This window comes from Janthinobacterium goodfellowi (assembly GCF_051380695.1).
In the GTDB taxonomy this organism is placed as follows: domain Bacteria; phylum Pseudomonadota; class Gammaproteobacteria; order Burkholderiales; family Burkholderiaceae_D; genus Janthinobacterium.
Genome location: NZ_JBNYXN010000001.1, coordinates 1 through 56,935, shown reverse-complemented (window position 1 = coordinate 56,935; position 56,935 = coordinate 1). Strand labels below are relative to the sequence as shown.

Annotated in this window: 48 protein-coding genes and 2 tRNA genes (1 of these 50 cut by a window edge); 27 read left to right on the top strand and 23 right to left on the bottom strand. The window is 65.5% G+C overall.

What is annotated here, in order from left to right; genetic code table 11:
• The 8 genes from ACQ4WQ_RS00250 to ybaK form a co-directional block, all read right to left on the bottom strand.
• A protein-coding gene (locus ACQ4WQ_RS00250) for a cation:proton antiporter domain-containing protein (RefSeq protein WP_436493853.1) crosses the window boundary here: on the bottom strand, positions 1–1,241 show its 5' portion. 511 nt of this gene lie to the left of the window's left edge; 1,241 of the gene's 1,752 nt are visible here — the first part of the coding sequence; the start codon lies at positions 1,239–1,241; the stop codon falls past the left edge of the window.
• Positions 1,242–1,360: 119 nt separating this feature from the next.
• Positions 1,361–2,593: a metal-dependent hydrolase gene (locus ACQ4WQ_RS00245; protein ID WP_436493851.1), complete on the bottom strand. Its 1,233-nt coding sequence runs from the start codon at positions 2,591–2,593 to the stop codon at positions 1,361–1,363.
• A gap of 53 nt (positions 2,594–2,646) precedes the next feature.
• On the bottom strand, positions 2,647–4,308 hold the full coding sequence (locus ACQ4WQ_RS00240) for a GDYXXLXY domain-containing protein (RefSeq protein WP_436493849.1): 1,662 nt from the start codon (positions 4,306–4,308) through the stop codon (positions 2,647–2,649).
• A complete protein-coding gene (locus ACQ4WQ_RS00235; protein ID WP_436493847.1) occupies positions 4,305–5,264 on the bottom strand; it encodes a DUF2157 domain-containing protein in 960 nt (319 codons plus the stop codon). The genes ACQ4WQ_RS00240 and ACQ4WQ_RS00235 overlap by 4 nt, the downstream gene beginning before the upstream one ends.
• Positions 5,265–5,301: 37 nt before the next feature.
• Positions 5,302–5,592, bottom strand: a complete 291-nt coding sequence (locus tag ACQ4WQ_RS00230) for a DUF427 domain-containing protein (RefSeq protein WP_326458011.1) — start codon at positions 5,590–5,592, stop codon at positions 5,302–5,304.
• Positions 5,593–5,662: 70 nt separating this feature from the next.
• The gene (locus tag ACQ4WQ_RS00225) at positions 5,663–6,334 is read right to left on the bottom strand and encodes a DsbA family oxidoreductase (protein WP_436493845.1); all 672 of its coding nucleotides are present in this window, start codon (positions 6,332–6,334) and stop codon (positions 5,663–5,665) included.
• Between the two features lie 90 nt (positions 6,335–6,424).
• Positions 6,425–7,069 (bottom strand): glycerol-3-phosphate 1-O-acyltransferase PlsY, encoded by a 645-nt coding sequence (plsY, locus tag ACQ4WQ_RS00220; protein ID WP_289945846.1) that lies wholly within the window; start codon positions 7,067–7,069, stop codon positions 6,425–6,427.
• Between the two features lie 97 nt (positions 7,070–7,166).
• On the bottom strand, positions 7,167–7,658 hold the full coding sequence (ybaK, locus tag ACQ4WQ_RS00215; protein ID WP_070223079.1) for a Cys-tRNA(Pro) deacylase: 492 nt from the start codon (positions 7,656–7,658) through the stop codon (positions 7,167–7,169).
• Positions 7,659–7,695: 37 nt separating this feature from the next.
• Here ybaK and ACQ4WQ_RS00210 point away from each other — a divergent pair, with 37 nt between their 5' ends.
• Positions 7,696–8,658: an endonuclease/exonuclease/phosphatase family protein gene (locus ACQ4WQ_RS00210; RefSeq protein WP_326458014.1), complete on the top strand. Its 963-nt coding sequence runs from the start codon at positions 7,696–7,698 to the stop codon at positions 8,656–8,658.
• Here the strand turns inward: ACQ4WQ_RS00210 and ACQ4WQ_RS00205 are convergent.
• Positions 8,655–11,189, bottom strand: a complete 2,535-nt coding sequence (locus tag ACQ4WQ_RS00205) for a sensor domain-containing protein (protein WP_436493842.1) — start codon at positions 11,187–11,189, stop codon at positions 8,655–8,657. The genes ACQ4WQ_RS00210 and ACQ4WQ_RS00205 overlap by 4 nt on opposite strands.
• Before the next feature lie 391 nt (positions 11,190–11,580).
• On the opposite strand from ACQ4WQ_RS00205, the gene ACQ4WQ_RS00200 reads away from it, so the two are divergent.
• The 4 genes from ACQ4WQ_RS00200 (at position 11,581) to ACQ4WQ_RS00185 (ending at position 17,323) form a co-directional block, all read left to right on the top strand.
• Entirely contained in the window at positions 11,581–12,813 is a 1,233-nt protein-coding gene (locus ACQ4WQ_RS00200; protein ID WP_436493840.1) for an efflux RND transporter periplasmic adaptor subunit, read from the top strand.
• A gap of 3 nt (positions 12,814–12,816) precedes the next feature.
• Positions 12,817–15,930, top strand: coding sequence for an efflux RND transporter permease subunit (locus ACQ4WQ_RS00195; protein WP_436493838.1), 3,114 nt, complete (start codon positions 12,817–12,819; stop codon positions 15,928–15,930).
• A 362-nt stretch (positions 15,931–16,292) separates the two neighbouring features.
• Entirely contained in the window at positions 16,293–17,012 is a 720-nt protein-coding gene (locus ACQ4WQ_RS00190; protein WP_205602420.1) for an MgtC/SapB family protein, read from the top strand.
• Complete coding sequence (locus ACQ4WQ_RS00185) at positions 17,012–17,323, top strand: hypothetical protein (RefSeq protein ID WP_101482694.1); 312 nt, start codon at positions 17,012–17,014, stop codon at positions 17,321–17,323. Before ACQ4WQ_RS00190 ends, ACQ4WQ_RS00185 begins: the two co-directional genes overlap by 1 nt.
• Here ACQ4WQ_RS00185 and ACQ4WQ_RS00180 read toward each other — a convergent pair.
• Entirely contained in the window at positions 17,315–18,712 is a 1,398-nt protein-coding gene (locus ACQ4WQ_RS00180; protein ID WP_326458038.1) for a sensor histidine kinase, read from the bottom strand. The genes ACQ4WQ_RS00185 and ACQ4WQ_RS00180 overlap by 9 nt on opposite strands.
• Entirely contained in the window at positions 18,705–19,385 is a 681-nt protein-coding gene (locus tag ACQ4WQ_RS00175; protein ID WP_326458019.1) for a response regulator transcription factor, read from the bottom strand. Before ACQ4WQ_RS00175 ends, ACQ4WQ_RS00180 begins: the two co-directional genes overlap by 8 nt.
• A 238-nt stretch (positions 19,386–19,623) precedes the next feature.
• On the opposite strand from ACQ4WQ_RS00175, the gene ACQ4WQ_RS00170 reads away from it, so the two are divergent.
• From ACQ4WQ_RS00170 to ACQ4WQ_RS00160, 3 genes are read left to right on the top strand one after another with little or no spacing between them, the layout of a single operon-like run.
• Complete coding sequence (locus ACQ4WQ_RS00170) at positions 19,624–20,748, top strand: efflux RND transporter periplasmic adaptor subunit (RefSeq protein WP_436493835.1); 1,125 nt, start codon at positions 19,624–19,626, stop codon at positions 20,746–20,748.
• The gene (locus tag ACQ4WQ_RS00165; RefSeq protein ID WP_436493833.1) at positions 20,741–23,845 is read left to right on the top strand and encodes an efflux RND transporter permease subunit; all 3,105 of its coding nucleotides are present in this window, start codon (positions 20,741–20,743) and stop codon (positions 23,843–23,845) included. Before ACQ4WQ_RS00170 ends, ACQ4WQ_RS00165 begins: the two co-directional genes overlap by 8 nt.
• Positions 23,832–25,109, top strand: coding sequence for a TolC family protein (locus ACQ4WQ_RS00160; RefSeq protein ID WP_436493831.1), 1,278 nt, complete (start codon positions 23,832–23,834; stop codon positions 25,107–25,109). The genes ACQ4WQ_RS00165 and ACQ4WQ_RS00160 overlap by 14 nt, the downstream gene beginning before the upstream one ends.
• 65 nt (positions 25,110–25,174) lie before the next feature.
• Here the strand turns inward: ACQ4WQ_RS00160 and ACQ4WQ_RS00155 are convergent, their stop codons facing one another.
• The 6 genes from ACQ4WQ_RS00155 to ACQ4WQ_RS00130 all read right to left on the bottom strand — a co-directional run bounded on the left by ACQ4WQ_RS00155 (position 25,175) and on the right by ACQ4WQ_RS00130 (position 30,262).
• Positions 25,175–25,381, bottom strand: a complete 207-nt coding sequence (locus tag ACQ4WQ_RS00155) for a hypothetical protein (protein ID WP_070223057.1) — start codon at positions 25,379–25,381, stop codon at positions 25,175–25,177.
• An 80-nt stretch (positions 25,382–25,461) separates the two neighbouring features.
• Positions 25,462–26,379, bottom strand: a complete 918-nt coding sequence (xerD, locus tag ACQ4WQ_RS00150; RefSeq protein WP_414654758.1) for a site-specific tyrosine recombinase XerD — start codon at positions 26,377–26,379, stop codon at positions 25,462–25,464.
• Entirely contained in the window at positions 26,376–26,876 is a 501-nt protein-coding gene (locus ACQ4WQ_RS00145; RefSeq protein WP_436493829.1) for a methylated-DNA--[protein]-cysteine S-methyltransferase, read from the bottom strand. The genes xerD and ACQ4WQ_RS00145 overlap by 4 nt, the downstream gene beginning before the upstream one ends.
• A gap of 425 nt (positions 26,877–27,301) precedes the next feature.
• A complete protein-coding gene (locus tag ACQ4WQ_RS00140; RefSeq protein WP_326458024.1) occupies positions 27,302–28,582 on the bottom strand; it encodes a TRAP transporter large permease in 1,281 nt (426 codons plus the stop codon).
• A complete protein-coding gene (locus tag ACQ4WQ_RS00135; protein ID WP_230539953.1) occupies positions 28,579–29,151 on the bottom strand; it encodes a TRAP transporter small permease in 573 nt (190 codons plus the stop codon). The genes ACQ4WQ_RS00140 and ACQ4WQ_RS00135 overlap by 4 nt, the downstream gene beginning before the upstream one ends.
• Before the next feature lie 118 nt (positions 29,152–29,269).
• Positions 29,270–30,262: a TRAP transporter substrate-binding protein gene (locus ACQ4WQ_RS00130; RefSeq protein WP_230539988.1), complete on the bottom strand. Its 993-nt coding sequence runs from the start codon at positions 30,260–30,262 to the stop codon at positions 29,270–29,272.
• A 145-nt stretch (positions 30,263–30,407) separates the two neighbouring features.
• Here ACQ4WQ_RS00130 and ACQ4WQ_RS00125 point away from each other — a divergent pair, with 145 nt between their 5' ends.
• Together ACQ4WQ_RS00125 and ACQ4WQ_RS00120 are read left to right on the top strand one after the other, a co-directional pair.
• Complete coding sequence (locus ACQ4WQ_RS00125) at positions 30,408–32,432, top strand: sensor histidine kinase (protein WP_436493826.1); 2,025 nt, start codon at positions 30,408–30,410, stop codon at positions 32,430–32,432.
• Between the two features lie 30 nt (positions 32,433–32,462).
• Positions 32,463–33,047 carry a response regulator transcription factor gene (locus ACQ4WQ_RS00120; RefSeq protein ID WP_070287725.1) on the top strand — a complete coding sequence of 195 codons (585 nt, stop codon included), beginning with the start codon at positions 32,463–32,465 and terminating at the stop codon, positions 33,045–33,047.
• A gap of 113 nt (positions 33,048–33,160) precedes the next feature.
• Here the strand turns inward: ACQ4WQ_RS00120 and ACQ4WQ_RS00115 are convergent, their stop codons facing one another.
• Entirely contained in the window at positions 33,161–33,982 is an 822-nt protein-coding gene (locus ACQ4WQ_RS00115) for a siderophore-interacting protein (RefSeq protein ID WP_436495925.1), read from the bottom strand.
• 28 nt (positions 33,983–34,010) lie between these two features.
• Entirely contained in the window at positions 34,011–34,655 is a 645-nt protein-coding gene (locus ACQ4WQ_RS00110; protein ID WP_436493823.1) for a PadR family transcriptional regulator, read from the bottom strand.
• A 146-nt stretch (positions 34,656–34,801) separates the two neighbouring features.
• Here ACQ4WQ_RS00110 and ACQ4WQ_RS00105 point away from each other — a divergent pair, with 146 nt between their 5' ends.
• Positions 34,802–35,146 (top strand): DUF3052 family protein, encoded by a 345-nt coding sequence (locus ACQ4WQ_RS00105; RefSeq protein WP_436493821.1) that lies wholly within the window; start codon positions 34,802–34,804, stop codon positions 35,144–35,146.
• A gap of 7 nt (positions 35,147–35,153) precedes the next feature.
• Here ACQ4WQ_RS00105 and queG read toward each other — a convergent pair whose 3' ends face one another.
• Positions 35,154–36,245: a tRNA epoxyqueuosine(34) reductase QueG gene (gene queG, locus ACQ4WQ_RS00100; RefSeq protein WP_436493819.1), complete on the bottom strand. Its 1,092-nt coding sequence runs from the start codon at positions 36,243–36,245 to the stop codon at positions 35,154–35,156.
• 78 nt (positions 36,246–36,323) lie between these two features.
• On the opposite strand from queG, the gene tsaE reads away from it, so the two are divergent.
• From tsaE to ACQ4WQ_RS00085, 3 genes are read left to right on the top strand one after another with little or no spacing between them, the layout of a single operon-like run.
• Positions 36,324–36,812, top strand: a complete 489-nt coding sequence (tsaE, locus tag ACQ4WQ_RS00095; protein ID WP_070223037.1) for a tRNA (adenosine(37)-N6)-threonylcarbamoyltransferase complex ATPase subunit type 1 TsaE — start codon at positions 36,324–36,326, stop codon at positions 36,810–36,812.
• On the top strand, positions 36,776–38,176 hold the full coding sequence (locus ACQ4WQ_RS00090) for an N-acetylmuramoyl-L-alanine amidase (protein WP_436493817.1): 1,401 nt from the start codon (positions 36,776–36,778) through the stop codon (positions 38,174–38,176). Before tsaE ends, ACQ4WQ_RS00090 begins: the two co-directional genes overlap by 37 nt.
• 14 nt (positions 38,177–38,190) lie before the next feature.
• On the top strand, positions 38,191–39,033 hold the full coding sequence (locus tag ACQ4WQ_RS00085) for a D-hexose-6-phosphate mutarotase (RefSeq protein ID WP_436493815.1): 843 nt from the start codon (positions 38,191–38,193) through the stop codon (positions 39,031–39,033).
• Here ACQ4WQ_RS00085 and ACQ4WQ_RS00080 read toward each other — a convergent pair.
• Positions 39,030–39,929 (bottom strand): carbonic anhydrase, encoded by a 900-nt coding sequence (locus ACQ4WQ_RS00080; RefSeq protein ID WP_414654759.1) that lies wholly within the window; start codon positions 39,927–39,929, stop codon positions 39,030–39,032. The genes ACQ4WQ_RS00085 and ACQ4WQ_RS00080 overlap by 4 nt on opposite strands.
• On the opposite strand from ACQ4WQ_RS00080, the gene ACQ4WQ_RS00075 reads away from it, so the two are divergent.
• A complete protein-coding gene (locus ACQ4WQ_RS00075; RefSeq protein ID WP_251351786.1) occupies positions 39,928–40,119 on the top strand; it encodes a hypothetical protein in 192 nt (63 codons plus the stop codon). The two genes, ACQ4WQ_RS00080 and ACQ4WQ_RS00075, sit on opposite strands and share 2 nt — an antisense overlap.
• A 99-nt stretch (positions 40,120–40,218) precedes the next feature.
• Here the strand turns inward: ACQ4WQ_RS00075 and ACQ4WQ_RS00070 are convergent, their stop codons facing one another.
• Positions 40,219–40,869: a VTT domain-containing protein gene (locus ACQ4WQ_RS00070; protein ID WP_070223029.1), complete on the bottom strand. Its 651-nt coding sequence runs from the start codon at positions 40,867–40,869 to the stop codon at positions 40,219–40,221.
• Positions 40,870–41,117: 248 nt separating this feature from the next.
• Here ACQ4WQ_RS00070 and ACQ4WQ_RS00065 point away from each other — a divergent pair, with 248 nt between their 5' ends.
• The 12 genes from ACQ4WQ_RS00065 (at position 41,118) to ACQ4WQ_RS00010 (ending at position 55,845) form a co-directional block, all read left to right on the top strand.
• Positions 41,118–42,056, top strand: a complete 939-nt coding sequence (locus ACQ4WQ_RS00065) for a peptidylprolyl isomerase (protein ID WP_326458035.1) — start codon at positions 41,118–41,120, stop codon at positions 42,054–42,056.
• A gap of 38 nt (positions 42,057–42,094) precedes the next feature.
• The gene (mutL, locus tag ACQ4WQ_RS00060) at positions 42,095–44,008 is read left to right on the top strand and encodes a DNA mismatch repair endonuclease MutL (RefSeq protein WP_436493811.1); all 1,914 of its coding nucleotides are present in this window, start codon (positions 42,095–42,097) and stop codon (positions 44,006–44,008) included.
• Between the two features lie 98 nt (positions 44,009–44,106).
• Positions 44,107–45,066: a tRNA (adenosine(37)-N6)-dimethylallyltransferase MiaA gene (gene miaA / locus ACQ4WQ_RS00055; protein WP_436493809.1), complete on the top strand. Its 960-nt coding sequence runs from the start codon at positions 44,107–44,109 to the stop codon at positions 45,064–45,066.
• Positions 45,067–45,157: 91 nt separating this feature from the next.
• Positions 45,158–45,234 (top strand) — tRNA-Met (locus ACQ4WQ_RS00050).
• A 61-nt stretch (positions 45,235–45,295) separates the two neighbouring features.
• Positions 45,296–45,372, top strand: a tRNA-Met gene (locus tag ACQ4WQ_RS00045).
• 183 nt (positions 45,373–45,555) lie between these two features.
• Positions 45,556–46,083 (top strand): sigma-70 family RNA polymerase sigma factor, encoded by a 528-nt coding sequence (locus ACQ4WQ_RS00040; RefSeq protein WP_436493807.1) that lies wholly within the window; start codon positions 45,556–45,558, stop codon positions 46,081–46,083.
• A complete protein-coding gene (locus ACQ4WQ_RS00035; RefSeq protein WP_436493805.1) occupies positions 46,080–47,084 on the top strand; it encodes a FecR family protein in 1,005 nt (334 codons plus the stop codon). The genes ACQ4WQ_RS00040 and ACQ4WQ_RS00035 overlap by 4 nt, the downstream gene beginning before the upstream one ends.
• 73 nt (positions 47,085–47,157) lie before the next feature.
• Positions 47,158–49,644 (top strand): TonB-dependent siderophore receptor, encoded by a 2,487-nt coding sequence (locus ACQ4WQ_RS00030; RefSeq protein WP_436493803.1) that lies wholly within the window; start codon positions 47,158–47,160, stop codon positions 49,642–49,644.
• 161 nt (positions 49,645–49,805) lie between these two features.
• Positions 49,806–50,825 (top strand): LacI family DNA-binding transcriptional regulator, encoded by a 1,020-nt coding sequence (locus ACQ4WQ_RS00025; protein WP_436493801.1) that lies wholly within the window; start codon positions 49,806–49,808, stop codon positions 50,823–50,825.
• Between the two features lie 244 nt (positions 50,826–51,069).
• On the top strand, positions 51,070–52,470 hold the full coding sequence (locus ACQ4WQ_RS00020) for an alkaline phosphatase family protein (RefSeq protein ID WP_436493799.1): 1,401 nt from the start codon (positions 51,070–51,072) through the stop codon (positions 52,468–52,470).
• A gap of 75 nt (positions 52,471–52,545) precedes the next feature.
• A complete protein-coding gene (locus ACQ4WQ_RS00015; protein WP_436493797.1) occupies positions 52,546–54,165 on the top strand; it encodes a histidine-type phosphatase in 1,620 nt (539 codons plus the stop codon).
• Positions 54,166–54,258: 93 nt separating this feature from the next.
• Positions 54,259–55,845, top strand: a complete 1,587-nt coding sequence (locus ACQ4WQ_RS00010) for a histidine-type phosphatase (RefSeq protein WP_436493795.1) — start codon at positions 54,259–54,261, stop codon at positions 55,843–55,845.
• A 30-nt stretch (positions 55,846–55,875) separates the two neighbouring features.
• On the opposite strand, the gene mmsA is transcribed toward ACQ4WQ_RS00010, so the two are convergent.
• Positions 55,876–56,935 (bottom strand): CoA-acylating methylmalonate-semialdehyde dehydrogenase (gene mmsA, locus ACQ4WQ_RS00005; RefSeq protein ID WP_436493793.1); only part of this gene is annotated, 1,060 nt, incomplete at its 5' end.

Sequence of the window (56,935 nt, the reverse complement as noted above, 5' to 3'; positions counted from 1 at the left end):
TGCGCCAGGTCGGCCAGCTGATGGTGGTGGCGCCGTTCCCACCAGTTGCCGAAGGCGCGCGCCGCCTTGGCCAGCGCCGGCGTGGCGAACAGGCTCAGGCCCACCACCAGCATGACGAACTGCGCCACCTGCGGGCCGATCAGCTTGGTGCCCAGCGCATACGCGACGACGATGAAGGCGAATTCGCCGCCCTGCCCCAGCAGCACGCCCGTTTCCACGGCACGCCCCCAGTGAAAGCCGCCGATGCGGAAAATCACGCTGATGACCAGCGTCTTCAGGAAAAACAGGCTCAGCACGGCCAGCGGGATCAGAATCGGCGACTTGAGGATTTCACGCACGTCAATCTGCATACCCACCGACATGAAGAACAAGCCCATCAGCAAACCCTTGAAGGGCTCGATCGTCACTTCCACTTCGTGGCGAAATTCCGTTTCCGCCAGCAGCAGGCCGGCCAGCAAGGCGCCCAGCGCCATCGACAGGCCAGCCAGATAGGTCAAACCCGCGATGCCCAGGGTGCTGAGCAGGGTCAATGCCATGAACACGTCGGGCTGGCGTTTCTTGACGAAAAACTGGAACAGGGGGCGAATCACGCGGCGTCCCAGCAGATAGATCAGCAGGATGGCGCCGGCCGATTTCACGGCCGCAAAGCTGAGCAGATACGCCAGATCGTCGCTGCGCCCGCTGGCGAACACGTCGATCAGGATGAACAGCGGCACCACCATCAGATCCTGGAACATCAGAATGGAAAAGCCCGCCTGGCCGGCTGGCGTCTGCAGGGAGCGCTGGTCCGTGAGCAGCTGCATCACCACGGCCGTGGACGACAGCGACAGCACCAGGCCCAGCACGATGGACGCTTCCAGCGACAGGCCGAAGTAATACGCGACGCCGCCGATCAGGCAGGCGCTGACGGCCACCTGCCCCACGCCCGCGCCGAATACCCAGCGCCGCAGCGCCCACAGCCGTTCCGTCGACAACTCCAGGCCGATCATGAACATCAGAAACATCACGCCCAGCTCGGCCAGGCCGCTGACCTGCTCGGTACGCACGAACGAAAAATACGTCAGCCACGTGAAGTCGCCGGCCCACAGGCCAAAGCCGAACGGGCCGAACAGGGCGCCGACGGCCAGGAAGCCGAGCACCTGATTGACTTTCAGGCGTTGCAATAACGGAATAAAAATCCCGGCCAGGGCCAGAAACAGCAGGGTTTCCCGCAAATACGGTAAGGCGTGTTGCTCTTCCAAAATAGTCCTAACTCAATGACATCCATGCCGAATTGATAATTGTCGCATGCTGTGCCATGGCGAAGTAAGCACACACGCGATATTTTTTGCCACAAGGCAATACATTTGCTCCCGGCGCCCTATTCCGGCAATGCCAGCATGTCGGCACGGGGGCGGTCCCAGCCCGGCACGTAGGCGGGACATGGGCGGCTACGGAACTGTTGCAGCTCCACGGTCGTAAAGTTGGGCAGCATGCCGGGATTGAAGCGCACGTCCGTCAGCTTGTCCGCATTCAATCGGGGCATGCGGGCAAAGCGGAACCAGGCGTCCGCATAGCAATTGTCTTCCTGCAGCGCACGCAAGGCGGCCAGGCTGCCGGCCGCCTGGGCGGAGACGGCGATGCCGGGCGCCAGTTGCCGGCCTTGCTTGCTGGTTTCCACCAGGCCGGCCGGGCAGGCGGCAGGCGCCAGCGACCCGGGAAGCAGGCTCAGGGTGCCGCGCCGCAGGGTGTACACGTCCGTCTTGCTGTCGAGCGAAACATAGATCCAGCATAAGGGATGGCTGGGAAACGCCGTCATCGCCACATCCCATACGCGCGTGCCGGGGTCGAGCCGCTGCACGGCCGCCTCGATGCGGCCGCGGCCGATGGCCGAGGCCACGCCTTGCGTGCCGATAAACGTGGCCGCCAGCGCAAAGGCCAGCAGCAACGCTCCCCGCCCTCGCTCGCCGGCGCGCCCTTGCAGCACGGCCAGCACCGCGCCCAGCCCCAGCAAGACGGCCAGCGCGGCGGGCGCCAGATAGGTTTTATAGGTGAAGAAACACAGGGCCGCCGTCAATCCCGCCAGCAGCACGCTTTTGACGATACCGTAGCGCAAGGACATGATCACGGGCACGCCCAGCAGCACCCAGAAAATGGGCTCGACAATGAAGACCATGTCGCCATACAGCCAGCGGCTGTTGAACGGATAAAACGGGTGCAAGCCATAGGAATTGAGGAAATCCATGCCCATGTGCAAGCAGAATCCCAGCAGCAAACAAGCCGCCAGGCCGATGCGAGCCGGCACGCTTTCCTTGAGCAGCCGGCGCGCGCCGGGCCACAGCAGCCACAGCAGGGCAAGCAACAGCAGCGCCTGCGGCAAGGCCAGCAGCAAGGTATGCGTGTGGCCACGGTGGTGCAGCATGTAGCCGAACGGACGCGGCAGCAGTTTCGTGAGGACCAGGTCCAGGTCGGGCGCGTTGCTGGCAAACCAGGCCGTAAACAGAAACAGCGCACGCCGGGTGCGCTGTGCGGGGGCTTGCGGCTCGGGCGGCAGGCTGCGGTGTACCAGTTCGCCGACCCCGAGGCCGATGACCGAATGCGTAATATTATCCATCGGGCAATTTTACAGGATGGCCGCCCCGGCGCGCTCTTGCACGATTACGTGCGCTACAGTTTCTCCAGTTGCTCGCCGCGCATGCCCACCAGCAAGGCGCGGCCATCGGGCAGCACGCGGAACTCGCCGTAACGGGCCTTTTCCCAGCGCGCCGCCTCGCCTTCCTTGAAGAACCAGGCATCGCTGACCAGCACCCAGTTGCCATCCTTCGGCGTCAGCTCGAGCAAAAATTCGCCGGGCGCCAGTGCCTCCCTGGTGTACGGGCGCAGCAGTTCGGCCACGCCCCGTGCATCGCGTCTGGCCACCACGAGGGGCCGGCCCGGCGCCCGCTCCACGCTGGCCAACGTGCTCAGGACGCCCAGGTTGACGAAATTGAGGCGCATGTAGTCGCCCTGCATCAGCGAACGGGGATCGACGGGTTCCAGCGCCACGAAGATGGCCTCGCCCTTGGCGATCAGCTGCTCTTTCTGCCAGATGCCGCCGTTGGCGACCAGCAACACCAGCAGCAAGCCCGCCAGCACGCCGAGACGGACATTGCGGCTCTGGGCCGCCACGCCCGCCGGCGTGCTTTCCACCAGGTGCAGCACGGCGCCGCGCGTGGCCAGCCACGACAGCGCGCACAGCACGGCGCCGGCCACGGCCAGCAGCGCCGCCTTGCTGGCCAGCGGCCAGGCCAGCTGGTAATAAAAGCTGCCGATGATCCACGTCGCCGCCAGCGCGGCCGCGACGGCCACGCGTGTACGCCCGCTCGTCACGCAATACGCGAGGATCAGCAGCACGGGCCCCAGCGCCGGCATGAACCATGCCAGCACGATCAGCACCAGCGCCACGCCGATGGCGGGCAACTGGCGCAGCGCCGGCCAGCGCCATCCCGTCCAGGCGGCAGCCGCCGTGGCCAGCACGAGCGAGACGCCATTCAACGCTTGCGCATACCAGGCGCCGGCATGGTGCCTGGTCACTTCGCGCGCCACCTCGCCCGTGAAGCCGCCGCCCAAGGCACCGCCCAGCATGAAGGTCATGCCGGACCAGAAGACCAGCCCCAGCAAGATGGCCAATACCCACCCCGTCGACAGCGATTCCAGGAAGGCGGCGATGGGCGCGCCGCGGCCATCGTTGAAGGCTTGCTTCTGCAGCCAGTGGGCCGCCAGCCAGAGTGCCAGGGCCAGCATCCAGGCCAGATACAGTTGGGTCGGATCGTTGTCGAAGATCCAGTCGCGCGTGCTGTCGACGATGCCCAGCCCCAGCAAGCCGCAGGCGACCAGGCCCAGCAGCACGCGCAGCCAGTCGCGCGGCAAGGCGGCGGCCACCACCAGGCTTGCCAGGCACAGCAGCAGCGACGCCGTCTGCGTGGAATAGTCGCGGTACAAGGCATAGCCGAGCAAGCCGCCGCCCACCAGCAGGCAGGGCACGGCCAGCTGCTCGACAAACAGCGCCACGCCGCGCGTGCGGATCAGCAGCACGGACACCACCAGCACGATGGCGGCCACGACATACGCGCCGGGGCCGTGGCGCACGACGCTTTCCAGGCCCACGCCCAGCGCGATCATCAGGGGGATGGCGGCAAGCCAGGCGCCGAAAGCCGTCATCAGCACCAGCGGCCACGGCCGTACATCCTGCACGGGACGGCTGGCGTTGGGCGGCAACAGGCCGGCGCGCGTGGCATCGTCGATCAGGGTGGCGAGCGCATCGTCGCGCTGAGTGTTCATCTTGCTCATGACGCCTCCTGGCGCGTGCGCCACAAAATGCCTTGCACGGTCAGCGCCAGCAGCACGGCCGCCAGCAAGCCCAGCATGGCCAGCGCGCCGACGCCATCGCCATGGCCGTTGAACAGCACGTGCGTCAGCCCTCCCACCAGCAAGGTATTGATACCGAGCGCGACGGCGCTCAGGCCGAACACGTCAAAGTAGCGGCGCGTGGCCAGCAGGACAGCGGCGACGGCCAGCAAGCCGAGACCGGCCCAGTACGGCGATTCGATCTCATTGCCGAACAGGGCACTGACGGCCGTGCCCGTGATGAGGATGGTGGCCAGCACCAGGCCCAGGCGCAAGGCCCAGCTGCCCGCGCCCGTCCAGCGCGCCAGCAGGGGCGAGACAAACGCACAGGCCAGCAGCACGGCCAGCCAGCCGCTGACGAAAATGCTCAGATCGGCCGAATCGATACGCCAGCTGTGGCGCGCATGCGCCTGCATCCACAGGGCAGCGGCCGTGGCCAGCACCAGCATCCACGGCGTCCACAGCACGTCGCTGCGCGCGACTAAACACAGGGGCAAGGCCAGCACAGCCCACAGGGCGAACAGCTGCCACGGATCGGCGCCCGTCTGGTAGGTCTGGCCGAAATACGCGAACAGGCCGCCGATGGCCAGCAAGGCCATCAGCAGCAGCGGTATGCGCGCCTTGGGCACGGCGAAGGCGCCCACGCAGGCGGCGGCAAACACGCCTTGCAGCAGGGCGAAGCGGCCCATGCGGCCCAGGTCTTCCCAGTTGGCGGCGACCCAGCAGATCAGGCCCATGCCTAGCAGCGCGGCGCCCAGCACGGCCACGCCGCGCGGCAGCCAGTAGGCCAGGCGCGCCGGTTCACGCTGGAAACCGGCCACCTCCTGCAACTGCCGGGTTTGCTGGGCATCGAGCGCATGGGCCGAGGCGAGTTGGTACACGGCGAGGCGTAAATCCATCGTCTGCTTTCTTTGTACGGAAATAGGGGGTGCCAGGTCAGCGCTCGACGCTCACGCCGCGCCAGAAGGCGACGTGGCCGGCAATTTGCTTGGCGGCATCCTTGGGCTGGGGGTAATACCAGGCCGCGTTGGCATTCGTCTGGCCATCGACGACGACATCGTAATAGCTGGCCGTGCCCTTCCACGGGCAGATGCTCGTGTGGCTGCTGGGACGCAGATACTCCTGCGTCACCGCCGACAAAGGAAAATATACATTGTTTTCAACGACTTGCACCTGATCGTCGGCAGCGTGCGCGATGACGGCGCCATTCCATCTGGCTGTTGGCATTTGACTATCCTCCTTCTGCGCCGAGTGTAGCGCAAAAAGTCCGCCATGGCGCGCGCCATTGGCGCCCCGTTCAGGCGCCGGCGATGATCTGGCGCAAGGCTTGCTCGAACACTTCGGGCGGCTGGCCACCGGAAATCAGGTGGCGCTCGTTGATGATGACGGCGGGCACGGAATTGATGCCGTTCTGCTGGTAGAAGCGCTCCTGCGCGCGCACCTCGTCCGCATAGGCATCGGAGGCCAGCACCTCGGCCGCTTTCACGGTATCGAGGCCCACGTCACCCGCGACTTTCAGCAGCACCTCGTGCGAGGACGGATCCTGGCCTTGCGTGAAATAGGCATCGAACAGCGCCATCTTGAGTGCCTTTTGGCGTCCTTCCAGCCCGGCCCAGTGCAGCAGACGGTGCGCATCGAAGGTGTTGTAGATGCGGCCGCGCTTATCCATGGCAAAGGTAAAGCCAAGCTGCTCGCCGCGCGCGCGGATCGCTTCGCGCGATTGCGCCATCTGTTCCGGGGTGGAGCCGTATTTGCGGGCAATGTGTTCGCCGATATCCTCGCCTTCGGGCGGCATATTGGCGTTCAGCTCGAAGGGCTGGAAGTGGATGTCGGCCTGGACGGTGCCGTCCAGCTTGGCCAGCGCCTGCTCCAGCGACTTCAGGCCGATCACGCACCAGGGGCAGGAAACGTCGGAAACGAAATCGATACGGATGGGGGTGGGGGTGACGGAGGTGGTGGAAACGGTCATGGTGGGCAGCCTTTGCGCGAGTCGGTGGCGGCCGCACCGCGCGGCGCCGCAAGCACAGCATATGCGTGCGGGCCGGGGGAAATCAAGCGCTTACTTTTTCTTGACGGGCGCCTTGGCCCCATCCTTCTTGCCGCCGATCTTGCTTTCTTTACCAGAGAGCAAGTTCGCGATGTTCTGGCTGTGGCGATACGCCAGCAGCACGCTCATGACGATCACGGCCAGCAAGATGGGATCGACGCCGAACAGCAAGCCGTAGTAGAACGGCGCGAACAGGGCCGCCACCAGCGCTGCCAGCGAGGAATAGCGGAAGGCGTAGGCGATGATCAGCCAGGTGGCCAGGGTCGCCAGGCCCAGCCAGGGATTAATGCCCAGCAACACGCCGAGGGCCGTGGCCACGCCCTTGCCGCCGACGAAACGGAAGAACACGGGCCACAGATGGCCGAGGAAGACGGCGATGGCCACCAGGGCCACGGCCGTGTCGCCCACGCCCAGCGCGCTGGCAAAATGGTCGGCCAGGAACACGGCCAGCCAGCCCTTGGCGCCATCGCCCAGCAGGGTCATGATGGCGGCGCCCTTGTTGCCACTGCGCAGCACGTTGGTGGCGCCCGGATTTTTCGAGCCATAGGTGCGCGGATCGGCAATGCCGTAGACCTTGCTCATCACCACGGCAAACGATATCGAGCCGAGCAAGTAAGCGGCCACTGTCATTGCCACGGTTGTGATTACTGGATTCATTTCTTCCCTTTATTGTGTTTATTGCACCAGCATCGAGGCTGGCGCAGCAGAATATACACCAGCGTCCAGTCCGGGAACAGGGCGGCGTCTGGTTTTCTTAATCTTGCAGCGCGCACTGCACCGGCTTGGCCTTGAGCAAGTCGAGCAAGACCTGCGGCGCCAGCGAGACGAGGAAACCGCGCCGCCCGCCATTGATGTAGATGCGCGGCAAGTCCAGGATCGATTGCTCCACGTACACGGGCATGGTCTTTTTGGTGCCGAAGGGCGAGGTGCCGCCGATCATGTAGCCGGAATGGCGCTGCGCCACCTCGGGCTTGCACGGCTCGACGGACTTGCAGCCGATGCCGCGCGCCAGATTCTTGGTCGACACCTTGCAATCGCCATGCATGAGCACGATCATCGGCTTGGCCGCCTCGTCCTGCATCACCAGGGTCTTGATCACCGCATGTTCCGGCACGCCCAGCTCGCGCGCCGAGACGCTGGTGCCGCCGTGCTCCTCGTACGGATACGGGTGTTCTTCGAAGGAAACTTGATGCTTGCGCAGCAACTGCGTCGCCTGGGTTTCGGAAATATGCTCTTTTTTAGCCATGCGTGATACGCTGATCGTTCAGTGAGGAGTGCTAATTATGCAGGAAGAAATCCGCTTTGCCACATTCAATGTCTGCAATCTGGCCCCCGCCGGGGCGAAATTGTATGACAACCTGGAACCGTTGAGCCCGGCGCAATACGAGGCCAAGGCGGAATGGACGGCGCGGCAGATCGACCTGCTCGACGCCGACGTGATCGGTTTCCAGGAAATTTTCTCGCAAGCGGCCCTGCGCGACGTGCTGTCGCGCACGCGCCACTACCGCGCAGCCACCCTGGCCGGCTACGATGCGACGGATATTGCCGGACGCATGCTGCCCACGGTGGCGCTGGTGTCGCGCCTGCCGCTGGCCGGCGACGGTGTTGCCTGGGCGAACTTCCCCGCCGGCGTGAGCGTGCCTGCCGAGGACAATGCCGACCGCTTCGCCCGCGCACCGCTGCACGTCCAGGTCATCTTGCCGGGAGGGCAACTCACGGATGTGGTCGTCGTGCATTTGAAATCGCGCCGGCCCGACTACCGCCATGGCGACGGCAACGATGCGGCCGCCTACGCGCTGGCCAACCTGCGCTCGCTGCAGCGGCGCGGCGCGGAAGCCGTGGCCCTGCGCGTGCTGGCAAGCGAGCTGGGCCACACTGGCCGTCCCCGCATCGTGCTGGGCGACTTCAACGACATCGCCAATGCCGTCACCACATCCATCGTCATGGGCGCCGGCGCGCCGTGCGAACCGGGCATGGAAATGCGCGCGCGCCTGTACGACGCCAATGCCATCCAGCAGCGCCAGGATGCCCTGCGCCATGTGGGCTACACGAATATCCACGACAGCGCCTACATGACGATCGACCATATCCTCGTGTCCGAGCATTTCCATCCCGCCTCGCCGCGCGCCATCGGCGTGCTGCAGGAAGTGACGTATCTGAACGACCATTTGCTGTTGGGCTTGCCGCATGCGTCCGACCATGGCCAGGTGCTGGCGCGCATCAAGCTGCTGGGAAACATTCATTAATTCAATAACTTCGCCAGAACACTGCCCGCGACTTGCGCGCTGGCATAGCGCCCCTGGTATTGCTGGCAGCCCTGCCCCCACAGATAGGCCAGCTGCTGCGCCGTTTCCACGCCTTCGGCAATCACCGTCAATTGCAGCTCGCGCGCCATGGCGATGATGGTGGCGGCCACTGCCGTGTCGGACTCACCTGCGGCGCCGTCCGCCGCGGCCGGCAGGAACGACGGGTCGATCTTGAGTTGATCCACCGGGTAATGGCGCAGATTGGCCAGGCGCGAATAGCCGGTGCCGAAATCGTCGATGGCCAGCCTGGCGCCCAGTGCGCGCAGCTGCGCCAGCACGCCGGCCAGGCGCGCGCCGCCCTTCATCAGCAAGGATTCCGTCACTTCCAGTTCCAGACAGGCGGCGGGCAAGCCCGACACGGCCAGCGCCTCTTGCACGCTGAGCAATAAGTTATTGTGCAGACATTGCGCCGGCGACAGGTTCACGGCCACGCGCCAGGCATGGCCCGCATCGTGCCAGGCGCGCGCGCGGCGGCAGGCTTGCTGCAACACCCAGTTGCCAATCGACACCATCAAGCCGCATTCTTCGGCCACGGCAATGAAACGCTCGGGCGGCAGCACGCCCAGTTGCGGGTGGCGCCAGCGCAACAGCGCCTCGGCGCCGAGGATTTGCCCACTGGCGACGTCGAGCGCGGGCTGGAATTCGAGCACGAATTCATCGCGCCCCAGCGCTTCGCGCAAGCCCTGCTCCAGGCTGGCCCGCTCGACGATTTGCGCATTCATCTCGGCATTGAAAAACTGAAAATTGTTACGCCCGCTTTCCTTGGCGTGGTACATGGCGATGTCGGCGTTATGCACGAGGGTATCGATGCTGTCGCCATCGCTGGGAAAGATGGCCACGCCGATCGAGGTCGACACATGCAATTCGTACTCGCCCAGCTGATAGGGCTGCGTGACAGCGTGCAGCAGGCTGGACGCCACGTGGGCCACCTGGTCGATGCCGCCCACCTCGGCCAGGATGATGACGAACTCGTCGCCGCCATGCCGGCTGACCGTATCGACGCCGCGCACGCAGCGTACGAGGCGCCGCGCGACCTCCTTGAGCAGCAGGTCGCCCACGTGGTGGCCCATGCTGTCGTTGATGTGCTTGAAATGGTCGAGGTCCAGGTACAGGATGGCCAGCATGCTCAGCTTGCGCCGCGCGGCCGCCAGCGCCAGCGACAGCCGGTCCAGCAGCAGCACGCGGTTCGGCAAGTCGGTGAGGAAATCGTGCTCGGCCAGGTGGCGCGTGTGCTCCTCGTTTTTCTTGCGTTCGCTGATATCGCTGAGGATGGCCAGGTAATTGCTCAATTGCCCCTGCGGGTCGCGGATGGCCGTCAGCGACAGCCAGGCCGGATAGCGCCCGCCCGCCTTGCGCTGGCCGACGATGTCGCCTTGCCAATAACCGTTGGCATCGACTTCGTCCCACACGTGGTCGAAAAACGCGGGCACGTCCGGCTCGACGCCGTGCGGGACGAAGGGCTTGCCCAGCATGTCGTCGAGGCTGTAGCCGCTGATCTCGCTGTACGCGGGATTCATGCTGACGACGCGCTGCTGCGGGTCCATCACGACGATGGCTTCGCGCGCATGCTCGACCACCTGCGCCGACAGGTACAGGGCCCGCTCGGCCAGTTTGCGCGAGGAAATATCGCGGATCACGGCGTAAAACAGATAGCTATGGTCGAGCGTGACGGACGTAAGCAGCACTTCGCCCCAGAACAGCTGGCCCGTGCACGTCTGGTAACGCCAGTCGTAGCGGCAGTTGCCGTCGGCGTGGGCCTGCGCCGCCAGCTGCGTGCCGCGCAACGAGGACAATGTGCCATCGGGCTGGCGCAAGGGCGAAAAGTCGCTGAGGCGGCGCCCCAGCAGGCGTGTCCGGTCTTCGCATTGGAACAGGGCGATGGCGGCCGGATTCGCTTCGGCGATGTGCTCGTCGCGCAGCAGCACGATGGCGTCGGCCGACTTTTCGTACAGTTGGCGGAAATTGTCGCCCATCAACAACAAAGCGCCCTGCGCCGCGCCATCCTGGCCGCTGGCCGTGATGTCGGCATCGATGCAGACCACTTGCCGCACACGTCCGGATTGCATGACCGGAAACACGGTGGAGCAGATGCAGCGCGGCGCGGCCCCGTCGGCATCGAGCTTCCACAGGCGCATGCCGCGCGCCTTGCCGCTCTCCCACACGGCCGCCAGTTCGCCGCTAACCTCCTCGCCAAGCGTGACGGCACCGGGCAACGAAGCGGCCACCCTGGCCCACGGCTGGCCCAGCGCCAGCTCGGCCGCCACGCCATACAGGCGCGCAGCACCCGCGCTCCAGTAGCGCACGATGCCGTCGCGGTCGATGCCCCGCACGGCCAGGCCGGGCGCCTGTTCGACGGCGGCAACGATGATGGACAACAAGTCGAGCGCCTTGCCGGCCGGCCCCGCCTGCGGTTCGGCCGCGGCCAGCAAACGGCCCGGCGACGGGGCGGCTCCGACAATCCGATCAGACATCAGGCCCCCCGTGGCGTGGCCGCGCGGCAACCGGCGGGCAGATGGCCTGTCCGGTGGCGCAACCATCCCGACCATTCTTGCGCGCCGGCGAATCGGCTTCTTGAGGAGGCGCAAGCATCGTGACGTGGACGGCGTGCATGCTGGCGATGGTCTTTGGTCGCCGTTTTTTGCATTCCAGCCCCGGTTTTGTGCAATCTGTCGCACGGCGATGGCGGCCGGACTTGAATCTTCCTAAAGTGGCAACATGCGCATCGCCGTGAACGGCCGCAGCGGCAGGCGTGTTGTCTGCGGCCGCCACGGTGATGCGCTACCCGAATTCCCCCGGCCCGCCGCAGGCCGGCCGCACCGAGACCTGGCGCCGAAGCCCTGCGCCGCTCCTGAAAAAAAACCTATGAAAAACGAGACCCTGCCCCCCGCCTCTCCCCTTGCCACCACGCGCCGCCGGCGCTGGCGCGCCCCCGTGCTGATCCTCGTCGTGCTGGGCCTGGCCGGCGGCGGCTGGACCGTGATGCAATCGAAGCAGCAAGCGGCCAAGGTTGCCGAACAGCAAGCGAGCAAGAAGAAGGAGCAGGCCAAGACGCCCGTGCATGAACTGGCCCAGGGCGACGTGGCCGCCATCGATGCGCGCGCCCTCAGCATCAGCCTGCCCCTGTCCGGTTCGCTGGCACCCGTGACCCAGGCCACCATCAAGGCCAAGGTTTCCGGCGTGATCCAGGAAACCACCTTGCAGGAAGGCCAGCAAGTAGCCAACGGGCAAGTTCTCGTGCGCCTGGATGCGGCCGACCTGCGCGCCCGCCTGACGCAGCAGCAAGCCATGCTGGACGAAGCGCAGGCGCGCCTGTCGATGGCGGCCAAGAATGAAGCGAACAGCCAGGCGCTGCTCAAGCAAAAATACATTTCGCAGACGGCCTACGACACGACGCAAAACTCGGTCGACCTGGCGCGCGCCAGCGTCAAGTCCGCCGCCGCCATGGTCGACATCGCCCGCATCGCGCTGGCCGACACGGTGATCCGCGCGCCGATGGCCGGCATCGTCAGCAAGCGCCACCTGCAGGCGGGCGAAAAAGTCGCGCCCGACATGCCCGTCTACACCATCGTCAACCTGGCCCAGCTGACCCTGGAAGCGCCCGTGCCCAGCGCGGACATTCCCCGCATCAAGCTGGGCCAGGACGTGCACTTCAAGGTCGACGGCTTCGGCGCGCGCGACTTCGCCGGCAAGGTCACGCGCATCAACCCCACCACCGAGAGCGGCTCGCGCGCCATGCTCGTCTACATCGCCGTCGACAATGGCGATGGCGCGCTGCGCGGCGGCATGTTCGCCAAGGGCAGCATCGTCACCGAACGATCAAACGTGGCGCCGCTGGTGCCGTTGACGGCCGTGCGCAACGAAAAGCAGGGCCCCGTCGTGTATGCGCTGGTGAACAACAAGGTCGTCGCGCAGCCCGTCACCCTGGGACTGCGCAACGAGGATGAAGGCTATGCCGAGGTCAAGTCGGGTCTGGTGCCGGGCGCGAAAGTCATCGTCGCCAAGCTCGATGGCGTGAAACCGGGCCACGGCGTGACCTTCGCCGCGCCCGCCACGGCCCCTGCCGCGCCGGCGGCCGTGCTGGCACGGAAGGATTAAGCCATGTGGATGACCAAAGTCAGCATTCAAAACCCCGTCTTCGCCACCATGGTCATGGTGGCGCTGGTGGTGCTGGGGATCTTCTCCTACCGTGGCCTGGGCGTGGAGAGCATGCCCAGCGTGCAGTTCCCGTTCGCCGCCATTGAAGTGAACTACCCGGGCGCCTCACCCGAAGCCGTGGAAAACGACATCACGCGCCCCATCGAGGACGCCGTCAACACCGTCAGCGGCATCAAGACCATCCGCGCCAATTCGTGGGAAGGACGCGCCGGCGTCTACCTGGAATTCGAGCTGTCGACCAATATGGACAAGGCCATGCAGGACTTGCGCGACAAGGTGGCCCTGGTGCGCCCGCGCTTCCCGAAGGAAGCCAAGGACCCGTTCATCGCGCGCGCCGAGGGCGACAACGAGCGCCCCATCGCCACCATCGTGCTGACCTCGACCGGGCATGACCTGCGCTCGCTGTCGACCATGACGGAGCAGATCATCAGCAAGCGCTTCCAGGGCGTGGCTGGCGTGGGGCAAGTCAAGCTGCGCGGCCTGCGCGCGCGCCAGATCCTCATCAGCATGAAGCCGATCGAACTCAATGCCCAGGGCATCGGCGTCGATGAAGTGATCCGCGCCATCCAGGCGACGAATACCAATTTGCCGGCCGGTTCGATCAGCCATGGCGCGGCCGAACAGCTGGTGCGCGTGGAAGGCAAGATCAAGGATGCGCGCGAATTCGGCAAGATCATCGTGGCGCGCCGCGCCATCGGTCCCGTCTACCTGGACCAGGTGGCCACCGTCGTCGACGGCGAGCAGGAAGAACTGTCGATTTCGCGCATGAACGGCCAGCAGGCCGTGACCATGGAAATCACCAAGGTGCAGGACGCCAACGTGGTCGAAGTGGGCACCGGCATCCTGAAAGTGGCGGCGGACCTGCAAAAGACGCTGCCGCCCGATATCACCCTGCGCGTGCTCGACGACGAGTCGGAGCGCGTGCAAAGCCAGCTCAATAACGTCAAGCGCACCATCATCGAAGGCGCCGTGCTGACCATGGTGATCGTCTTCCTGTTCCTGCACTCGTGGCGCTCGACCATCATCACGGGATTGACCCTGCCGATCTCCGTGCTGGCCAGCTTCATCGCCATGAAGGCCTTCGGCTTCACCCTGAACTTTTTGACTCTGATGGCGCTGTCCCTGTGCATCGGCCTGCTGATCGACGACGCCATCGTGGTGCGCGAAAACATCGTGCGCCACCTGGGCATGGGCAAGAACCACTACCAGGCGGCCAACGACGGCACCAATGAAATCGGCCTGGCCGTGATGGCCACCACGTTCGCCATCGTCGCCGTGTTCGTGCCCGTCGCCTTCATGGACGGCATCATCGGCCGCTTCTTCCTGCAGTTCGGCATCACTGTGGCCGTCGCCGTGCTCGTCTCGCTGTTCGTCAGCTTCACGCTCGACCCCATGCTGTCGTCCGTCTGGCGCGACCCCGTCAAGGACCGCTTCAAGTACGCGCCGTGGCTGGGCCGCTTCATGGCCTGGATCGAGACGGGCATCGACCGCCTGCACGTCTGGTACGGCAAGGTATTGAAATTGGCCCTGCGCTGGCGCAAGACCACGCTGGCCACGGCCGTGGCGCTGTTCGCGGGCAGCCTGATGCTCGTGCCCATGATCGGCGGCGAGATGTTCCCCGAGACGGACCAGGGCTGGGTCAACCTGCGCTTCAAGACGCCCGTCGGCTCCAGCCTCGAATACACGGACAGCAAAGTGCGCCAGATCGAAACGGCCTTGAAGGAATTTCCCGAGATCGACAGCCTGGTGGCCAATATCGGCACGCCCGATGGGCGCAACGCGGCCGAGGTGAACCTGAAGCTGACGGACATCAAGACGCACAAGCGCCGCTCGCAGCAGGAACTGGAAAAACTGATCCGCGAACGCCTGGCGCCGATCGCCGGCATCACCCTGTCCGTCGGCCAGCGTCCCATCTTCATCGCCATCCTCGGCACGGACGAAGGCAAGCTCGATGCGGTGGCGCACACCCTGATGGACAAGATGCGCAACATCAAGGGCCTGGCCGACATGGAATACAGCCAGGAAGGCGCCAATCCGTCGACCACCGTGAAGATCAACAACGAGCTGGCCAGCGACCTGGGATTGTCGGTGCAGCAGATCGGCAATGCCTTGCGGCCGTTCGTGGCCGGCGACACGGTCAGCCACTGGCTGGCGTCCGACGGGCAGAACTACGACGTCAACGTGCAGCTGCCCAAATCGGGCCGCCAGAAAGTGGCCGACCTGGCCGACCTGTCGCTCGCGTCGAGCAAGTTTGATGCAAATGGCAAGCCCGTCATGATCCCGCTGCGCCAGGTGGTCGAATTCGTGCCGTCATCGAGCCCGCAGGTGCTCAAACGCCAGGCCTTGCAGCGCCGGGTCGCCATCTATGCTGGCGTGCAGGGCCGCCCTGCCGGCGACGTCGACGCCGACGTGCAGAAGGCCATCAAGTCCATCGACCTGCCGCCCGGCGTGCGCTTCGACGTGGCCGGCAATGCGCAGCAGATGGCCGAAACCATGGGCGGCGCGATGATGGCGCTGGGGATCGCCGTGATCTTCATCTACCTGGTGCTGGCCTCGCAGTTCGGCAGCTTCCTGCAGCCGATCGCCATCATGGTGTCCTTGCCGCTCTCGCTGATCGGCGTGCTGGCCGCGCTGCTGATCACGGGCAGCACCCTGAACATCTTCTCCGTGATCGGCTTCATCATGCTCATGGGCTTAGTGACGAAGAACGCGATTCTGCTGGTCGACTTCACCAACCAGCGCCAGCGCGAAGGCCTGGGGCAGTTCGAGGCGCTGATGGAAGCGGGGCAGGTGCGTTTGCGCCCCATCCTGATGACGACCCTGGCGATGGTGTTCGGCATGCTGCCGATGGCCATCGGCATGGGCGACGGCGGCGAATCGCAGGCGCCGATGGGCCGCGCCGTCATCGGCGGCGTCATCACCTCGACCCTGTTGACCTTGGTGGTGGTGCCCGTCGCCTACACCTATCTCGACAGCCTGGGCAAGCGCGCCGCGCGCTTTTTCGGCGGCGGCGAGCATGCCGAATCCGCCGATGATGGCAAAGCACACGCCCACTGATTGACCGGTCGCCTTCACCGTCCCCGCATTGGCGGGGACGACGCGGCGGCTGCCTGAAGAGAGCTTCAGTTGACCAATACGGCACCACTGGCTAGACTGTCCCCGTTATCAATGATATGGAGTGACTCGTGGGTGCTTGTTCCAGTGACAGTAGTCGATTGACCATCGGCGATCGGCCTTAGGCAAGACGCGCGCATTCCGCCCGCCCTGCCCTCGGCAAGGTGCGGTTTTACCAGCGGCGATGCCCATTCGCCGCCACTTCCCTCCTCATCGTTCCACCGTGATCGTCTGCTGCCCCCTTGCGGGCGGATTTTCTTCGCCCTTGCACTCGCCTGTTCCTCCCCAGCCGGGAGAAACTGATGGTGGTATTTGACTTTGCGCTGCGCGTTGCCGCGGCATTGACCCTGGGCGCCATGATCGGCGCCGAACGCCAGCTGCGCCAGCGCATGGCGGGCCTGCGCACGAATGCGCTGGTGTCCGTCGGCGCCTCGCTGTTCGTGATGGTTTCCGTGCTCGAAGGCGATGCCTCGGGCCATATGCGCATCGCCGCGCAGGTGGTGTCGGGCATCGGTTTTCTCGGCGCCGGCGTCATCATGCGCGAAGGCATGACGGTGCGCGGCCTGAACACGGCCGCCACCCTGTGGTGCTCGGCCGCCATCGGCATCCTGTGCGGCCTGGGGTTTGCCCTGGAAGCGGCCATCGGCACGGGCTTCGTGCTGATCGCCAACCTGGTGCTGCGCCACCTGGCGCAACGCATCAACGCGCACGGCAGCGAAGCGGGCATCGAGACGGAAAGCATCTACCGCGTGACGGCCGTGTGCGAGGCGGAGCAGGAAGTGCAGGTGCGCAAGCTGATGCTGCGCCTGATCAGCGGCATGCCGGCGCTGATGCTGCAATCCTTGCACAGCGAAGACGCGGCGCAGGCCGGGCGCATCGAAGTGCGGGCCGACCTGCTCACGCCCGTCTCCAGCCTGGGATTGCTGGAGCAAATCGTCAGTCAGGTCAGCCTGGAAGGCAGCGTCTCGGCCGTGCGCTGGGCGCTCGTGAACAACGCGGAATTTGTCGCTGAACGGGGAGTGTGATGATGAAAAAATTCTTCCATTGGTTTGCCAGGCGCGGTCCCGTCGTCGCCACCTACCGCCTGACCGTCACCTGCCCCGCGGCGCAAGCCGACCACGTGGTGCGCCTGCTGCTGGCCGAACTCAAAGGCGCGGGCCTGGCGCCGTCGCAGATGCTGCGCAGCTGGGACGAAGCCAGGCAAGTGGTGCGGTTGATCGCCACGGTGCTGTGCCAGGCCGTGCAGCGCGCCGTGCTGGTGCGCTTCGTCAACCGCGCGGGCGCCTGGCCGCAAGTGCGGCAGGTGCGCTGGGAAGGCGTCGCCCCCTCAGCTTGACGCGGGCAGACGCATGGTAAACAGTGCGCCGCCTTGCGGGCGGTTGCGCGCCTCGATGCTGCCGCCGTACGCGTGCACAATGGCTTGCGACAGGGCCAGGCCCAGGCCGAAGCCGGGCGCCTCGCCCGCGCGCGCCTGCGCGCCACGGTAAAAGCGCTCGAACAGATGCGGCAAGTCTTCCACGCCGATGCCCGGTCCCGCGTCCGCCACGCCGACCAATGCATGCGCACCCTCGCGCGCCACGTGCACGGTGATGACGCTGTCTGGCGGCGAAAACTTCACGGCGTTATCGAGCAGATTGGCCAGCACCAGGTCCACGGGGCCGGCCGCCACGCGCGCGTGCACGGCCACACTGTCATCGAAGACGATGCGGATGCCGCGCTGCGCGGCCGGCTTTTCCAGCCGCTGCGCGGCCGCCCGCACGAGCGGATTGAGCGCGATGGTTTCCACGGCATTGCGCTCCTGCCCCACGTCCAGGCGCGTAAGCATCAGGAGTTCTTCCACCAGAGTCGTCAGACGCTGCACTTCATCGAGACAGGATGCCAGCGCATCGACATACTCGGGCGCTTCGCGCGGGCGGCGCAGGGTGATTTCGATTTCCGTGCGCAGGCGCGACAGGGGCGAGCGCAATTCGTGCGAAGCGTCGGCCGTGAAGCGGCGCTGCGCATCATAGCCGTGTTCCAGGCGGTCCAGCATGGCGTTCAGGGTATCGACCAGGCGGCCGATCTCGTCCTGCGTGCCGGGATGGGGCAGGCGCTGGTGCAGGCTGGCTTCGCCGATGGAATGCGCCTGGTCCACCACGTCGTCGATGGCGCCCAGCACGCGGCGCGTGAGCATTTCGCCGGCCAGCCCCACGGCCGCCAGCAAGGCCAGCGCCATGGCGCCAAACAGCACGGTGGCCGCGGCCAGCACGTGATTCGTGTCGTCGAGCGAACCGGCCACTTGCACCGCCAGGCGCGCGCCGGACGAGGGCACGGGGATCGAGACCATGCGCAGCGGTTCCTCGCCGAACTTGGGCAGGGTTTCGAAGACGGTCTCGCCGGCCGCCAGGCGCGCCAGCAGGGCGGGCGGCGCCGGCAGCTGCGCCGCCTCCAGGTTGCGGCTGCGCGCCAGCACGCGGCCTTCGCCATCGATGATCTGCACCAGGCGGTCCAGTCGCGTCAACGACGGCGGCGCCAGGCCCGGCGCCACCTCGTGCACCTGCACGGGCTGGCGCGGCGCGGCCGGTAGCATGGCCATTTCCGTCTCGGCCAGCGCCAGCAGGGCCGCATCGAGCTGGCCATGCACGGCGCGCGACAGGCCCCAGTAGCCGGCCAGCGCCGTGCAGGCGACGATGGCGAGGATGACGGCCAGGTGCACCAGCAGCAATCGCTTGCGAAAGCTAGCCACCATGGTTTTCCGCCAGGCGGAAGCCGCGTCCGCGCACCGTGTGGATCAGGGGCGGCAAGCCCGGCGCATCGACCTTGCCCCGCAGGTTGCGCACGTGGACGTCGATCAGGTTGTCGATGCCGATCAAATCCGCCTGCCAGATCTGCTCGGCCAGGCGCGCGCGGCTGACCACCTCGCCCGCCTGGCGCAGCAGGATCAGCAGAATCGCGTATTCCTTGGGCGTGAGCACCAGCGGCGCGCCGGCCCGCGTCGCCTGGTGGCTGACGGGATCGAGCGTCAGGTCGGCCAGCGCCAGCACCAGCGGACGGCTGATGTCCGAGCGGCGCAGCAAGGCGCGGATGCGCGCCAGCAGCTCCTCGAATTCGAACGGCTTGGTCAGGTAATCGTCGGCGCCCGTGTTCAGGCCCGCCACCCGGTCGGCCGTGGCGTCGCGCGCCGTAAGCATCAGCACGGGCGTCTGGATGCCACGCGCGCGCAAGTCGCGGCAAAAATCGATGCCCTGCTTGCCCGGCAACATCCAGTCCAGCACGATCGCGTCGTAGTCGATGGCGTAGCTTTCGTCCTCGCCCTCTTCCGCGCTGTGCGCCACGTCGACGACAAAGCCTTCTTCCTGCAAGCCACGGGCCAGCAGGCGCGCCGCTTTGCGGTCGTCTTCCACCAGGAGGATTCTCATGCTTGCCTTTCCCATTGTGCTGCGTTTTCCCGCATTTTCCATCCTTGCATTTTACCGCGCCACACTGCGCGCGCACGCAACCTGAAGAATGATTCAGGCGTTCTTGGGCGCTTCTTCAGGAGCACATTGCTATGCTTTTCCGGCGCTGTCATACCGCTGCCCGCGCTCCCCTCTGACCGCCCGCCTGGGCACGGCATCCACGCATGCCCCATCACCATCAATAACAAGGAAACACGGGATGAACACGACCACCCGCAACGCCCTGGGCGCCAGCTGCGCCCTCGCTCTCGCCTGCTCGGCCCTGGCCGGCTGCGCCAAACCGACGGCGGCCGCCACCCCGCCCGCCCAAGCGATGCATCTCGACGACGGCAGCATCGCCGTCGACAAGATGTCGCCGCTGCGCCAGCGCCTGCAGATCGCCGCCGTGCAGGAACAGGAGATCGCCACGCAGACGGAGGCGCCGGGCAGCATCGAAGCGATGCCGGAAAAACTGGTGAAGATCACGCCGCCCCTGGCCGGACGCATCACGCGCTTGCAGCGCGCCCTGGGCGACAGCGTGAAGGCGGGCGACCCGCTGTTCACCCTGGACTCGGCGGAACTCAGTGCCGCCTACGCGGACGACAGCAAGGCGAAGTCCGCCCTGCTGCAGGCGCGCCAGGAACTGGAGCGCCAGAAAACCCTGTTCGAGGCGGAAATCGCCGCGCGCAAGGAGTACGAGGCGGCCCAGGCGGCCTTTGCGCAGGCGGGCAGCGATGCCCAGGCCAGCGCCGACAAGCTGGCCCAGTACGGCGCCGGCGCGCGCGGTTCGCGCCGCGACTACGTCTTGCGTTCGCCCATCGCCGGTACCGTGATCGCCATGGACGGCGCCCAGGGCGGCTACTGGAACGATATCAACGCGCCCGTCATGACGGTGGCCGATCTCTCCACCGTCTGGCTGTCGGCCAACGTGGCCGAAAGGGACCTGGCGCAGGTGGCCGTGGGCCAGACGGCCCGCATCACCGTCGATGCCTGGCCCGGCAAGGCTTTCGAGGGCAAGGTCGCGTATGTGGGCGCCGTGCTCGATCCCGAGACGCGCACGGTGAAAGTGCGCGTGGCCATCGACAACCGCGCCGGCACCTTCAAGCCGGGCATGTTTGCCCACGCGGGATTCGCCGGCGCCAGCCGCCGCGCCCTCCTCGTGCCCGCGGCCGCCGTGCTGCAAAGCGGGCCATCGACGCGCGTGATGGTCGAGCGCAGCCCGCAGGTATTCACGCCGCGCACGGTGGAAGTGGGCGCCAGCCATGGAGAACAGGTGGAAATCCTCGCCGGCCTGAAAGCGGGCGAACGCATCGTCGTCAAGGAAGGAGTGCTGCTCAATGATTGACCGTTTCATCGCCACCTGCTGCCAGCGGCGCGGCATCGTCTGGCTGGTGCTGCTGTTCGTCGCCGTCTACGGCGTCTACTGCTGGAAGCAGCTGCCCATCGAAGCCTATCCCGACATCGCCGACGTCACTTCGCAGATCGTCACGCAGGTGCCGGGCCTGGGCGCCGAGGAAATCGAGCAGCAGATCACCATTCCGCTCGAACGCGCCCTGCTCGGCACGCCCGGCATGCACGTGCTGCGCACGCGCAGCCTGTTCGCGCTGTCGCTGATCACGGTGGTGTTCGAGGATGGCAGCGACGGCTATTTCACGCGCGAACGGCTGCAGGAGCGCCTGGCCAGCGTGAACCTGCCGTACGACGCCAAGCCGGGGCTCGATCGCTACACCTCGCCCACGGGCGAGATCTACCGCTACACGCTGGAATCGAAAACGCGCTCCCTGCGCGAACTGTCTGAGCTGCAGTTCTGGACCGTGATCCCGCGCCTGCAGCAGGTGCGCGGCGTGGCCGACGTCAGCAATTTCGGCGGCCTGACGACGCAATTCATGCTGGAACTCGATCCCGCAAAACTGGACAGCTACGGCTTCTCGCTGGCGCAGGTGAAGGACGCCATCAACGCCAACAACCTCAGCGGCGGCGGCAGCGTCATCGACCGCGGCCAGCAATCGTACGTGGTGCGCGGCGTGGGCTTGCTGCATTCGCTCGACGACATGGGCAATGTCGTCGTCAGCAGCAAGGACGGCGTGCCCGTGCTGGTGAAGGACCTGGGCAAGCTCGCCTACGGCAACGTGGAGCGGCGCGGCATCCTCGGCAAGGACGACAACCCCGACACCATCGAAGGCATCACCCTGCTGCTGAAGGATTTCAACCCGTCCGAAGCGCTGGCCGGCATCCATGCGGCCGTCGACGACCTGAATGCCAACGTGCTGCCGAAGGACGTCAAGGTCGTGCCCTACCTGGACCGCAGCTCGCTGATCGACGCCACCCTGCACACGGTCAGTTATACCCTGGGCGAAGGCATGCTGCTCGTCGCCCTCGTGCTGCTGCTGTATCTGGGCAGCCCGCGCGCGGCCGCCATCGTCGCGCTGACGATTCCGCTGGCCCTGCTGATCGCCTTTATCTTCATGCACCACTTTAAGATTCCCGCCAATTTGCTGTCCCTGGGGGCGATCGACTTCGGCATCCTCGTCGACGGTTCCGTGGTGGTGCTGGAAAACATGCTGCGCCGGCGCGAGCGCGAGCAGGACCGCCCGCTCACCCTGCAGGACGCCATCGACGCGACCTTGCAGGTGGCGCGTCCCATCATGTTCGGCATGGCCGTCATCATCGCCGCCTATTTACCCCTGTTCGCCTTCCAGCGCATCGAGTACAAGCTGTTCTCGCCCATGGCGTATGCGGTGGGCGCGGCGCTGGTGGGCGCGCTGGTGGTGGCGCTGGTGCTGATCCCGGGCCTGGCCTGGCTGGCCTTGCGCAAGCCGCGCCGCACCTTCCACAACCGCGTGCTGGACAAGTTGGCGTCCGCGTATGGCCGCTTCCTCGAACGCATGGTGGGCAAGAAGCGCTGGGTGGCGATGGTGTGCGCAGGATCGCTCGCAGCGCTTGCCATCCTGGGCGGCAGCATCGGCCGCGACTTCCTGCCCTATCTCGATGAGGGGTCGCTGTGGCTGCAAGTGCAGATGCCGCCGGGGATCACCCTGGACAAGGCGTCGGCGATGGCCGGCGAACTGCGGCGCGCCGCGCTGGAATTCCCGGAAGTGTCGACCATCGTCACGCAGACGGGACGCAACGACGACGGCACCGATTACTGGACGCCGTCGCACATCGAGGCAAGCGTGGGACTGCATCCCTATAAAAGCTGGAAGTCGGGCATGAGCAAGCAGCAGCTGATCGCAAAAATGAACGAGCGCTTCGCCCGCCTGCCCGGAGTCACAGTCGCCTTCATGCAGCCGATGATCGATGGCGTACAGGACAAATTGTCGGGCGCGCACAGCGACCTGACGGTGAAAATCTTCGGCAACGACCTCGATGAAGTGCGCGCCATCGCCGGCAAGGTGGCCAATGTGCTGAAGACTGTCCACGGCGCCTCCGACGTGGCGGTGGACGTGGAGCCGCCGCTGCCCAACCTGAAGGTGGAACTGGACCGCGCGAAGGCGGCCCGCTACGGCATCAATGCGGCCGACGTGGCCGACCTGATTGCCACCGGCATCGGCGGCGCGCCCATCGGCCAGGTCTACGTGGGCGAGAAAAGCTACGACATCGCCGTGCGCTTTCCGCCCGCCACGCGTTCCAGCCCGGACGCCATCGCCAGCCTGAAGCTCACGGCCGCCAACGGCGCGAGGATACCGCTGGCGCAGGTGGCCACCATCAGCACCACCTCGGGCGAAAGCGTGATCGTGCGCGAAATGGGGCGGCGCCACATCATCGTGCGCCTCAATGCCCGCGGACGCGATCTGGCCGGCTTCCTGGCCGAAGCGCGCCCGCTGGTGGCGCAAGCCGTGGCCGATGAACACCAGCGCATCAGCGTCGAGTGGGGCGGCCAGTTCGAAAACCTGCAGCGCGCGCAAAGCCGCCTGGCCCTGATCCTGCCGATGACCCTGGGCGCCATGTTTTTGCTGCTGTTTGGCCAGTTCCGCAACCTGCGCCAGCCGGCGCTGGTCTTGCTGGCCGTGCCGCTGGCCATGCTGGGCGGCCTGGCCGCGCTGCACCTGCGCGGCATGACCCTGAACGTGTCGAGCGCCGTCGGCTTCATCGCCCTGTTCGGCGTGGCCGTGCTCAATGCCGTGCTGATGCTGGCGCAGATCAACCGCTTGCGCGCGGACGAAGGCAGGAGCTTGCGCGACGCCGTGCTGGATGGCGCGCGCGACCGCATGCGCCCCGTGCTGATGACGGCCACCGTGGCCGCCCTGGGGCTGACGCCGGCCATGCTGGCGACGGGCCTGGGTAGCGACGTGCAGCGCCCACTGTCCACCGTGGTGGTGGGCGGGCTGGTGACGGCGACGGCACTGACCCTGCTGCTGTTGCCGGCCCTGTATTACCTGATCGAGGCGTATGTACAACAACGCCGGACCGATACCGAAGGAGTGAACCATGACACGTTTTAATGTATTGCTGGCGGCCTGGCTGATCGCACCCTGCGCCAGCGCCGCCCCGTTGACCTTCGAGACCTATTTGTCCGCCGTGGAAAGCCACAGCCTGGAATTGCAGGCGCAGCAGGAAGACATCGTCTCGGCCAAGGCGGGCATCGGCATCGCCGGCCTGCGTCCCGATCCCGAATTCACCCTGGGCGCCACGCGCGAAACCGTGCGCAGCGTCGAGCACCGCCCCGTCACGTGGAATCCGGCCATCAGCATGGCCGTCGAGACGGGCGGCAAGCGCGCCGCGCGCGTCAAAGCCGCACAGAGCCATGTCGCGCTGGCCGAGGAAACGGTGGCCGGCTTCAAAAGCGAACTGTATGGCACGGCCGCCGCCGCGTTCACGGAAGCGTGCCGCACGCGCGAGGTCCTCGCGCGCAAGCAGCAGACCATGGCGGCCCTGTCGAAAGTTGTCGACGCGAACGCCGTGCGGCGCAAGGCGGGCGACGTGGGCGGCATCGAGCTGCTGCAGTCGCGCGTGGAACGCGACCAGTTCCAGGCCGAGCTGGCGCAGGCGCGCAGCGAGGCCGACAGCGCCATGTTGAATTTGTCGCCGCCCTTGGGCCGCCAGTTCGACGGCCTGTTTCCGGACGCGCAGCTGGCCTGCGACTTTGCCGCGTATGAGAACAGGGATGCCACGGTGCTGGTGCCGCAGGCGCTCGAGGCGCGCAGCGACGTGCGCATCGCCCGCGCCACCGTGGACAATCTGCGCGACGGCGCGGCGCTCGTGCGCGCCAACCGCTCGGTCGACCCGACCGTCACCGTGGGCCTGGCCGCCGCGCGCGGCTACCATGACGGCTTTGACGCCAGCGGCAATCCCGTCGACGGGTCGCCGCGCTCGCGCGCCTTGAGCGTATCGCTGGCCATCCCCATTCCCCTGTCGCGGCGCGACAAGGGCGACATCGTGCAGGCAGAAGCGGGCGTGACGCAAGCGATGCTGGCCCTGCGCCAGGCGGAACTGACGGCGGAAACGCAGGTGCGCACGGCGCAGCGGCAGCTGCGTGCGGCGCAGGACAGGCTGGCGCGCTACCGCGACGGCGTGCTGGTCGATGCGCAAAAGGTGGTCGACGGCATGCGCCTGTCCTACTTCAGTGGCAATGCCTCGCTGCTGGAATGGCTGGCGGCGCAGCGTTCGGCCGATGAGGCGTATCAGGGTTATGTGCAGGCGCGCGCCGATGCGGCCATCGCCAGCACGCAGCTGCAACTGGCGATCGGCCAGCGGCCGCGCTTGTAGCGGGGGAAGGAAAAACGCGGGGAGACCGGCGCGGCCATGCCGCACCGGTCGTCAGGAACGGGGAATTACTGCGGCTGGGCGGGAGCGTCGCCAGCGGCGGCTGGATCAGCGTCGACGTCTGCGTCGTCCGCTTCCGGCTCATCGCCCTCGCTGCCGTCGGCCGGCTTCGGATTGTTCTTCGCTTCCAGCTTGCGCCTGGCTTTTTCCTCGGCTTTCTTCTTCTTTTCCAGCTCTTTTTGCCGTTTTTCGTATTGGAAATTTGTCTTGGCCATTTACTACCTCTTTAGTTTTTAGATGTTACAGATAAGCATATAAGGCACATTATGACGTAGTTGGAGCAAACTCCAAATGTTTAGCCTCGCGGATGATGCTGTGCATGCAGCAGTTTCAGCCGTTCACGGGCCACATGCGTGTAAATCTGCGTGGTGGAAATATCGGAGTGTCCCAGTAACAATTGCACAACACGCAAGTCCGCACCATGGTTGAGCAAATGCGTGGCGAACGCGTGGCGCAAGGTATGCGGCGACAGCGGCGCCGTGATGCCGGCGTTCAGCGCGTGTTTCTTGATGATGACCCAGAACATTTGCCGCGTCATGGCGCCGCCGCGCCGCGTGACGAACAGCGCATCGTCCATCTGCCCGTCGAGGATGACGCCGCGCGCTTCCTTCAGGTAGCGCTCGATCCACAGCCGCGCCTGTTCGCCGAACGGTACCAGGCGCGTCTTGCTGCCCTTGCCCGTGATGCGCAGCACGCCATCGTTCAGGCTCAGTTCCACCGATTGCAAGTCCACCAGTTCCGACACGCGCAAGCCGCTCGCGTACATGAGTTCGAGCATCGTGCGCTCGCGCAAGCCCAGCGGCGTGCTCACGTCGGGCGCCGCCAGCAAGGCTTCCACCTGCGCTTCGCTCAGGGTATGCACGAAGCGCGCCGGCTGCTTGGCCGACACCATCTTCAGGCACGGGTCGGCCGCGATATGCTTGTGCCGCAAGGCCAGCTGGTAAAACCGCTTGAGCACGGACAGCCGCCGGTTCGACGAGGTCGCCTTGCTCTCGTCGTGGCGGGCGGCGAAATACGCCTCGATATCGGCCGTGGTCACCTCGTACAGGCCCTCGCGCCCGGGCCGCGCCACTTCCAGCCAGCGGGCGAACAGCCGCATGTCGCGCCGGTAGGCATCGAGCGAGTTTTTCGACAGGCCGTCTTCCAGCCACAGGCTGTCGCAGAATTCATCGATCAGGGTGGCGTTGTCGGGCGCCAGCAGACTGTTCATCATCGGTAGGCCGCCACGCCTTCATGCGCCAGCAGCCAGCGCTTCACGCCCAGGTGGAAGCCCGTCGCATCGTCATGGTGGGCAAAGCCGCCCAGGCCGCCGGCGGCAGTGACCCGGTGGCAGGGGATCACCACGGGAAACCAGTTGGCGCCGCAGGCCTGACCGACGGCGCGCGGGGCCGAGCCGATCAGGCGCGCCACTTCGCCATACGTGCGCACCTGGCCGCGCGGAATGCCGGCGATTGCCGCCCATACCCGTTGCTGGTAAGCGCTGCCCAGGCCCGCCAGCGGCAGGTCGAACGGCGCATCGGGGTCGCGGAAATAGGCCGCCAGTTGCTGGCACGCCCGCTCGGAGACGGCATCCTGCGGCGCTTTCTCGTCGAAGTGCGGCGGCAAATACACGAGTTCGCGCACCTGGCCGTCCTGCGCGCGCACGCCCATGGCGCCGAACGGCGCGGCCACGATGGCACTGAACAGTTCACTGCCCTGTTGTTTTTTCATCTGCTGATCATTATTCAAGTGTGGCATATATGCAACCTGCCGGCGCCGGAAACCGCGCCACGGGAATTATGCACCGACTTTGGGCGTGCCGGCGGACGTTTCCCGCGCACGAAAAAAAAGCGCACCAGCCGGTGCGCTTCAAATATTGCTTCACGTTCCCGGTCGTTTGGGTCCGCCGGTGCCGGCTTGTGGCCGCAGACAGCTATGACTCAACAACTTCTGTGAAACGTGTGTCTCCTCAATATATCCCCGGTATCAATACCGTTTTTATAGACCACTCCCCCACTAACCTTGTTGCCAATTCTGTATTTCAGCCTTGCTACCGGGGCGCATATGCATATACGTGTTTCCCCTTAAGGCTGCCCATCATAGCGCATTTGTTCGGCAGGATCGACTTTTTTTGCACCATGACGGGGACAACTGTTTTAGTTGTAAATTAAATTTGGCAGCCACAGCGAGATTTGTGGTACGTAGGTAATCAAGCCCAGGAAGGCCAGCATCGTCAGCAGCCACGGCATCACGGCCACGGTCAGCTCCGAGATGCCCATCTTGGTGATACCGGACGCCACGTACAGGTTCAGGCCCACGGGCGGATGGCACATGCCCACTTCCATGTTAACCACGATCAAGATGCCGAAGTGCACGGGATCGATGCCCAGCTTCATGGCGACGGGGAACAAAATCGGCGCCATGATCAGCACGATGGACGACGGTTCCATGACGTTACCAGCCAACAACAGCAGTACGTTGACCACCAGCAAGAAGCTGATCACGCCAAGGCCCTTGCCCGTGATCCATTCGGCCATCGCTTGCGGGATGTTTTCGCTCGTCATCAGGAACGAGAACAGCACGGCATTCGTGATGATGTACAACAGCATCGCCGACATGGCGGCCGAGTCGAGCAAGACCTTGCCCACTTGCTTGATCTTCAAATCCTTGTAGACGAAGACGGCGATGATGAAGGCGTACACGGCAGCCATGGCGGCCGCTTCCGTGGGCGTAAACGCGCCCGAATAGATACCACCCATGACGATGACGATCAAGAGCAAGCCCCAGGCGCTCTTCTTGAACGTGACGAAGCGCTCCTTCCAGCTGGCCTTCTGCATGCGCGGATAGTTATTCTTGCGCGCCAAGAACCACGTGGTCAGGCCCAGCAGCATGGCCAGCATCATGCCGGGAATCACGCCCGCCATGAACAGCTTGCCCACGGACGTGTTCGTGCTGACGGAATACATCACCATCACGATCGATGGCGGGATCAGGATGCCCAGCGCGCCCGACGTCGTGATGACGCCGGCGCCGAAACCGCGCGGATAGCCCTGCTTGACCATGGCCGGCAGGATGATGGAACCGATCGCCACCACGGTGGCGGGGCTGGAGCCGGAGACGGCCGCAAACAGCGCGCACGCCATCACGCCGGCCAGCGCCAGGCCGCCATGCCAGTGGCCGACCATGGAGCTGGCGAAGTTGATCATGCGCCGCGCCACCCCGCCATGCGTGAGGAAGTTACCCGCCAAAATGAAGAAGGGGATGGCCATGATCTCGAACTTCTCGATGCCCGTGAAGATCTTCAGGGCCACCGATTCGATGGGCACGCTGGTCATGGTGAACAGGAACGTCAATACCGTCAGGCCCAGCGAGATGGAGATCGGCATGCCGGTCAGCATCAGCGCCAGCAGCAGCACAAAAATAATCAGCGCGTTCATGCCTTGGCTCCTTTTTCTTCCGCCGTCAGTTCGTCTTCCAGGCCCTCGACGTGCGAGTGGTCGTGTTTCGGCAAGGCGCCCGTCTTGATGAAATGCACCATTACCTGCAGGAAGCGGAAGCACATCAGGTAGGAACCGAGCGGCACGGCCAGATAGACCAGCCACATCGGCACTTCCATGTCGGCCGAAGTCTGGTCCGTGTGGCCGATCGACCACACGAAGCTGGCGCCCAGGGTCCCGACGATGCCCGTGAACAGGGCGCCGGCGGCCAGGCCGAAGACGATGAAACGGTCGCGCCAGCGCGGGTTCATGCGGTTGATCAGGACGTCGACGCCCACGTGGATGCCCGTGCGCACGCCATACGCGGCGCCGAACTTGGCCATCCAGACGAACATGTAGATGCACAGTTCCTGAGCCCAGCTGGTATTGATTTGTATCAGGAAGTCTTGCAGGCCCGGTATCGGCAAGCCTGCCAGGTAGCGGTGCACGACCGCGACGAAGATGATGAAGGTGGCGGCGCCCATCAGGGACGCGATCAGCCACTCTTCCAGGTGATCCAGAAATTTCATGGTGGACTTTCAAAGAATGCGGGTACACGGACTCCCGCGCAGGACGCGCAGGAGTCGTTCAAACGGACCGGCAGGGATGCCCTGCCTGCCGCGCCAGGCGGCGCGGCGCGCTAAAGGCTTACTTCGCGCTTTCCTTGTTGATGGCCGAGATCAGATCCTTGCCGATGCGCCCTTCCATGGCCTTCTGCACGGGCGCCAGCGCCTTGCGCCACTCGGCCTGTTCCTGCACCGTCAGCGTGTAGATCTGCGTCTTGCCCGCTTTCTTGATGGCGTCGAGGGCCTGATCGTTGTCGCGCTGGGCGATGGCTTTTTCAAACGTGGTCGCCTCGCGCATGGCTTTTTCCAGCTGGCCGCGTATATCGGGCGGCAAGCCATCCCAGAATTTCTTGTTGACGATGACGGCATAGCCCAGGTAGCCGTGGTTGGACACGGTCACATGCTTTTGCACTTCATGCATCTTTTGCGTGTACATATTCGATGGCGGATTTTCCGTGCCGTCGACCACGCCCGTCTGCAGCGCCTGATAGACTTCCGAGAAGGCCAGCACCTGCGGATTGGCACCCAGCGCGCGCATCTGCGCATCGAGCACCTTCGACGACTGGATGCGCATTTTCAGGCCCTTGAAGTCGGCCGGGGTATGCAGCGGCTTGTTGGCCGACATCACCTTGAAGCCGTTGTCCCAGTAGGCCAGGCCCGTGATACCCTTGGGTTCGAGTTTTTTCAGCAGGCTCTTGCCGATTTCGCCTTCGGTGACGTTGTACAACGCCGTCTTGGTGGGGAAGATGTAGGGCAGGTCGAACGCTTCGAATTCCTTCACACCCAGCGGGCCGAACTTGGCCAGCGATGGCGCCAGCATCTGCACGGCGCCCAGCTGCAGGGCTTCGAGTTCTTCCTTGTCCTTGTACAGCTGGCTGTTCGGGTACAGTTCGACCTTGACCTTGCCATTCGTGGCTTTCTCGGCCAACTGCTTGAAACGTTCGGCGGCCTGGCCTTTTGGCGTGTCCGTCGCCACGACGTGGCTGAACTTGATGACGATGGGCGCTTGCGCGTAAGCGTGGACGCCGGCGGTGGCGCCGATGGCCGCGCACAGCGCGACGAACAGGGTTTTCATTGGTGGCAGTTGCATTTTTGTCTCCTGAATGGTTTTTAGAAAAACTTTATTATTTGTCTACTTGAATATTGTGCCAAAGAAACTGCCTCGGCTATTGTGGTTAACCACAATAGCCGGTTCCCGATAAGCCGCTACCCTGCCAGCCATGCCGACTCCCCCCACCCTTGCGCGCCGCTTCAAGCTATCGAGCCCGATGCGCTGGCTGCTGCCCGTCATCCTGCTGCTGCTGTTCCTGTCCATCCTGTTCTGGCTGCCCTGGCAGGCGCGCCAGATGGAAAGCAACGAGCGCCAGGAGCAGCTGATCGCCGATACGCTGTGGGTGGAGCAGACCATCCGCTTCCAGCTGGCGCGCAACGAGGAAAGCCTGTTCAACCTGGGCGTGGACATCGCCAGCAGCTCCCTGTCGGCGGAAAAAGTGCACGAACGGCTGCAGCAGATGCTGCGCAATGGCCGCGAACTGCAGCGCGTGCTGTGGCTCGACACGAGCGGCAAGGTGCTGGCCACCAGCGACAACAATCTGCCGCACGCGCTGGCGTTTTCGCCCGCCTCGCTGACGGCGGCCGACAATGCGCGCCGCCTGCACCGGGGCCAATATGCCCAGCCTTCGCAGCAGACGGGCTTTCCCGACGCGCCGCCGGGCGCCATGCTGATGGATTACCACCAGCCCCTGTTCGACGGCCAGCGCTACGTGGGCAGCCTGGTGGCCACCTACCAGATCAGCAGCCTGCTCGATGAAATGGTGCCGTGGTGGTTTGCGCAGGATAACCAGATTTCGCTGATCGACCGCGACGACAAGGTGCTGGCGCGGCGCGCCGCCGCCGGCCCAGGCCACGGCGTGTACACGCACAAGCGCGCGCTCGACGTGCCGGGCGCCACCATCACCCTGTTTACCGACAGCGTGAAAAGCCAGCCCAAGCTGCTGCCCAATCTGCTGGTCGGCTCCGTCATCGCCCTGTCGCTGGGTTTATTATGGAGCCTGCTGGCCCTGTGGCGCCACATCTCGCGCCGCCTGGTGGCCGAAGGCGCGCTGCGCCAGCAGATGCTGTTTCGCACGGCGATGGAAAATTCGCTGGTGACGGGCATGCGCGCGCGCGACCTGGAAGGCCGCGTCACGTACGTGAATCCCGCGTTTTGCCAGATCGTCGGCTATCCGCCCGAGGAAATCCTGGGCCGTTTGCCGCCCATGCCCTACTGGGTGCCCGAGGCGCTGGAGGAATACCAGCAGCGCTTCGTCAAGGCCCTGGCCGGCAATCCCACGCCGCAGTTCGAAACCTATTTCCAGCGCCCGGACGGCACGCGCGTGGCCGTGCTGATCTTCGAAGCGCCGCTGGTGGACAAGAACGGCCAGCAGACGGGCTGGATGGGCTCCGTGCTCGATATCTCGGACCGCAAGCGCGTCGAGGAACTCAATCGCCAGCAGCAGGAAAAGCTGCAAACGAGCTCGCGCCTGGCCACCATGGGCGAGCTGGCGTCGATGCTGGCGCATGAATTGAACCAGCCGCTGGCGGCCATTTCCAGCTACACCACGGGCGCGCTGAATCTGATCCGCCGCGCCATCGAGCATGACGCCCCCGTCGATCCGGGCACCCTGAAGCCGGCGCTGGAACAGGCCAGCGCGCAGGCGCAGCGGGCCGGCCAGATCATCCGCAGCGTGCACGATTTCGTGCGCAAGAGCGAACCGCAGCGCCAGGATATCGCCATCCGCACCCTGATCGACGGCATCCGCGCGCTGATCGACCTGCAGGCGCGCAAATACTATGTCACCATCCAGGAAGAGCTGCCGCCGGACCTGCCGCTGCTGCGCGCCGATCCCGTGATGATCGAGCAAGTGCTGCTGAACCTGACGCGCAACGCCATCGAGGCGATGCAGGATGCGGCGCCCGGACGGCGTATCATGCGCCTGCGGGCCAGCCACGACGCGCAGCAAGGCATGGTGACGGTGGACGTGATCGACCATGGCCACGGTATCCCGGTGGACGTGGCCGAGCGCCTGTTTTCGCCGTTTTTCTCGACCAAGTCCGAAGGCATGGGCATGGGCCTGAACATCTGCCGCACCGCCATCGAATTTCACGGCGGCGCGCTGACCTTCGGCGCCAATCCCGCTGGCGGTACCATCTTTACCTTCAGCGTGCCGGCCGCCCCGCGCGCCGCACCAGGCAATAACGCATAACGAATAACGAAACGACAAGCCGGAGACACCATGCTACACATTATCGACGACGAAGAAGTCGTGCGCGACTCCCTGTCCTGGCTGGCCGCCTCGCGCAGCATCGAGGCGCGCAGCTACGCCAGCGCCCAGCAATTCCTCGATAGCCTCGACGGCGGCTTCGACGCCGCCGGCGACTGCGTGCTGCTCGACGTGCGCATGCCCGACATGAACGGCATCGCCCTGTTCGACCAGCTGGTCAAGCGCGACCTGACGGCGCGCCTGCCCGTGATTTTCCTTACCGGCCACGGCGACGTGCCGATGGCCGTCGACAGCCTGAAACGGGGCGCCTTCGATTTCTTTGAAAAGCCGTTCAACGACAACGACCTGATGGACCGCGTGCAGCAGGGCCTGGCCAACTCGCGCCAGGCCGGCGAACTGGCCGCCGTGCACGCGCGCCTGGCCACCCTGTCGACGCGCGAACGCGAAGTGCTGGACCTGATTTTGGCGGGCAAGATGAACAAGGTGGTGGCCGACAAGCTGGGCATCAGCATGCGCACCGTGGAAGTCCACCGCGCGCATATCTTCGACAAGATGCAGGTCAAGACGGCGGTGGAGCTGGCGGGGTTGTTGAAGTAATGGCGGTAACGTTGGATTACGCGGCGCTGGCGCGCCGCTAATCCAACCTACGCCATGATGCACAATGTAGGTCGGGTTAGCGCAAAGCGCGTAACCCGACACCACTCCCCCTATCACGCATCGTGATGCTCATGGTGCTCCGCCGCCCCATGCTTCCAGTAACTGGCCACATGCAGATGCTGCTTCGGCACGCCGGCGTCGATAAAGTGCCCGCGCAAGCCCTGCACCTGCGCATGCTCGCACGCCACCCACACGTAGCCGTCGCCCTCTGACGGCAGCGCGATCTGGCGCAAGGCGTCGAGCAGCAGCGGGCCCTGGCGGCCATTGCGCGCCACCCAGCGCAGGTCCAGCTGCGCCGCGCACTCGAGCGCGATCTGTTCGCCGTCTTCGACGATCTCGATCACGGCCATCGCCCGTGCCGTGGCCGGCAGCTGCTCCAGCCGGCGGGCGATGGCCGGCAAGGCCGTCTGGTCGCCCACCAGCACATACCAGTCGAAGTCGGGCGGCACCAGCATGGAGCCGCGCGGCCCGCCCACGCCCAGGGTCTGGCCGGGCGCCGCTTGCGCCGCCCAGCTGGCTGCGGGGCCGTCGCCATGCAGCACGAAGTCGATTTCCAGCTCGCGCCGCGCGGCATCGTAGCGGCGCGGCGTGTAGTTGCGGGCGATGGGGCGCGGCCCTTCCGCATACTCGATGGGATTGGCGCCATTGCCCAGTACGGGAAACACGGGTGTCGTCTGGCCCGGCGCGGGGAAGAACAGTTTCACGTGGTCGTCGTGCGCGGGCGAGACGAAGCCGTCCAGGTCGTCGCCCGCCAGCGTGATGCGGCGCATGTGCGGCGTCAGCTGCTCTGTGCGCACGACGGTGAGCACGCGCAGTTTCAAGTCATGCCGCACGCGCTCGATGGCGTGCGGACGTGATGTTGCAGGTGAGGCGATAGTCATTGCTTATCCTTGTAAAGTGGGCTCAGTGGCCGTCGACGATGGCGTTCGCCGCCTGTTCCAGCACGGCGGACACGCGTTCGGCTTCCGCTTCGCTCCAGTTGGTCTTGTTCAGCAACAGCGCATGCTTGAGCGTGTGCATGGCCTGGTGCACGCGCTCGGGCAAGGCCTTGCGCGCCTGGACGCGGGCAAACATGTCGAGGCGGGCCAGGATGCCGTCCACCTGGGCGCGGTTCTCGTCGAGATACGCGCGGCCCAGGTCCGTGATCGTGTAGAGCTTCTTGCCGCTGGCGCTTTCGGAGGACGTCACATGGTCCTGCTCTTCCAGCAAGGTCAATGTCGGATACACGGCGCCCGGGCTGGGGGCGTAGGCGCCGCCGCAACGCTCTTCGATGGCCTTGATGATTTCATAGCCGTGGCGGGGGCTGATTTCGATCAGCGCCAGCACGATCAGCGGCAGATCGCCGCGGCCGAAGACGCGCTCGGCCCGTTCGCCGCGCCCGCCGCGCCCGCCAGGACCGCCGCCCATGCCGTCGCCGCGCTCGTCAAATCCGCGCGGGCCGCGGCCGTGCATGAAGTAATCAGGGTTGTATTCGTGGCGATGCTCGCCGTGATGGTGGTGATGATGTTGGCCGCAATGGCCGTGTTCTGCGTGGTGTGAGTTTCTCATGTTTTCTCTTTAAAGATATATCGTTAGTAGGTATCGCCATTTTATAACGATATATCGATAAGTCAAGGAGAAATTTGCTATGCTCGTCTTTTCCCAACCGACACGCCTATGCCATGCCTGAAAAAACCGTTGCTGAAAAAATGTATGTGAAAAATGCAAAGGCCCTGGCCGTGCTCAATGACGGCGGCGAGCATGCCGCCCTGCTGGCGCAGTTGCCGGCCGAACGGCGGGTGAGCGAAGGAGAGAACGCCGACTGGATAGTGCTGTTCGCGCGCAGCCGCGCGGAACTGGAGCGGTTCCTGCCAGCGGCGCAGGCGCGCCTGGCGCCCGGCGGCGCGGTCTGGGTGGCCTACCGCAAGGGTGGCATAAAAGCGGGCAGCGACATCCACCGCGACGATATCCGCAGTTTTGCGCAAACAATGGGACTCGATAGCGTGGCGATGGTCGCCATCGACGCCGACTGGTCGGCGTTGCGCCTGAAACAGGCGTAAACCGGCGCTAATCGATGCCGTGCAGCGCCAGCGCCCATTCGACGTGTTCGCGCACGATGGCCGACGGGTGGTCGCGGCGCGACAGCAGCGCCGCGACGATGTCAGCCTGGCCCCGAGCCTTGACGGCCGCATTGCCCATGCCGACGGCCAGGTTGCGCAGCCAGCGTTCGTGGCCGATACGGCGGATCGCGCTGCCTTCCATGCGGCGGTTGAATTCCTCTTCCGTCCAGGCGAACAGTTCCACCATGCCGGCGCTGCCCAGGCTGTGCCGCTCGTCGAAGTCGGGCACGACGGCCCGCTGGGCGAACTTGTTCCACGGGCAGACGGTCTGGCAATCGTCGCAGCCGTACACCTTGTTGCCGATCAAGGGACGCATTTCGACGGGAATGGCGCCTTTCAGCTCGATCGTCAGGTAGGAGATGCAGCGCCGTGCGTCGAGCTGGTACGGCCCCAGGATCGCTTGCGTCGGGCACACCGTGATGCACGCCGAGCACTGGCCGCAACGCGGGGTCTCGGGCGGGTCGACGGGCAGCGGCACGTCGATGAGGATCTCGCCGAGGAAAAAGAAGGAACCGCCCTGGCGGTTGATCAGCAAGGTGTGCTTGCCGCGCCAGCCCAGGCCGCCCTTTTGCGCCAGCTCGACTTCCATCACGGGCGCCGAATCGCTGAAGACGCGGTAGCCGAAGTCGCCGATCTCGCCCTTGATGCGGTCGGCCAGCAGATGCAGGCGCGAACGCATCACCTTGTGATAGTCGCGGCCCCGCGCATACACGGAGATCACGGCCGCCGCGGGGTCGGCGTCGCGCGCCGCCTCGTGTGCGCGCCAGTCTGGCCCCAGCGCCGGGGGCAGGTAGTTCATGCGCGCGCTGATGGCGCGCACCGTGCCCGGCACCAGTTCGGCCGGGCGCGCGCGCTTCATGCCGTGGCTGGCCATGTAATCCATTTCGCCGTGATACCCTGCATCGAGCCAGGCCTGCAAGGGCGCTTCCATGTGCGACAGGTCCACGTCGGCGATGCGCACCTCGGCAAAACCCAGCTCGCGCCCCCATTCCTTGATGGTGCGCGCCAGGACGGCGAGATCGGTGACGGTGGCGGACATAGGGGACTTTACGGAAAACGGCAGGCGCGCGGGCGGTTACAATGACAGCAGCCTCCATTTTATGCGATACGGAAGATAATGACCGAACACTTCACAGCCCACCTCCACGACGAAGCCGGCACCGCCGCGCTGGGCGCCGCGCTGGCGCGCGCGCTGGCGCCGGGCCTGGCGATCTACCTGCACGGCGACCTGGGCGCCGGCAAGACGGCCCTCACGCGCGCCCTGCTGCACGCGGCCGGCCATGCGGGCCACGTCAAAAGCCCCACCTACACCTTGTCCGAACCGTACACGGTGCAGCTCGACGGCCAGAGCGTCAACGTCATCCACTTCGACCTGTACCGCATGGGCAGCGCCGAGGAATTCCTCGACGCGGGCTTTCGCGAAGACTTCGACGGGCGCAATATCTGCATCGTCGAATGGCCGGAGAAAGCCGAACCGGTGCTGCCGCCTGCCGACCTGAATATTTATTTGAACGTTGCGGGTACAGGACGTGATGTAGAATTGCAAGCGTCTTCTGAATTGGGTCTGTCATGCCTTCACCGTCTCAAATTCGCCCCGAACCTTTGATCTCCTCGCCCATCACCCGGCGCACGGTGCTCAAGGCCGGCGGCACCCTGCTGTTGTCCGTGTTCGCGCCCATGTCGGCGATGGCGGCGCAAATTCTCGCCGTGCGCGTCTGGCCGGCCGAGGACTACACGCGCGTCACGCTGGAAAACGACAGCATCCTCAAGGCGACCCACTTCATCGTCAAGGACCCGGAACGGCTGGTGGTCGACATCGAAGGGCTGGAACTCAATCCCACCTTGAAGGGCCTGGTGGCGAAGATCCAGTCGAACGACCCGTACATCAAGCAGGTGCGCGTGGGCCAGAACCGGCCCAACGTCGTGCGCCTGGTGTTCGACCTGAAGGAGGAAGTCACGCCGCAGCTGTTTACCCTGCCGCCGGCCGGCTCCTACAACCACCGCCTGATCTTCGACCTGTATCCCGTGCGCGAGCCGGACCTGATCGCGCAGATGATCGAAAAGGGCGACTGGTCGAGCGACCCGGCCAAGCCCCTGATGTCCGACACGCATACGCCGCCGCCCGCGCTGCCGCTGCCCGAGAGCGGCAAGCCGCCCGTGGCCGCCGTGACGCCGCCGGCGGCGCCCGCCGTGCCGCCCGTGCCCGAACTGCGTCCGGAACAGCGCCCCGAAGCGCGCCCCCTGCCAGGCCAGAAAGTGGTGCGCATGATTACCATCGCGCTCGATCCGGGCCACGGCGGCGAAGACCCGGGCGCCATGGGCAGCCGGGGCAGCCGCGAAAAAGACGTGGTGCTGGCCATCGCCAAGCGCCTCAAGACCAAGCTGGAACTGCAACCGAACATGCGCGTCATGCTCACGCGCGACGCCGATTTCTTCGTCCCGCTGGGCATGCGCGTGGAAAAGGCGCGCAAGGTTCAGGCCGACCTGTTCGTCTCCATCCACGCCGACGCCTTCATCCAGCCGACGGCGCGCGGCTCGTCCGTCTTCGTGCTGTCCGAAAAAGGCGCCACCTCGACGGCCGCGCGCTGGCTGGCCAACAAGGAAAACCAGGCCGACCTGATCGGCGGCGTAAACGTGAAGAACCACGACAAGCAGCTGGCCAGCGTGCTGCTCGACCTGTCGACGACGGCGCAGATCAATGACAGCATGAAGCTGGGCAAGGCCGTGCTGCGCGAAATCGGCGGCATCAACCGCCTGCACAAGGGTTCCGTCGAGCAGGCCGGCTTCGCCGTGCTCAAAGCCCCCGACATCCCTTCCATCCTGATCGAGACGGCCTTCATCTCGAATCCGGAGGAAGAAGCCAAGCTGACCGACAACGGCTACCAGGACCAGATGGCCGACGCCATCGTCACGGGCATCAAGAATTACTTTGCCAAGAATCCGCCGCTGGCGAAAAGCCGCCTGACCTGACATGAAAGCCTAGCATGAGCGAGAGTATCTTTGGCCAGCTGCCGGCCGTGACCATCCGCGCCGCCGACGGCGCGCAAGCGACCGTCACCCTGTACGGCGGCCACCTGGTCTCGTGGCAAACCAGCGATGGCCAGGAGCGCCTGTTCTGCAGCCGCGATTCCGCCCTCGACGGCAGCCGCGCCATCCGTGGCGGCGTGCCCGTGATCTTTCCCCAGTTCGGCGCGCGCGGCACGGGCATGCGCCACGGCTTTGCGCGCGTGGCGACCTGGCAGCTGGAATCGACGGGCGACGCCGATGGTGCCGCATGGGCGCAATTCATCCTGCGGCACACGGACCTGCCGGAGGCGATCGCCGCCAGCTGGCCCTGGGCCTTCACCCTGCGCCTGCGCGTGGCCGTCAAGGCGCAGGCGCAGGCGCTGGAGCTGGAGCTGTCCGTGCACAATACGGGCGAGCAGGCGTTTCCGTTCTCGGCCGCCCTGCACAGCTATTTTGCGATCGATCGATTGAGCGAGGCGCGCATTGGCGGCCTGCAGCGCGTGCGCTATTCGGACGAGACGCCGCAAGATGCCTTGCAGGCGGAAGAGGTGCTGCAATTTTCGGACAAGCTGGACCGCATCTACTACCAGCTGCCGGGCGCCCTGACCCTGCAGGCGGGCACCGCCACCCTGCGCCTGGAGCAGCAGGGCTTTACGGACGCCGTCGTGTGGAACCCGGGCGCGCAAGACGCGGCCGCCCTGCCCGACCTGGCCGACGACGAATACCAGCGCTTCATCTGCATCGAACCTGCCCTGATCCAGCCCGATACGCTGGCCGCCGGCGCCGCATGGACCGGCCGCCAGCGCCTGGAATGCGTTTAGTTGGATTCCTTGATGATGCGGCCATTACCGGGCTGAACCGGACGCGCATTTAACGGATACAAACGGCTGAACAGCGCCATCTGCGCCGGCGACGCCTGCACCGGCTGCTTCATCACCAGCCACAACACGCCTTCGCTGCAAGGCGGCTCCGTCATCGATCCCATATAGGTGTAGTAGTCGCGCCGCGCCGGCAGCATCTCGGCCGGGTCGAGCAGGATGGTCGGCTGCATGGTCTCGAATTTTTCCAGCGGCAGATTGTTCCACACGGTCTGGATGGTCGCTTGCGGCGCGCCCCGCTCCAGCAGCAGCGCCAGCACGGCTTGCCGCCCTTCCGCGTCGCGGTGCACCAGGTGCACCACCATCTCGAATGCCTTGCCATTGATGCGCTCTTCGGACGGGCGGTGGAAATGGAATTGCTGCAGCTCGAACATGCGGTTCTGCACCGTGATGTAATTGCCGCCGCTCACGCCCACCTGCACCGTGTGGCCATTGTCGACCACATTGAACGACGACGGGTGGTAGTCAAAGCTGATCTGCTCGAGTTCCACCTTCATGCCATCGCGGATATCGATCGGCGACTGGCGGCTGCCATTGCCGCACTTGGCCCAATCGACATTGATCTTGCTCCAGTTGGCCGGGCCGCTGTCGCCCTCGTACGACCAGTGCGTGCCGCGCGCCACAGGCGGCGGTGGCGGCGGCGCGGCCTTCACCACGGCGGCGCGCTTGGCGCGGGCGGCGGCGCGGGCCGCCTGGGTGGCGCGCATTTCCGCCAGGCGCGCCGCGATGCGTTCGGACAGGTCGACTTCGGCCGCTTCTTCCTTGTCGCGCGCCGTGGGCGCGACGACGACAGGCGCCTTGGCTTCCTTGCCCTTCACCGATTCGGTCAGGGTTTTCATGGCGGCCGCGCGCGCCGACGCCGACATGGGCGCGGATGCGGCGGCGCTCGCCGAAGCGGGGGCATCTTTGGCGCTTGCCATGGCCGCCATCGCGGCAAGGCTGCAAGCTAACAGGGCGCTCAAATGTCGCATGGAAATCCAGAAAGTGAGAATACCCTCTGGTTTACGGCTGGAAAGCAACAAAACTTGAATCAGCGCGGGAGTAAAACAGAAACAACACAGAGAAAAACAGGATCCGGGGCCGGCTGCGGGCTGTGCCGCAGCGCGCCTGCCCCGGATCCATGCGGCTTTACGCCGACTTGCCGACCATGCGCTTGTAGAGTTTCCACAAGCCGCCCAGTACCACCGGCACGACGGCGGCGCCGACACCGATCAGCACGATCAAGGTCAGGTGGTCGCGGATCCACGGGATATTGCCGAAGAAGTAGCCCGCCGTCACCAGACCGACCACCCACAATAGGGCGCCCGTCACGTTGTACATCTGGAAGCGCGCATGCGTCATGTCGGAAATGCCGGCCACGAACGGGGCGAAGGTGCGCACCACCGGCACGAAACGGGCCAGGATAATGGTCTTGCCGCCGTGCTTTTCAAAGAATTCATGCGTGCGGCGCATGGCATCCTTGTTGATCCAGCGGTAATCGTGGGTAAACACCCTTTGCCCGATGGCCTCGCCTATCCAGTAATTGAGCGTGTTGCCCGTGACGGCAGCCGTCACCAGCAAGGCGATCAGCAAGCCCAGGTGCATCTGTCCCGTCGCGCAAAACGCGCCGGCGATAAACAATAAGGTATCCCCAGGGAAGAAAAACAGCACCACGAGGCCTGTCTCGCAAAAAATAATGGCAAACAGCACTGCATACACGAGGGTACCGTACTGCTCGATCAAGAGACCCAGCGTCTTGTCGACATGCACGATCATGTCGAGGAATTGCACAAAATCCATATATTTTTCCCTAAAGGTAGCGGCGGAATCATACACCACCCGGCCAGCGCAACGGCAGTCCCCTGGCCGATATTTCGTGATTAATTCGGCAGCGCCCTTGGCGATGTGGCATTTTAAGTAAAGGTTAAGGAAACGCCGTCTCGGCAGGCAACGCTGAGGATTGCCATCTGCAATGTTTTTACAACGAAATATTGCCATTCCGGTATACACTTTCTGCACGGCGCAACCCGCGCCCACCAGGAGAAAACATGTATCGACATCCATTGAGCGGCCTGACCATGGCCACCGTACTGGGCCTTGCACATCTGACGGCCCACGCGGCCCCTGTCCAGATCAAGGCGCCCGCCGAACTGCCCGCCAAGGCGACCTTGGCCGACGTGATCAAGGCCTCGAAGCCGTCCGACTGGCGTGCGCTGGACCCGGACAACACCTTGTACCTGGACATTCCCGCCGGCCGCGTGGTGATCGAACTGGCGCCCGACTTCGCACCGAAGCACGTGGCCAACATCAAGGCCCTGGTGGCGGAACAGTATTACGACGGCCTGGCCATCACGCGCGCGCAGGACAACTGGGTGGCGCAGTGGGGCGATCCGAACGAGAAAAATCCCAAGCCGATCCAGCACGCCCAGCGCACCCTGCCCGGCGAATTCACCGTGCCATTGAAAAACATCAAGAGCTTCACGCGCCTGCCGGACGTTGACGGCTATGCGCCGCAGGTCGGCCATTCGAACGGCTTCCCGTCCGCGCGCGACCCGAAAACCGGCACGGCCTGGCTCACGCATTGCTATGCCACCGTGGGCGTGGGCCGCGACAGCGCCAGCGACAGCGGCGGCGGCACCGAGCTGTACGCCGTCATCGGCCAGTCGCCGCGCCACCTGGACCGCGACATCACCGTCGTCGGCAGGGTCGTCTCCGGCATGCCATTGCTGTCCACCCTGCCGCGCGGCACGGCGCCCATGGGCTTTTACGACAGCCCCGAGAAAAACGTGCCGATCAAGTCCATCCGCCTGGCCGCCAGCGTGCCACCCGAGCAGCGCAGCAATCTGGAAGTGATGCGCACCGACAGCGCCGCCTACCAGGCCGTGCTGGAAGCCCAGCGCCACCGCGGCGGCCCGTGGAGCAAGGTCACGGCCGGCCACGTCGACCTGTGCAATGCGCCGATACCGGTGCGGGAGGTGGCGAAGTAGCCGGTGCCCGACAATTCGCAACCCGCTATAATCAGGGCATGAACGCTCCCATCACGCCCCACCGCCCGATCCAGGCCCTGCCTGACCAGTTGATTTCGCAAATCGCCGCCGGCGAGGTGGTCGAGCGGCCGTCGGCCGTGGTGAAGGAATTGCTGGAAAACGCCCTCGACTCGGGCGCCACGCAGATCACCGTGCGGCTGGAAGAAGGGGGCGTGAAACGCATCGCGATCACCGACAACGGGCGCGGCATCGACAAAGACCAGCTGCCGCTGGCCCTGGCGCGCCACGCCACCTCGAAGATCGCATCGCTGCACGACCTGGAAAACGTCGGCACCCTGGGCTTCCGGGGCGAGGCGCTGGCCTCGATCGCCTCGGTGGCCGCCGTCACCGTGACCTCGCGCACGATGGATGCGGCCCATGCATGGGAAATCGTCGGCTCGCACAATGGCAGCGTTTCGCCGTCGTCGGGCGCGCACGGCACCACGGTCGACGTGCAGGACCTGTATTTCAATACGCCCGCGCGGCGCAAATTCCTCAAGTCAGAGCAGACGGAGTACGGCCACTGCGCCGAAGTCGTGCGCCGCATCGCGCTGGCGCGGCCCGACGTGTCGTTCTCGCTGTCGCACAACGGGCGCACCATCGACCAGTGGAATATCAGCGAACTGGCCAAGCGCAGCGCCCACATCCTCGGCAACGACTTCGCCGAAGCGCGCCTGGCGCTGGACGAATCGGCCGGCAGCCTGCGCATTCACGGCTTTGCCGGCTTGCCGACGGCATCGAAGGCGCGCGCCGACGGCCAGTTCTTTTACGTCAACGGACGCTTCGTGCGCGACAAGCTGCTCGTGCACGCCGTGCGCATGGCCTACCAGGACGTGCTGCATGGCGACCGCTTCCCGTCGTACGTGCTGGCGCTCGACCTCGACCCGGCCCTGGTCGACGTCAACGTGCACCCGTCGAAGATCGAAGTGCGCTTCCGCGACAGCCGTTCCGTGCACCAGTTCGTCTTCCACGCCGTGCAGCGCGCGCTGGCGCAAACGTCGGCCACGGCCTTCGGCAGCGTGCCGGCCCCGCTGCCGGCCGCCTCCAGCCTCGGCGGTGATACCGCAGGCGCGGGTTTGGGTGGATCTGGCATCTGGCGCCGCGAGCAGACGCAGACCTCGTTCGGCGCGCAATTTACGAATACCTTCGCGCCCGCCTCGCCCGGCGCGGCCCGCCCCTTCTTTGCCGACGCGCCAGGCGTGGCCCAGGACACGGCGGCCTACGGCGCCCTGTTCGGCGGCGGCGCAGGCGCCGCCAACTCGCCGGTCACGCAGGTCGAGCCCTACATCGCCTCGCCCGAAGCGATGGCGCGCGAAGAATATCCGCTGGGCTTTGCCCTGGCCCAGCTGCACGGCATCTACATCCTGGCGCAGAACACCAAGGGTCTGGTGCTGGTCGACATGCACGCGGCGCACGAGCGCATCCTGTACGAACAGCTGAAAAACGCGCTGCAGGCGCAGGTCTCCGGCCAGGACATGCAGGTGCAATCCTTGCTGATCCCCGTGACGTTCTACGCGGACGCCATCGAAGTGTCGACGGCGAATGAAAACCAGGACACCTTGAAAGCGCTGGGCTTCGACATCGCCGCCCTGTCGCCCACCACCCTGGCCGTGCGCTCGGTGCCGACCCTGCTCAAGAACGCGGACGCGCAAACCCTGGCGCGCGACGTGCTGCGCGACGTGCGCGAATACGGCGGCTCGCGCGTGCTGATCGAGCGCCAGAACGAATTGCTGGGTACCCTGGCCTGCCACACGGCCGTGCGCGCCAACAGGATCCTGTCAGTGCAGGAAATGAACGCCCTGCTGCGCCAGATGGAGAGCACGGAACGCGCCGACCAGTGCAACCACGGCCGGCCCACGTGGGTGCAGGTCGAGATCAACGCGCTCGATAAACTGTTCCTGCGCGGCCAGTAGGTCGGATTAGCGCAGCGTAATCCGACACTGCAGCGGCGGCATCACGTCGGCTTACGCTTGCGCTAAGCCGACCTACGCACCACCTTACACGAGTCAACATGCAAAACACCCCACACCTCCCCCTGGCCGTCGCCATCATGGGCCCCACGGCCAGCGGCAAGACGGCCAGCGCGCTGGCCATCGCGCAAGCGATCCCGTCCGAGATCATTTCCGTCGATTCCGCCCTCGTCTACCGGGGCATGGATATCGGCACGGCCAAGCCCTCGCAGGAAGAACTGGCCCAGGTACCGCATCATTTGATCGACATCATCGACCCGCTGGACGCGTATTCCGTGGCGCAGTTCCGCAACGATACCCTGCGTCTGGTGGCGGAAATTTCCGCGCGCGGCAAGCTGCCGCTGCTCGTCGGCGGCACCATGCTGTACTTCAAGGGCCTGGCCGACGGCCTCGACGACTTGCCGGGCGCCGATCCTGCCTTGCGCGCCCGGCTGGAAGAGGACGCGGCCGCCATCGGCTGGCCCGCCATGCATGCGCGCCTGGCGCAGCAGGACCCCGTCACGGCCGCGCGCCTGGCGCCGCAGGACGCGCAGCGCATCGGCCGCGCATTGGAAATCATCGCCCTGTCCGGCCAGCCCATGTCGGCCCTGCTGGCCCGCCGCGAAAAGACCGTGCTGCCGTTCCGGCTGCAATCGTTCGCGCTGGAGCCGTCCGACCGCGCCGTGCTGCACGCGCGCATCGCCACGCGCTTCGACCTCATGCTGAAGAACGACGCCCTGCTCGACGAAGTGGAGCAGCTGCGCCGGCGCGGCGACCTGCACCCTGGCCTGCCCTCGATGCGCTGCGTGGGCTACCGCCAGGCCTGGGAATACCTGGACGGCCGCATCGACCGCGCCGCCCTGCGCGAGACGGGCATCATCGCGACGCGCCAGCTGGCGAAACGACAACTGACCTGGCTGCGCGCCATGCCGGAACGCATCGTCATCGATTGCCTCGGTGCTGATCCGGCCGCGTCCATGCTGGCGCAAATCCAGCCTTTGCTGACGCCGTTACAAAAATAATCATGCCGGCGCCAACGCGTGAAAAAACCGCACATTTTTTTGCGCCGGCATTGACAAGGAAATGGGAAGACTGGATAATGCTCGGCTGTTGGGTGATATAGCTCAGTTGGTTAGAGCACAGCATTCATAATGCTGGGGTCGGTGGTTCAAGTCCACCTATCACCACCAAAGAACAAAGATCATGGTTTTGCCGTGGTCGCAACGAGCATCCGGTTTGACCGGTCTGTTTGGTGATATAGCTCAGTTGGTTAGAGCACAGCATTCATAATGCTGGGGTCGGTGGTTCAAGTCCACCTATCACCACCAAGAATCTGCAGCATTGATGAACCCGCCCCTGCCCCGTGCAGCGGCGGGTTTTTTCATTTCCGGCGCCGCCACGCATGCGGCCTGCGCGCAACACCTGCGCCACTCGCATGCAAGCGGGGATTGTGACAAACCGCCAGTGGCGCTTACAATGAGAATAATTCTCATTTATATTATTCATCGCCCATGTCCGCCATCCAGCCCAGCCTGCAACAGCAAGTGCAGTCGCTCTACAGCGAACATCACGGCTGGCTGGTCGGCTGGCTGCGCAAAAAACTCAGCTGCCCGCATGGCGCGGCCGACGTGGCGCAAGACACCTTCGTGCGCATCATCGCCTCGCGCGACGCTCTGTTCGGCATGCGCGAACCGCGCGCCTATCTGTCGACGACGGCAAAGCGCTTGCTGCTCGACCGCGCGCGCCGGCAAGTACTCGAGCGCAGCTACCTGGCGGAACTGGCCCTGCTGGCCGACAGCCTGCCCGGTGCGCCCTCGCCGGACGAGATCCTGATGGCCGTGCAGGCGCTCGGGCAGATCGCCACGGCGCTGGATGGATTGTCCAGCAAGGCGCGCGACGCCTTCTTGCTGCACTACCTGGAAGAACAGCCGCAGGCCGCCGTCGCCGCGCACCTGAACGTCTCCACGCGCATGGTGCAAAAATACCTGGTGCAAGCCTTGCTGGCCTGCCGCCACGCCTGTCCGGCCCTGGCGGCATGAAGACCGCCCGCCCCGACGTGGCGGCCGAGCAGGCCGCGCACTGGATCGTGCAGCTCAGCGCCGACGACCCGGCCGAGCGCGAACAGGCGCGCATCGGCTTCGCCGCATGGAAGGCGGCCGACCCGCTGCACGCGACGGTGGCCGCCGGCATGGAAAACCTGCTGCGTCAATTGCACGCCGTGCGCGAGCCGGCCGGCGGCGACCATCGTCCCGCGCGCGCCGCCCTGGCCGCCATCGCCCCCGACCGTCCCCGCCAGCGTCTGCGCCAGCTGGCCGCCGCCAGCACCGTGGCCGTGCTGGTGCTGACCGGGGCGCTGGCCCTCGGCGAGCGCCCCGCCTACCTGCTGGCCGACCTGCGCAGCCCCACGGGGCAATGGCGCACGCATACGCTGGACGACGGCAGCCGCCTGACCCTGGCCGGCGACAGCGCCGTCAACGTGCGTTTCAATGCGGGCGGGCGGCACGTGGAGCTGGTGCGTGGCGAGATCCTCGTCGACGTGGCCAGGGATGCGCAGCGCCCCTTCATCGTCGACAGCGGCCAGGCGGCGATCCGCGCCCTGGGCACGCGCTTCACGGTGCGCAGGGACGACGACGCCACGATATTGAGCATGCTGGAGTCCAAGGTGCTGGCGCAGGTGCCCCGGCATCCGGCCGTCGTGGTGCAGGCGGGCCAGCGCGCGCGCATCACGGGCGACGGCGTGGGACCAGTCACGGCCATCGATGCGGCCAGCGTGCAGGAAGCGTGGCGCGCGCACCAGCTGGTGGTCGACGACTTGCCGCTGGCCGACGTGCTCGACGAGCTGGCCCGCCACCGTCCCGGCCAGCTGCATTACGACCGCGCGCAGATCGCCGGCATCCGCGTGGCGGCCGTGCTGCCGCTGGACGACACGGACAAGGCGCTGCAGCTGTTGATCGACAATTTCCCGCAGCTGCGCATCCGCATGCTGACGCGCTACCTGGTGATGGTGGACGCACCCGCCAGCGATGCAGCAAAAAAATAAATGCCCGCGCAGGTTCGTGTTGGCGCATCTCGTGCGTCAAGGCAGCTGAGATCAATCAAAAAAGGCTGTCACCATGTCCGCTCCTGCCGTTCCCGTTTCATCCCCGAACATCCTGCGCACGCGTCTGCGCCCGCTGGCCCTGGCGGCCATGCTGCTGGCCGGCGCCGGCATGCACGCCCAGGCCGCCGCCCAGGCGCAAGCCAGCCCTGCCGCCATCAGCTACGCCATCCCCGCCGGTCCGCTGGCCGGCGCCCTGAACCGCTATGCGCAGCAGGCGGGCGTCTCCATCGTCATCGACTCGGCCAAGGTGCAGGGGCTGCAGACGGCCGGCCTGCAGGGCAGCTACGCCATCGATGACGGTTTCGCCGCGCTGCTGCGCGGCACCGGCTACGCCATCGGCAAGACGGCCACCGGCTATGTGCTGGTGGCCGCGCCGGCACCCGCACCTGCGGCGGCGGCCAGCGCCGCTTCGGCGGCCGAGCGCACCATGCCCTCGATTACCGTCGTCGGCGAGGCCGAGCAAGGCGCCACCACGGAAGGCAGCGGCTCCTATACGGCGCGCAGAATCACCATCGGCAAGGGCGAGCAAGCGATGAAGGACATCCCGCAGTCGGTGAGCGTGCTCACGCGCCAGCGCCTGGACGACCAGGGCATCTCGGACTTGCGCGAAGCCGTCAACAACGTCACCGGCGTGGTGGGCGTGCATGGCGTGGGCCCGGGCGTGGTGATCACGGCGCGCGGCTTCCAGATCGACCAGTGGCAGTACGATGGCGTGCCGATCGACCGCAACACCTATGCGCTGGGTAACTGGGGCCAGGAAAACATGGTCATCTACGACCGCCTGGAAGTGCTGCGCGGCGCTTCCAGCATGCTGGTGGGCACGGGCAGTCCGGGCGGCTCCGTCAACCTGGTGCGCAAGCGTCCGCTGGCCACGCGCGCGGTCACGCTGACGGGGCGCGCCGGCTCGTGGGACCACTACGGCGCCCAGGTCGACATCAGCGGCCCCCTGAACGCGGAAGGCACCCTGCGCGGACGCGCCATCGTCGATGAAGACGACAGCCACTCCTTCATCGACCGGGTGTGGAGCAAGAACCGCACCCTGTACGCGGCGCTCGACTACGACCTGGCGCCCGCCACCACCTTGGGACTGGCCGCCAGCCATGTGAAAGCCCATGGCCGCCCCACCTTCATCGGCCTGCCCCGCTACGCGGACGGCAGCGAACTGCCGCTGCCGCGCTCCACCTTCACGGGTGCCGACTGGAACCGCAGCCAGGTGGAACAGAGCACCGTCTACCTGGACCTGGAACACCACTTCAATACGCAATGGAGCCTGAAAGTGTCGGCGCTGGGCATGAATGAAAGCACCAGCTCCACGCACCAGCGCACGGCCTTCGCCATCAATCCCGACGGCAGCGGCGCGCGCTATGGCGACTTTTCCACCGATTTCGACAACCGCAAGCGCGGCATCGACGCCTTCGTGCGCGGCAAATTCGACGGCCTGGGCATCGCGCAGGAAGTCGTCGTCGGCGCCAGCTATGTCAGCATGACGTCGAACGACCGCTATGCGCGCGCGTGGGAAACGGGTGCGGATATCTTCCATATCAAGCACGATCGGCCATGGCAGGATTTCGACACCATCGCCGCGCGTCCAACGGGTGTGACCAGCTACAGCACCTACGACATGCGCCAGAAAGGCCTGTACGGCACCTGGAACGGCCAGCTGACGAGCAATCTGAAAGCCCTGCTGGGCGGGCGCTTCAACTGGTACGACTTCCTGTATGCCACGCCGGACGGCTACCGCGACGCCACCCGCACCACGGCCAAGTTCACGCCGTCGGTGGGCCTGATCTACGCACTGACGCCGCAATGGTCGGCCTACGCCAGCTATGCGGACGTGTTCCAGCCGCAGACGAACCACGATGTGGCCGGTCGCACCCTCAAGCCCATCACGGGCAGCAGCTACGAGGGCGGCATCAAGGGCGAACTGCTGGACGGCAAGGTCAACACCTCGCTGGCCGTCTTCCGCTATGACCACAAGGACCGCGCCGTCACCGATTACGCCGCCGGTTTCGCCTGCGACGGCTGGTACTGCTCGCGCGCCTCGGGCAAGGTGCGCAGCCAGGGCCTGGAAGCGGAAGTATCGGGCGAAGTGGCGCGCGGCCTGCAGCTGTCGGCCGGCTACGCCTACACGACGACGACCTATCTCGACGATCCGGACAACAAGGGCCAGGTCTTTTCCACCTGGACGCCGAAGCACATGCTGCGCCTTTGGTCGAGCTATACCCTGCCAGGCGCGTGGGACAAGTTCAGCGTGGGCGCCGGCGCCAGCCTGCAAAGCCATACGGTCGACACCGAGCGCACCTTCAAGGTTGCCGGCTTCTCGATCTGGAATGCACGCCTGGGCTGGCAAGCCACGCCGCAAGTGGCCCTGTCGCTGAACGTCAACAACGTCTTCGACAAGCGCTACATCATCCCGTCCTACAACACCACCGGTTCGAATAACTACTATGGCGATCCGCGCAACGTGCAGTTCACCCTGAAGTACACGCCGAAATGGTAGGACGACCGGGAGGCTGAGGGCCGGCGCGATTGCCGCGTCGCGTGACTGACGTGACGACCGGCATTCAGTTCGCGCCGCGGCCGGGATTTTCGGCTAAGATGATGGCGCGGCATTGCGCCGCACCGCATCGTGCATCGGCCTCTCATTCATCTACACCGTCAATGGAACAAAAAGACAAGTCCTGGGTCACTTCGGTGGACGTCGCCAAACGGGCCGGCGTCTCCCGCTCCGCCGTCTCGCGCACGTTCACGCCCGGCGCCAGCGTGGCGCCCGAAACGCGGGCCCGCGTGATGGAAGCGGCGCAGTCGCTGGGCTACCAGGTCAACATCCTGGCGCGCAGCATGAACCAGGGCCAGAGCAACCTGGTGGGCGTCGTCATCACGGGCTTCACGGACCCGTTCCGCGTGGCCCTGCTGGGCGAAATCACGCGCAGCCTGAGCGAACATGCGCTGGTGCCGCTGCTGATGAATGCGGAAGATCCCGAACGCCTCAGCGAATTGCTGCGCATCCTCCTCAGCTACAAGATTTCCGGCGTCATCATGACGTCCGGCTCGCCGCCGTCCGCCGTCGCCACGGAATACCTGCAGCGGCAAGTGCCGGTGGCCATGATCAACCGCGCGCGCGACCTGAAGGGCGTGGACGTGGTCAACAGCGACAACCGCCATGGCGGCGAACTGGCGGCCAGCACCCTGCTCGACAGCGGCGCCAGACGGCTGGCCTTCGTCAACACGCGCGCCAGCAGTTTCAGCGGCATCGCGCGCGGCAAGGCCTTCCTCGACCACCTGGCGCCGGCCGTGGCGAAGAAGCGCTGCACGGCCGGCGAATACCTGGCCGACGCCATCGGCTACCAGGCGGGCCAGGAAGCGGCCGACGCCCTGCTCGCATCAAGCAAGCTGCCCGACGGCGTCTTTTGCGCCACCGACCTGATCGCCTGCGGCTTCATCGATGCGGCGCGCCACAAGTACGGCATCGACGTGCCGGCGCAACTGCAGGTGATCGGCTTCGACGATATTCCCATGGCCGCGCTCGACGCCTATCAGCTGACCACCATCCGCCAGGATGCGGGCGAACTGGCGCGCCGCGCCGTCAAGAGCCTGGTCGAACGCATGGAAAAATTCGCCATGCCGGGCCGCCTGAAGGAAGTCCCAGTCACCCTGGTGCGGCGCGGCACGACGCGCTAAGCGCTTCGACACGGCAGATGGCGCAACGCCGTCGTCTGCCGCCCGCCACCGCCCCGCAGCGCCCGCCGTTCCCCGTTTTCCACACTTTTTCATCCCCCGCCTGTACTTGTTGACATCGAAAAAAATCCGGGTTACTGTTTGCACACGCGTGCTGCACACGTGTGCAATTTCTTCAAAAAGCCTGTTCTGGCCACACCACTAAAAAAAGCGCCCCGTCCACGGAGGCGCCATCAAGGAGACTGTTATGTTGAACCACGTTCTAAGAATCGCCCTGTTCGGCGCCGGGGCCATCGGCCTGGCCGCCTGCACCACCCCCGCCGGCTTGCAGCACAATACCGCTGCCACAGCCACCGCCGATCCGAAGCTGGCGAAGATCGGCCAGATCGTCGTCGTGTACATGGAAAACCGCAGCTTCGACCACCTGTTCGGCACCTTCCCCGGCGCCGACGGCATCGCCAATGGCCGCTCGCCCGACACCACCACGCAGACCGGCCCCGATGGCAAGCCCTATGCCATGCTGCCGGCCGTGGCACTCGACAAGGGAGGCCTGGACCAGCGCTTCAAGGGCGACATCGCCAACGCGCCCTTCCACATGGAGCCGAGCGTGTCGCTGGGCGACAAGACGGCCAGTCCCGTGCACGCATTCTGGACGCACAAGCGCCAGATCAACGACGGCAAGAACGACCGCTTCGTCGTCGAGGGCAACACGGGCGCCCTGCCCATGGGCTATTTCGACGGCAGCAAGCTCAAACTGTGGGCCCTGGCGCAGCGCTACACCCTGGCCGACCGCTTCTTCCAGTCCGCCTACGGCGGTTCCTTCCTCAACCACATGTGGCTGACCTGCGCCTGCACGCCCGTGTTCCCGAACGCGCCCAAGTCCATCGTCGCCCAGGATGAGCGGGGCACGGGGCACAAGAAGGGCGAGGAAGCGGAGGTGACGCAGGACGGCTACGCCGTCAACACCATGCAGGGCCCGCTGCTATTCGATCCGACCAAGAAACAGACCTTTTTGCCGCCGCAAACCATGCCCACCATCGGCGACCGCCTGACTGACAAGGGCATATCCTGGGTCTATTATGCGGACGGCTACGACATCGCCGTCGCCTCGACCAAGTCGGGCAAGAAGGCCGATGACTTCTCGTATCACCACCAGCCGTTCACCTACTTCAAGCGCTTCATCGACAGCCCGCAGCAGCGCGCCACGCACCTGAAGGACCGCTCCGACATGCTCGCCGACGTCCAGACGGGCAAGCTGCCGCCCGTCTCGTTCTACAAACCCATGGGCAAGAAGAACATGCATCCGGGGATGGACAAATCGAGCGTGGCGGCAGGCGACGACGAGGGCGTGGCCATCATCAGCGCCATCATGGAAGGTCCGCAATGGAAGGACACCGTCATCATCGTCACCACCGATGAAAACGGCGGTTTCTGGGACCACGTGGCGCCGCCCAAAGGCGACCGCTTCGGCCCGGCCACGCGCATCCCCGCCCTCGTCATCTCGCCCTTCAGCGAAGGCGGCCATATCGACCATACCGAATATGAAACCGTGTCGATCCTGAAGTTCATCGAGGAGCGCCATGGCCTGGCGCCATTGAGCGAGCGCGATGCGCGCGCCAACAGCCTGGCCAAGGCCCTCAAGCTGTAATTCTCCCCTCCTGCCTGCCCCGGGTGCGCCGTCCTGCGCGGCGCACCCGGGCTAACCACACCTGAAGGAAACGCCATGCTGCACGCACGCCATCTTCCCCTGTCCCTCCTGATGCTCTCCCTGGCCGCCTGTGGCGGCGGCGACGATACGCCGCCCGTCCCTGTCACGCCTCCTGTGACGCCGCCCGTCACGCCGGCGCCGCCCGCCACCTACTACCAGACCAAGACGCCGTACACGCCGCAGCAGGACGCGGCCACGTATGAAGCGGCACCGGCCGGCTACGCGCCCGTGTTCACCGAACTGGTGGCGCGCCACGGCTCGCGCGGCCTGTCGAGCATGAAGTACGACGCCGCCTTCTACAACGTCTGGCAAAGGGCCGCCGCCGACGATGCGCTCACGCCGCTGGGGCAAAAGCTGGGCGCCGACATATTGAAGCTGATGAAGGCCAACGCGCTGCTCGGCTACGGCGTGGACGGCATCACGGCGCCCGGCTACGGCAACCTGTCGCAGACGGGCATCAATGAACACAAGCAGCTGGCGGTGCGCATGCTGGCGCGCCTGCCCGCCCTGTTCACGCAACTGGGCGCGAACGCCGCCAGCGCGCCGCGCCAGATCGTCACCGTCAGTTCCGGCGTGGACCGCGCCAAGGACAGCGCCGCGTATTTTGCGCAGTCGCTGGCCGCCACGGCACCAAACGTCGCACCGCTGATTACCCTGCCGCCCGCACCGGCCGGCTACCCGGCCGGCAAGCCCGTGGCGCAGCCGAATGGCACCAACCGCTTCCTGCTGTATGCGCACAAACTGGTGCCCAAGACGGACCTGGTCACCGATGCCCTCGACCGCTACTACCAGACCTACCAGGACAGCCAGGCTTACCAGGCCTACCTGGAAAGCCCCGCTTTCCTGGCCAAGTACTCGGCCATCGACACGGATGCCACGGCCCGCACCCTGGGGCGCGAAGTGCTGGAACGCCTGTTCACCAAGGCCTTCGTCGACAAGATCGACAACGGCACCTACCGCTTCGCCAACACGGGCACCTACAGTTTCACCAGCGACGACGGCAAATTCACCAACACCGTCACCGGCGACGGCGGCACTACCATCAGGGGACTGGCCGACGCCGCATCGGTGCTGTACAACCTGTACGCCATCATGGCCGGCATGACGAACGAGGTCAAAGCCGACTTCGTGCAGTACATGCCGTCGGACGCGGCCAAATACCAGGCCTTCGTGCAGGATTACCAGGATTTCTACAACAAGGGTCCCGGTACCACGGAAAGCGCCGGCGTCACCTGGAACTACGTGCGCGCGCTGCGCGACGACTTCTTCACGGAAGTGGACGCCATCGCGCGCGGCGACCTGTCGCACGGCGCCAAGCTGCGCTTCACGCATGCGGAAGCCATCATCCCGCTGGCCACGGCCATGGGTCTGAAGACCGTCGTCGGCGCGCTGCCGGCGGCGCAGACCTACAGCTATGACAACAGCAGCTGGCGCGGCCTGTACGTGGCACCGATGGCTGCCAACATGCAATGGGACGTGTACCGCGACGCCAGCGGCAATGTGCTGGTCAAACTGCTGTACAACGAAAAGGAAACCGACTTCCAGGCCGCCTGCGATGGCGCGCGCTTTGCTGCCGGCAGCCATTTCTATGTGTATGCGAAGCTGAAAACCTGCTACGGACACGTGGCGCAGTAAGCGGGAAGCGTGGGCGGGCAGGCTCCCAGCCGTGCCCGCCTGTTTGACGTTTGATGCTAGGCTTGCGCCTAGATAATCACGTCACGGACTCCCATGCCTCCATCGCTTCCCCTGGCCAGCATCCCGCTGGCCCTGGCCCTCGCCATGTGCGCCGGTCCCACGCTGGCCGTCGACGGCCATTACCAGACCAAGACGCCGTATGCGCCGCAGCAGGACCCGGCCACCTATGCCGCGCCGCCGGACGGCTTCCAGCCCATTTTCACGCAGCTGGTGGCGCGCCACGGTTCGCGCGGGCTCACCAGCATGAAGAACGATGCGGCCCTGTATGCGATGTGGCAGCAGGCCGCCGCGCAGGATGCGCTCACGCCCCTGGGACGCGAACTGGGTCCCGACATCCTGGCGCTGATGAAGGCCAATGCCTTGCTCGGCTATGGCGTGGCTGGCATCGAGCGGCCCGGCTACGGCAATCTGTCGCAGACGGGCATCGACGAACACCGGCAGCTGGCGGTGCGCATGCTGGCGCGCCTGCCCGCCCTGTTTGCGCAGGTGGGCCAGGACGCCGCGACGGCGCCGCGCCAGCTCGTCACCATCAACTCGGGCGTGGACCGCGCGCGCGACAGTTCGCGCTTCTTCACGCAGTCGCTGCTCGCTCACGCGCCCGCGCTGACGCCCTTGCTGTACCTGCCGCCCGCGCCCGCGCAGTATCCGCAGGGACGCAAGCCCGGGGTGCAGCCAATATTGCAGCCCGATGGCGTCAACCGCTTCCTGCTGTACGCGCACAAGCTGGCGCCGCAGACGGACCGCGTCACCGATCGGGCCAACCCGTATTACGCCACCTATGCCGCCAGCCAGGCCTACCAGTACTATGAACGAACCAAGCAGCTGGATGCGCTGATGGGCACTCCGGCCAGGCTGCCTGCGGCGACCGCGCATGCGCGCCACGTGCTCGAACGACTGTTTTCTCCCGCCTTCCTCGACCAGTTTGAAGCCGGCCGCGCCAGCTATGCGGACACGGGCAGCTACACCTTCACCAGCGCCGACGGCAAGTTCACGCGCACCATGACGGGCAGCGGCAAGACCGTCATCCGCAGCCTGAATGCCGCCGCGACAAAACTGTATGAGTTGTATGCAATCGCCGCCGGCATGCGGCATGAAGTGCCGGCCGATTTCAGCCGCTACATGCCTGCCGAGGATGCGCGCTACTACGCCTATGTCGCCGACCATGAGGATTTTTACCAGAAGGGCCCCGCTACCACGGAAAGCAGCGGCGTGACGTGGCGCTTTGCGCTGGCCTTGCGCGACGATTTTTTCAATGAGGTCGATGCGCTGGCCAGGGGAGATGTGCGCCACGCGGCCAAGCTGCGCTTCACGCACGCCGAGATGATCATTCCGCTCGCGTCGGCCATGGGCTTGCAGCAGGCGCTGGCCCCCTTGCCGGCATCGGTCAGCTACAGTTATGAAAACAATCCATGGCGCGGCCAGAGCGTCTCGCCGCTGGCGGCCAATATGCAGTGGGATGTATACCGCAACGACGCAGGACAGCTCATCGTGCGCCTGCTGTACAACGAAAAGGAAACGGACTTCCAGGCCGCTTGCGACGGCGCCCGCATCGCGCCGGGCAGCGTCTTTTACGACTATGCGAAACTGAAAACCTGCTACGGCCACGTGGCGGCGCGCTGACGCGCTGATACTGCGCGCCGCCAGCGCGCTTTACTTCAGGGTCGGCATGGCAAACTCGGCCCCGGCCGCCGTCGAGGCCGGCCAGCGCTGCGTCACGGCCTTCTGCTTCGTGTAAAAACGCACCGATTCCGGGCCGTGCGCATGGTGGTCGCCGAACAGGCTGCGCTTCCAGCCGCCGAAGCTGTGGAAGGCCATCGGCACGGGAATCGGCACGTTCACCCCGACCATGCCGACCTGCACCCGGTGCGTGTATTCGCGCGCCGTGTTGCCGTCGCGCGTGTAGATCGCCGTGCCGTTGCCGTACTCATGCGCGTTGACCAGGTCCAGCGCCGCCGTGAAATCGGGCACGCGCACGATGCACAGCACGGGCCCGAAGATTTCCTCCTTGTAGATCGTCATGTCCGGCGTGACGTGGTCGAACAGGCTGCCGCCGAGGAAAAAGCCGTGCTCATGACCAGGCAGGACGAAGCCGCGCCCGTCGCAGATGAGCTTGGCGCCTTCCTTGACGCCCGTGGCGATGTATCCCGCGATCTTGTCCTTGTGCACCTGCGTCACCACGGGACCCATCTCGGCCGACAAATCCATGCCTTGCGTGATTTTCAAGGCGGCGATGCGCGGTACCAGGGCGTCCACCAATTGATCCGCCACATTGCCGACCGCCACGACGACGGAAATGGCCATGCAGCGCTCGCCGGCCGAGCCGAACGCGGCGCCCATCAGGGCGTCCACCGTCTGGGGAAGGTCCGCGTCCGGCATGACGACCATGTGATTCTTGGCGCCACCCAAGGCTTGGACGCGCTTGCCCTGCGCGCAGCCCGTCGCATAGATATACTCGGCAATCGGCGTGGAACCGACGAAGCTGACGGCGCGCACGTCCGGGTGGTGCAGCAAGCCGTCCACCGCTTCCTTGTCACCCTGCACCACGTTGAAGACGCCGTCGGGCAAGCCCGCGTCCGTCAGCAGCTGCGCCAAGAGCAGGCTGGCCGACGGGTCGCGTTCCGACGGCTTTAATACAAACGTATTGCCGCAGGCAATGGCCATCGGGAACATCCACATCGGCACCATCACGGGGAAATTGAACGGCGTGATG

Excerpts from the sequence above, each read along its gene's own strand:
- ACQ4WQ_RS00200 (WP_436493840.1), top strand. The coding sequence starts at position 11,581 with ATGAAAAACGAGACCCTGCCCCCCGCCTCTCCCCTTGCCACCACGCGC.
- ACQ4WQ_RS00075 (WP_251351786.1), top strand. The coding sequence starts at position 39,928 with ATGGCGGCCGCGCGCGCCGACGCCGACATGGGCGCGGATGCGGCGGCG.
- ACQ4WQ_RS00155 (WP_070223057.1), bottom strand. The coding sequence starts at position 25,381 with ATGGCCAAGACAAATTTCCAATACGAAAAACGGCAAAAAGAGCTGGAA.
- mutL (WP_436493811.1), top strand. The coding sequence starts at position 42,095 with ATGAACGCTCCCATCACGCCCCACCGCCCGATCCAGGCCCTGCCTGAC.
- ACQ4WQ_RS00160 (WP_436493831.1), top strand. The coding sequence starts at position 23,832 with ATGACACGTTTTAATGTATTGCTGGCGGCCTGGCTGATCGCACCCTGC.
- ACQ4WQ_RS00085 (WP_436493815.1), top strand. The coding sequence starts at position 38,191 with ATGAGCGAGAGTATCTTTGGCCAGCTGCCGGCCGTGACCATCCGCGCC.
- ACQ4WQ_RS00030 (WP_436493803.1), top strand. The coding sequence starts at position 47,158 with ATGTCCGCTCCTGCCGTTCCCGTTTCATCCCCGAACATCCTGCGCACG.
- ACQ4WQ_RS00205 (WP_436493842.1), bottom strand. The coding sequence starts at position 11,189 with ATGTCTGATCGGATTGTCGGAGCCGCCCCGTCGCCGGGCCGTTTGCTG.
- plsY (WP_289945846.1), bottom strand. The coding sequence starts at position 7,069 with ATGAATCCAGTAATCACAACCGTGGCAATGACAGTGGCCGCTTACTTG.
- ACQ4WQ_RS00080 (WP_414654759.1), bottom strand. The coding sequence starts at position 39,929 with ATGAAAACCCTGACCGAATCGGTGAAGGGCAAGGAAGCCAAGGCGCCT.
- ACQ4WQ_RS00230 (WP_326458011.1), bottom strand. The coding sequence starts at position 5,592 with ATGCCAACAGCCAGATGGAATGGCGCCGTCATCGCGCACGCTGCCGAC.
- ACQ4WQ_RS00175 (WP_326458019.1), bottom strand. The coding sequence starts at position 19,385 with ATGAGAATCCTCCTGGTGGAAGACGACCGCAAAGCGGCGCGCCTGCTG.
- ACQ4WQ_RS00035 (WP_436493805.1), top strand. The coding sequence starts at position 46,080 with ATGAAGACCGCCCGCCCCGACGTGGCGGCCGAGCAGGCCGCGCACTGG.
- ACQ4WQ_RS00165 (WP_436493833.1), top strand. The coding sequence starts at position 20,741 with ATGATTGACCGTTTCATCGCCACCTGCTGCCAGCGGCGCGGCATCGTC.
- ybaK (WP_070223079.1), bottom strand. The coding sequence starts at position 7,658 with ATGGCTAAAAAAGAGCATATTTCCGAAACCCAGGCGACGCAGTTGCTG.
- ACQ4WQ_RS00145 (WP_436493829.1), bottom strand. The coding sequence starts at position 26,876 with ATGAAAAAACAACAGGGCAGTGAACTGTTCAGTGCCATCGTGGCCGCG.
- ACQ4WQ_RS00120 (WP_070287725.1), top strand. The coding sequence starts at position 32,463 with ATGCTACACATTATCGACGACGAAGAAGTCGTGCGCGACTCCCTGTCC.
- ACQ4WQ_RS00245 (WP_436493851.1), bottom strand. The coding sequence starts at position 2,593 with ATGGATAATATTACGCATTCGGTCATCGGCCTCGGGGTCGGCGAACTG.
- ACQ4WQ_RS00125 (WP_436493826.1), top strand. The coding sequence starts at position 30,408 with ATGCCGACTCCCCCCACCCTTGCGCGCCGCTTCAAGCTATCGAGCCCG.
- ACQ4WQ_RS00195 (WP_436493838.1), top strand. The coding sequence starts at position 12,817 with ATGTGGATGACCAAAGTCAGCATTCAAAACCCCGTCTTCGCCACCATG.
- ACQ4WQ_RS00130 (WP_230539988.1), bottom strand. The coding sequence starts at position 30,262 with ATGAAAACCCTGTTCGTCGCGCTGTGCGCGGCCATCGGCGCCACCGCC.
- ACQ4WQ_RS00240 (WP_436493849.1), bottom strand. The coding sequence starts at position 4,308 with ATGAGCAAGATGAACACTCAGCGCGACGATGCGCTCGCCACCCTGATC.
- queG (WP_436493819.1), bottom strand. The coding sequence starts at position 36,245 with ATGTCCGCCACCGTCACCGATCTCGCCGTCCTGGCGCGCACCATCAAG.
- ACQ4WQ_RS00090 (WP_436493817.1), top strand. The coding sequence starts at position 36,776 with ATGCCTTCACCGTCTCAAATTCGCCCCGAACCTTTGATCTCCTCGCCC.
- tsaE (WP_070223037.1), top strand. The coding sequence starts at position 36,324 with ATGACCGAACACTTCACAGCCCACCTCCACGACGAAGCCGGCACCGCC.
- ACQ4WQ_RS00015 (WP_436493797.1), top strand. The coding sequence starts at position 52,546 with ATGCTGCACGCACGCCATCTTCCCCTGTCCCTCCTGATGCTCTCCCTG.
- ACQ4WQ_RS00070 (WP_070223029.1), bottom strand. The coding sequence starts at position 40,869 with ATGGATTTTGTGCAATTCCTCGACATGATCGTGCATGTCGACAAGACG.
- ACQ4WQ_RS00135 (WP_230539953.1), bottom strand. The coding sequence starts at position 29,151 with ATGAAATTTCTGGATCACCTGGAAGAGTGGCTGATCGCGTCCCTGATG.
- ACQ4WQ_RS00025 (WP_436493801.1), top strand. The coding sequence starts at position 49,806 with ATGGAACAAAAAGACAAGTCCTGGGTCACTTCGGTGGACGTCGCCAAA.
- ACQ4WQ_RS00235 (WP_436493847.1), bottom strand. The coding sequence starts at position 5,264 with ATGGATTTACGCCTCGCCGTGTACCAACTCGCCTCGGCCCATGCGCTC.
- ACQ4WQ_RS00170 (WP_436493835.1), top strand. The coding sequence starts at position 19,624 with ATGAACACGACCACCCGCAACGCCCTGGGCGCCAGCTGCGCCCTCGCT.
- miaA (WP_436493809.1), top strand. The coding sequence starts at position 44,107 with ATGCAAAACACCCCACACCTCCCCCTGGCCGTCGCCATCATGGGCCCC.
- ACQ4WQ_RS00185 (WP_101482694.1), top strand. The coding sequence starts at position 17,012 with ATGATGAAAAAATTCTTCCATTGGTTTGCCAGGCGCGGTCCCGTCGTC.
- ACQ4WQ_RS00140 (WP_326458024.1), bottom strand. The coding sequence starts at position 28,582 with ATGAACGCGCTGATTATTTTTGTGCTGCTGCTGGCGCTGATGCTGACC.
- ACQ4WQ_RS00210 (WP_326458014.1), top strand. The coding sequence starts at position 7,696 with ATGCAGGAAGAAATCCGCTTTGCCACATTCAATGTCTGCAATCTGGCC.
- ACQ4WQ_RS00065 (WP_326458035.1), top strand. The coding sequence starts at position 41,118 with ATGTATCGACATCCATTGAGCGGCCTGACCATGGCCACCGTACTGGGC.
- ACQ4WQ_RS00020 (WP_436493799.1), top strand. The coding sequence starts at position 51,070 with ATGTTGAACCACGTTCTAAGAATCGCCCTGTTCGGCGCCGGGGCCATC.
- ACQ4WQ_RS00040 (WP_436493807.1), top strand. The coding sequence starts at position 45,556 with ATGTCCGCCATCCAGCCCAGCCTGCAACAGCAAGTGCAGTCGCTCTAC.
- ACQ4WQ_RS00010 (WP_436493795.1), top strand. The coding sequence starts at position 54,259 with ATGCCTCCATCGCTTCCCCTGGCCAGCATCCCGCTGGCCCTGGCCCTC.
- ACQ4WQ_RS00110 (WP_436493823.1), bottom strand. The coding sequence starts at position 34,655 with ATGAGAAACTCACACCACGCAGAACACGGCCATTGCGGCCAACATCAT.
- ACQ4WQ_RS00225 (WP_436493845.1), bottom strand. The coding sequence starts at position 6,334 with ATGACCGTTTCCACCACCTCCGTCACCCCCACCCCCATCCGTATCGAT.
- xerD (WP_414654758.1), bottom strand. The coding sequence starts at position 26,379 with ATGATGAACAGTCTGCTGGCGCCCGACAACGCCACCCTGATCGATGAA.